Genomic DNA, 56274 nt, shown 5'->3' with positions numbered 1-56274 from the left:
CGGCAAGGGCGGCGTGAGCGGGCTGCTCGCGGCGTACGTCGGCTTCGCGGTCGGCTTCGTGGCGCGGCCGGTCGGCTCGTTCCTCATCGGGCGGCTGAGCGACGGCCGCGGGCGGCGCTTCGGCCTCACGCTCAGCATGTCGGTGATCGCCGCCGCCAGCCTCGGGATCGCGCTCCTGCCCGGACAGCAGACCATCGGCGTGTGGGCGGCCGTCCTCGCGGTCGCCGCGCGCGTCGTCCAGGGGCTCGCCTTCGGCGGCGAGACGCCCACCGTCGCCGCGTACGTGACGGAGACCGCGCCGCCGCGCCACCGGTTCGCGTTCAGCTCGGTGTCGTACGGCGGCATCATCGTCGGCTCGCTGATCTCGTACGGCGTCCTGGCCGTGCTGCTCCACACCCTCGGCAAGGAGGGTCTCAAGCACGGCGGTTGGCGCTGGGGCTTCGTCGTCGCGGCCGTGCTCGGCCTCGCCGCCGTGTGGGTGCGGCGGGCCGCGCCGGAGAGCGAGGAGTTCCACCGCGACCGGGCCGGCGGTGAGAGCGGACGCCCCGGGCTCCTCGACACGGTGAGCCGCCACCGCTGGGCCGTGCTCACCGTCTTCCTGCACACCCTCGGCGGCACGATCGGCTACTACTTCGCGCTGGTCTACCTGCCGCAGTACGCGGCCGCGTACGGCGTCATCGGCAAGGAGGAGGCGGCCTCCTTCATGACGGTCGTCCTCGCCGTCGTGCTCGCCACGATGCTCCTCGGCGGCGTACTCGCGGACCGGGTGGGCCTGTTGCCCGTCATGCGGACCGCCTTCGCCCTCACCGTCGTGCTCGTCCTGCCGCTGCTCGCCGGCATGCGGCACGGCTGGCTGTCCTTCCAACTCGTCGCCGTCGTCCTCGGGATGCTCGTCGCCACCCAGCTCGGCACGCTCAACGTCTTCACCGGCATGCTGTTCCCGACCGCCGTGCGCGCCGTCGGCGTCGGCGTCGTCAACGCGGCCACCATCGCGGCCTTCGGCGGCACCTTCCCGCTGCTCGCCGAGTGGCTCAACGGCCGCCACCACCTCGGCGTGATCCCGTACTACGTCACGCTCTGCTCGCTCGGGCCGCTGCTCGCCACCTTCACCGTCCTGCGCGTCCCCGGCTTCACCGCCGCGATCCGGAACTCCCGCCCCCGCACGGCGGGTGGTCGTGTACAGTCCGAAGCCGGCTGACGTTCGGTCATCTTCCGCAACCGAAACGGCCGAAGAGGTCACCCCGGGAGGAACCATGGCACAGCGCGACGAATCCGGCGACTGGCTCGGCCTGCGGGCGTCGGAGCAGTCGGCGGAGCCGCTGCCCTCGCTGGACCTGCGCACCGACCGCGCCCACCCCGCCCGGGTCTACGACTACCTGCTCGGCGGCAAGACCAACTTCCCGGTGGACCGCGAGGTCGGCGACCGCATCCTCACCGAGTGGCCGGGCTCGCGCACAGCCACCCGCGCGGCCCGGGCCGTCATGCACCGGATGACCCGCCACCTCGCCGAGACCCACGGCGTGCGCCAGTTCCTCGACGTCGGCACCGGCATCCCCACCGCGCCCAACCTGCACGAGGTCGCGCAGTCCGTCGACCCGACCAGCCGCATCGTCTACGTCGACAACGACCCGATCGTGCTCGCCCACTCCCGCGCCCTGCTCACCAGCGCGCCCGAGGGCCGCACCGCCTACGTCGAGGGCGACTTCCGCGATCCCGAGCACTTCCTGGCCGACCCGGCGGTCGCCGGCACGCTCGACTTCGACCGGCCGATCGCCCTGATGCTCGTCAACCTGGTGCACTTCCTCTCCGACGAGGCGGCGCACCCGCCCGTCCGCAAGCTCCTCGGCGCCCTCCCGTCCGGCAGCTTCCTCGCCCTCACCGCCGGCACCGCCGACACCATCCCCGAGCTGGTGGCCATCGGCTCGAAGCGGTACTCCGAGGCCGGCATAGAGAACCACCTGCGCACGCGCGCCGGCGTGGAGCGCTTCTTCGACGGCCTGGAGCTCGACGACCCCGGCGTGACCCTGATCAACCGCTGGCGCCCCGAGCTCGACGACGAACCCGCCCTCGCGGACCACGAGGTGTCGGCGTACGCGGGCGTGGCCCGCAAGCCGTGACGCCGCCCGGGCGGCCCGTCGTCCGCACCCGCCGGGGCACCGGCCGGAAGGACATCCGGGTCGCCCGGTGGTGAGGGACCATGGGTGCCCGAGGATCGAGCTCCTCGCCGTCCCGGGCGGAGCCACCGGCGCCCCGGCGGTCGCCCCACTGCGCGCGGCCCTGACGGAGCCCGCCACCGGAGCCGGGCTCAGAGCCTGACCAGCCGCTCCAGCATGAACTGCGCCTCGGGGGAGGTGTCGAGGAACAGCGACCGGACCACGTAGCGGCCCTCGGGAAGGTGCACCCGGATCGTGTCGGCCTCGGTGACGTCCGCGCCGGCCACCAGGCAGTCCATGAGCCGGTAGTCCCCGCCGAGCGAGACCTCGCAGGCGTCCTTCCAGCCGTCCGAGTCCATCGCCCGCTCCACCGCGCGCGCCAGCCCGAGGTCGTCCTCGGCCGTGTACCAGCGAGCGAACGTCAGGTGCTCGGCGAAGTAGGTCGCGGGGAGCGGCTCCCCGCCCAGCACCAAGACGTCGCCGTGGCCCGGCAGGTCGACCCGCGAGGCGTATTCATCGCAGGCGTCCCGTGCCTCGGTGCCGTCCCACGAAGCGACGTACGGCTCCGGGCACAGGGCGTAGTAGCCGAAATCGGTCCCGTCGATCCACTTCGACGCCGACGTGACCACGCGTTCTCCCGCTCGCCGTGCCCGATGAGGCGATCAAGGTTACCGGCGGATCCGCGGGGTCCTCCAGCCGGCCGACGTGAACCGGGCGGGCTCACATCATCGCCATGACATGAACATGCGAGTAAAGTTCTGCGACACCAATGGTCCGGGTGACACAGGGGGAGTCAGTGAGCATCGCACGCAGACAGTTACTCAAGGGATCGTCGGCGGCCGGGGCCGCACTCGTCGCGGGCTTCGCCGCGCCGACGTCCGCCGCGGCGGCGCCCACGCCGCTGTTGCAGTCCACCCCGCACCGGCTCGGGGCGCCGAGCGTGAGCGGGATCCACCTCCAGTTCGGCAACGACCCCTCCAGCGAGATGACCGTCTCCTGGATCACCCCGCAGTCCGTCCGCCGCCCGCACGTGCGGGTCGGGTCGCCGGACGGCGGACTCGGGCGGGTCGTCGAGGCCGAGACGCGCACCTACCGGGACGCGCTCTCCCAGGACGAGGTGTACGTCCACCACGCCCGCCTCACCGGGCTGCGGGCCGCGACCACGTACCTGTACGCCGCCGGGCACGAGGGAGCCAACCCCGAGACGGGGTCCTTCGCCACCGCGCCGCGCGGCCGGGCCGCCTTCACCTTCACCAGTTTCGGCGACCAGGGCACGCCCAACCTCCGCCGCAAGGTCGAGTTCCCCGACGGCGTCCCCTCCCCGCTCGGCAAGTACCCGGTGTACACCAGCAGCCAGATCGGGTCCCCTGCGTCCGCCGACATCGTCGCCGCCGTCGAACGCGTCGGCCCGCTGTTCAACCTCGTCAACGGTGACCTCTGCTACGCCTCGTACAGCGGTCGGCACGGCCAGAGCCGTACCGGAACGTGGGCGGACTGGTTCATCAGCAACAGCCGCTCCACCCGGCTCCGCCCGTGGATGCCGTGCGCCGGGAACCACGAGACGGAGGGCGGAAACGGCCCGATCGGCGCCCTCGGGTACCAGACGTACTTCGACCTGCCCGACTCCGCCGCCGCCTCCGACGAGGAGACGGCCGGCATGTGGTACGCGTTCACGGTCGGCGCGGTCCGTTTCATCAGCCTCGCCAACGAGGACGTGGCCATCCAGAACAGCAGCGAGATCTACCTGCGCGGGTACTCGGGCGGCGCCCAGGAGCGCTGGCTGGAACGCGAGTTGCGGGCCGCCCGGAACAGCCGGGCGATCGACTGGATCGTCGTCTGCATGCACCACCCGATGATCTCGACGTCCAAGCACGGCAGCGGCAGCGACCTCGGCATCCGGGAGGCCTGGGGCCCGCTGTTCGACGAGTACGGCGTGGACCTGGTCGTGAGCGGTCACGAGCACTACTACGAGCGCTCCCACCCCGTCCGCGGGACGCTCCCCAACGACGTCCGCACACCGGTCCCGTCCGGGACGGACCCCGACTTCGCCGACACCGACCACGGCACCGTCCACATGGTCATCGGCGCCGGCGGCAACGCCGCGACCACCCAGGACGACCTGTTCGAGACGAAGCAGGGCCGCGTCGTCGTCGCACTGGAGCCCAAGCCGGCCCCGGGCGCCCCGTACCGCGAGTCGATCTGGGTGACGGAGGACGCCCCGTGGGCCGCCGTCCAGGACCGCGAACACACCCACGGCTTCGCCGCCTTCGACGTCGACCCGGGCGACCGCCGCAGCGGCCGCACCCGGATGAGGGTCACCTACTACACCTTCGACGGCCCGCACGGCGACCTCACCCCGGTCGACACGTTCACCCTGGAACGCTCCCGCGCGGACGCCTGGGACGGCTGAGGGCGGTGTCCGGTCGCCCGGTCCGCGCCCCGGGCCGTCACGTGGTCGGGGTCGCAGACGTCTCGGAAGTTCGCACTGCGCATCCGGTGACAAACACGACAGGAGATGTCGGGTTGTGCCGAGACAGTGAGGGACGCCGGCCGGCGCCGTGGTGGCGCGGGCCGGGACGACGGACGGACACGAAGGACACCCATGCGCGAAACACCGGACGAGATCCGCCGGCTCCAGGCCCTCCTCGACGCCTCGCTCTCCCGCTCCACGGCACACCTGCGGTCGATCATCAGCAGCGACCGCACGCTCACCGCCGAGCAGCTCACGGGCGTGCTCACCGGCATGTGCACGCTCGCGCTGTCCACCGTGACGGCGAAGGGCGAGCCGCGGATCAGCGGAGTGGACGGCCACTTCCTGCACGGGATGTGGCACTTCGGCACCGCGCGCGGCGCCGCCAAGGCCCGGCACCTCGCCGCCCGGCCCGCCGTCAGCGCCGCGCACATGCGCGGGGAGGAACTGGGCGTGTTCACTCACGGCACCGCGGAGATCCTCAACCCCCTCGACGGCGAACCGGCCGCCGACTGGCCGGAACTCCTCGCGTACTTCCGGGACTTCTACGGCGCCGACGCCTTCGACTGGGACAACGACGTGGTCTACTACCGCCTCCACCCGCAGTGGATGGCCGTGTTCGCCTCCGACCCCGCCAGGTTCGGCGCGAAGCCGGACCCGGAGTGACCCCGCAGATACGGCGCTGAGCCACGGCGTGCCCCGGGACCCCCGGGGCACGCCGAGCCGCCGCGCCCGGCGAGAATGGTGGCGGACAGCGAGGGCGGACGACGGAGGGGGCGACGTGCGGGCGAGCCGGGCCATCGCACTCCTGCTGCTCCTCCAGGCCCGGCGGACGATGACCGCCGCCGAACTCGCGGCCGAACTGGAGGTCTCCGAGCGCACCGTGCAACGGGACGTCGCCGCACTCGCCGAGGCGGGAGTGCCGGTCTACGCCGAACGCGGCCGCGCCGGGGGCTACCGGCTCGTCGACGGCTACCGCACCCGCCTCACCGGCCTCGAACGCGCCGAGGCCGAAGTCCTGCACCTGGCCGGACTCCCGGGCCCGCTGCGCGACATGGGCCTCGCCGGGCACGCCCTCGCCGCCCGGCTGAAGGCCGCCGCCGCCCTGGGCGACGCCCCCGCTGCCGCCGCACGGCGGTTCCACCTCGACGCACCGGCCTGGTTCCGCGACGCCGAGACACCTCCGCTCCTCGCCGAGGTGTCGCGCGCCGTGTGGGAGGACCGCGTGCTCCACGCCCGCTACGCGGCGCGCGGCGGCACCCGGGACCGGCGGCTGGAGCCCTACGGCCTGGTCCTGAAGGCCGGGCACTGGTACCTCGCGGCGCGCAGCCCGTCCGGCCGGGTCGGCTCGTACCGCGTCGACCGCTTCGAGACCGCCGGGGCAGGCGAGGAACGGTTCGAACGCGACCCGGAGTTCGACCTCGCCGGCTACTGGGAGGCGGCGGCGCGGGAGTTCACCCGGTCCCTGCTGCGCGAGCGGGCGCAGGTGCGCCTGAGCCCGCTCGCCGTCGAGCACCTCGCCGTCCTGCTGGAACCGGTCGCCGCCGCCGACGCCCTCGCCACCGCGGGCCCACCCGACGCCGACGGCTGGGTCACCGTGACCCTGCCGGTCGAGAGCCGGGAGCTCGGCTACTTCGAGCTCCTGCGCCTCGGCCCGGAGGCCGAAGTCCTCCGCCCGCCCGAACTCCGCACCCGCCTGGCCGAGGCGACCCGCCGGGCCGCCGCCCTCTACACCCGGGAGTGAGTCAGTGCTGCGCGAGGGCCGTGATCCACGGCCCGACCGCGTCGGCGGCCGAGTTGAGCAGGCCCAGGTGGTTGGCGCCCGGGACGGCCGTCAGGGCGGTCGGGGCCGTCGGCGGGCGGTTGCGGCGGACGTAGTCGAGGACCTTGTCCGGGGTGAACACCTCGTCCCGGGAGCCGATCCACACCCCGAGCGGCTGCCGGATGCCCTTCAGGTCGGTGTCGGCGCGGTCCGGGTTCTGGGCGATGGCCATGGTGACGGTGTACCGGGGCACGAGGCCGGCGGAGTCCACCTCGGACTGCGGGTACGCGAAGCCGAGCGCCCGGGTGTGACCGTCGAGCGCGTGGTTGCTGAGCGCGTTGACGATGAAGGGCCGCCGGCACACGGTCGCGAAGTTGCCCGCCCCGCCGACCGCCGCCGTGTCGGAGTGGAGCCCGAGGTCCGGCGCCAGGAGGACGTAGCCCGCGACGGGGGTGGTGACGGTGCCGAGGCTGTTGAGCACGAGCCCGGCGCCCGCCGAGTGGCCGCCGAGGAACTCCGGCACGTCCGGGTGGCGCCGGTGCGCGAAGTCCGTCATGGTGGCGACGTCGCGCCAGACCTGCTCCCGGCTCGGGGCGTCGCCGCGCGGGCCGCCGGAGGCGCCGTGGCCGCGGATGTCGACGAGGTAGGTGGCGATGCGGTAGCGGCTCGCGAGGTCGCCGAGCGGCAGGTAGCCGGCGGCGCTGTCGGCGCCCGAGCCGTGGTAGAAGACGAGCGCGGCGATCGGGTGCGCGGGCTCGTAGGCGTAGTAGGCGAGCTGCGTTCCGTCCGTCGCGGTCACGGAACCGGTGGGGGCGGTGTGCCCGCCGTCCGTCGTGCCGGTGGTGTCGAGCGCGCCCGCCTTCGGCTGCGGCAGTGCGCACGGCCAGAGTGCCGCGGTCGCTCCGGCGGCGCCGAGCAGGACGAGCGTGGAGGCCGTCAGCCCGACGGCGCCGAGCAGCGCGAACGCCCGCCTCCCCGCGCCCGGGTAGGCGGCGCGTGCACCCGGTTGCACCCACGCGCGCGCATCCGGCCGGGAGACGCGCCACAGCACCAGCGCCGGGCCGATGAGCCCGGTGAGTGCCGTCGGACTGTGGAGCCCCACGGCCTGGTAGACCCGTGCCGAGCCCAACAGGGCCAGCACGGCGACGAGTTCGCGCGTGCCGCGGCCGGGCGCGCGCAGCCGCAGGACGAGCCGCCAGCAGGCGGCACCGAGGGCGATCAGCAGGCACCCGAGGACGTGGGTCGATCGGGCGTAGTCGGGGTTCTGCTCCAGCAGGCCGTTCACCGCCGTCATGGTGCCGGTGAGCAGCAGCAGGACGCGGACCACGGTGACCGCACGGGGCGGACGGCCGGGAGACGTAACGTTGTTGGACACGCCGTCGACGCTACGGCGGCCCACCTCGCCCGAACCTGGGCGCCGGGGTGGAGATCCGCCGACGGCTAGGCCCTCGGGTGGAGTCGGCGGGTGGAGAGGTGTCCGGCGAGGGCGCGGACATGCCTCTGCCCCCGGTGGCGGGCCGGGGGCAGAGGAGAACACGGGCGAACGTCAGCGGCGGATGAACGCCGTCAGCCTGGTCCACCAGCCGCCGCGCTGGCGCGGGATGGTGACCGCCACCGGCTCCGCTGCGACGGCGGGCTCCGCGACGACGGCCTCGACCTCCACCTCGGGCTCCGGCTCCGGAGCTTCCTCCTTCCTCGGCTCCTCCAGCGTCACCGGCGTGAACTCGACCGGGAGTTCGACCAGATGGCGGGCCAGCCACGCCGACGTGTAGTCCAGGTCCTTCTCCTCCTCGGCGAGCCGGAGGTCCGGCAGCCGGGTGAGCAGGTGGTCGATGCTGGTCTCGGCGATGGCGCGGCCGATGTCCTGGCCGGGGCACTCGTGCGGGCCGCTGCCGAAGGACAGGTGGGAGCGGTTGCCGTGCAGTGGCGCGTTCCGATCGGGCCGGACGACCGGGTCGAAGTTGCCGGCCGCGAGGCCGAGGAGGAGCAGGTCGCCCGCCTCGATCCGCTGCCCGCCGAGCTCGGTGTCCCCGGTGGCCCAGCGGCCGGCCACCAGGATCATCGGCGGGGAGTCCCACAGCACCTGGTCGAGCGCCTCCGCGAGGGTCATGTGCCCGCCGGACAGGCTGGCGCGGAACCGCGGGTCGGTGAGGACCATCTTCAGGGTGTCGGCGATCAGGTTGACGGTGGTCTCGTTCGCCGCCAGCAGGACGACCCGCAGGTGCTCCAGGACCTCGTCGTCGGTGAGCCCGGCCGGGTGCCGCATGAGCGAGGTCACCAGGTCGTCGCCAGGCTCGACGCGCTTGCGCTCGATGGCCCGGCGCAGGCTCGCCACGACGTACTCGTTGCTCTCGATCGCCGTCTCGGTGCCCCGCATGAGGTCGCGGGCCGCGTCGACCAGGCGCGGACCGTACTCGCGGGGCATGCCGAGCAGTTGCGTCATGACCAGCATCGGCAGGTGCTCGGCGAACTGGGAGACCAGTTCGGCGTGCCCGGAGGGCCCGAAGTCCCGCACCATCGCGTCGACGAAGCCGATGACGTGCCGGCGGATGCCCCGGTGGTCGAAGCCGCCGAGCCCGTCGTTGACTGCGCCGCGCAGGCGCCGGTGCTCCTCGCCGTCCGCGAACACGCACAGCGGCTGCCACGCGACGACCGGCATGAGCGGCGAGTCCGGGCCGACCGTCCCGTCCTTGAACTTCGTCCACAGCCGGGAGTCGCGAGAGAAGAGCGAGGGCGTGCGCATCGCCGTGAGGTTCGCCGCGTGGCCGAGGACCAGCCAGGCCGGCACGTCGCCGTACAGCAGCACCGGCGCCACCTCGCCGTGCTCGGCGCGGAGCTTCTCGTACACCGCCCACGGGTCGGCCTCGGCCTCGGGCCCGTACAGGCGCCGCACGCCGTTCGGGCCGATCGGGCCGATCTCGGGGCGGCCGATCTCGGGGCGGCCGTGCGCGGGGCAGCCGGGCGGCGGGGCCACCGCGAGATCGTCGGGAAGTGCACTGTCGGAGTGCGGAGTTGTCACAGGGTCTCCGGGATCGGACGGGATCGGGATCGGACGGGATCGGGAACGGACGGGGGAACAGGTCGGGAAGACCGATACGAACGGGGAGGGGATCGGACCGGACGGGGCGGAGGCTCACGCCCGCTTCGCGGCGCAGTCGTACAGGTAGCGCATCAGGGCCATGAGGACGTCCCGGCAGGAGTCGCGCCGCCGGGCGTCGCAGGTGACGATCGGCACGTCCCGCGGCAGGTCGAGGGCGGCCCGCAGCTCCTCGACCGGGTGCGAGGGGGAGTCCGGGAAGCCGTTGATCGCGACGACGAACGGCACGCCCCGGTCCTCCAGCCGCCCGATCACCTCGAAGCTGACCTCCAGCCGACGGGTGTCGACCAGCACCACCGCGCCGAGCGCGCCCTCGAACAGACCGTTCCACAGGAACCAGAACCGCTCCTGCCCGGGGGTGCCGAACACGTACAGCACCAGTTCGTCGCTGATGCTGATCCGGCCGAAGTCCATCGCGACGGTCGTCTCGGTCTTGCGCTCGACCCCGGCGACGTCGTCGACGCCCTCGCCCTCCTGGGTCATCGTCTCCTCGGTGGTGAGCGGACGGATCTCGCTCACCGAACCGACCAGGGTCGTCTTGCCGACCCCGAAACCTCCGACGATCACGACCTTGACCGCCGCGGTCGCGGTGGCCGGCAGCAGGTCCGCGGTCGCCGGCCCGACCAGCGTGTCAGAGTCGCTGTAGTCCATGGATCACCGCCTCCAGGAGGGCACGGTCGGGGAAGTCCGCCGGGGGTACGGCGGCGCGGGCCTCGATCAGCTCGTCGTCGAGCAGGTCCGCCAGCAGCACGGTCACCACGCTCGTCGGCAGCCGCAGGTAGGCGGAGATCTCGGCGACGGACAGGGGTGAGGCGCACAGCCGGAGGATCGCCGCGTGCTCGGGCTGCATCCCGGGCCGCGGGTCCCTGCGGGTGACGATCAGGGTGACCAGGTCGAACGGGGTCGGCCCGGCCGGCCCGCTGCGCCCGCCCGTGATGACGTACAGGCGCTCGGGATCGTCCTCGTCCCGGCGCCCGCCGGGGCCGGGGTCAGTCATGAGTCCACCTTTCGCTCGCTCATGCGACCTGCTCGCCCTTGCGCGGGGGCGTGGTCAGGTGCTCGCCGATCCGGGCGACGAGGTCGCGCATCTGCGAGCTCACCAGCCCGGCGTCGACGCCCTCGTCGGCGAGCACCGCGAGGTACGCGCGCGAGCCCGCCGCCATCATGTAGAAGAAGCCGCCGCTCACCTCGATCACGACCATCCGCATCCCGCCGTCCCCGTGCGGGAACTCGTGCGCCACCGCCGTCGCCAGGCTCTGCAGGCCGGCGCAGGCGGCCGCGAGACGGTCGGCGGCGTCCGGGTCGGTGCCGTACTGGGCCATCCGCAGGCCGTCCGAGGACAGGACGATCACGTGCCGGGCGTACGGGACGCTCAGCGCCAGGTCCTTGAGCATCCAGTCCATGTTGGTGCGCTGCTGAATCACTGCTCGCCTTTCCCTGCCGTGTTGTCTCTGGTCTGGTCGGCTCCGCCGGGGCGCTCGCCCGAACCGGGGGGCGACGCCTCGCCGTTGATGCCCTCCAGGAAGGCGGTGAGCCAGATGCCGGGCTGCACCGGTTCCTTGGCCGTCTCCTTGGGCGCGTGCGGGGCCGGTCCCGCCGTGTCCCGGGCGGGCGCGGGGTAGCCGGTGCGGCCGAGCGTCTGGCGGTGGCGCCGGCGCTGGGGCAGCCCGTTGGGGCCGCGTTCGGTCACCACCGGCAGGTCGTCCATCGTGCCGGGCCCGTGCCCGTTCGCCCGTATCGGTCCGGACGGCACGTGGCCCGACGTCATCGGGGCGGAGGACACCGGACCGGACGGGACCGGGCCGTTGGGCATCGGACCGGTGCCGGCCCACGGGGAGTTGGCGAAGGCCGGGCTGTTGACCGACAGCGGCGGCGGACCCCACGGCCGAGACGAGGACTTGGACCGCGGCTGGTTGGCCGGCAGCGGGCGCGGGCCGGAGATGGAGCCGATGCCGTGCGCGCGACCGGTGGCCGGCGCGGTGGTGATCAGCTCGCGCGGCACGACCAGCACCGCGCGGATGCCGCCGTACGCGGACGGGCGCAGCGTCACCTGGAAGCCGTACGCGCGGCACAGCCGCCCGACGACGGCCAGGCCGAGGCGCGGGGTCTCGCCGAGGTCGTTGAGGTCGAACTCGCCCTGTGCGTGCCGCAGCACCTCCTCGGCGCGCGCGTAGCCGTCCTCGCTGAGGCCGAGGCCGCCGTCCTCGATCTCGACCGCTATGCCGGTCTGCACCTCGGAGGCGGTGAGGTGCACGTGGGTGTGCGGCGGCGAGTAGCGGGTCGCGTTGTCGAGGAGCTCGGCGACCGCGTGGATGAGCGGTTCGACGCCGGGGCCGATGACGGCGACCTCGGGGGTGGGGTGCAGCGAGACGCGCTGGTACTCCAGGATGCGCGACATGCCGCCGCGCAGCACGCTGTAGAGCGCGACCGGACGGCTCCACTGGCGGCCTGGGCGGGCGCCGGCGAGGACGGCGATGGAGTCGGCGAGGCGGCCGGTCAGGGCGTTGCCGTGGTCCAGGCGCAGCAGGTCGTCGAAGACGGCGGGGTCGTTGCCGTGCCGGTCCTCCATCTCGCGCAGGTCGCGGGCCTGGCGGTGGATGATCGCCTGGACGCGCCGGGCGATGTTCACGAAGGCGCGCTGGGAGGCCTCGCGCTGGGCGGTCTCCTCGTCGACGGCCCGCAGGACGCGGTGCAGCAGCTCGTCCCGGGCGGCCCGGTACTCGGGGCTGAGCATCGGGTCCCTGGACTCGTAGGCGTGCATCGCCGTGTCGACCGAGTTGGTCGCCTGGAGGCGGGCCAGCGCGGCCGGCAGCTCCTGCCGCGAGAGGGCGACCATGGTGGCGTCCTGCCGGAGCATCTTCTGGCGCAACTCGTCCGTCTGGCGGGCGTGTTCACGGCGCAGGAGGGACAGCGCCCGGCCCCGGCGGCCCGCCTCTGCGGCCACCAGGGCCACCGCGGCCGTAGCGGCGATCCCGCTCCAGATCACCTCGGGGCGGGCACCGGAGACCGCGATCGCCACGGCGGCGACCGCGGCGGCGGCGAGCACGGCCGTGGGCAGCAGCCACCCGGGCGGGGGCGCGGTGGGCCGTCTGCCGGGGGACGATCCGGGTCGAAGCATCAGCATCCTCAAACGGTCGGAAGGGGACATCGGAAGGGGGCGGGGGCGGTGGTCCGAGGCAGCATAGCCGGGTCCTGACATTTCTGAATGAAACTCAAAATTACTGTGGCAGTGCCGACTTGTGCGATCTTGCCGGACATGTCAGACATCTCGCACGGGTGCGCGACCGCAGGTGCCCGGTCCGGCCCCGTCTCGCCGGGGCCGGCGCCCGCACCAGGTTTCTCGCCCCGGGGCGCTCGCACCGGCAACCCGCCCGGGATTCGCTCATGCGGAGGGTTTCTGCGCGAAGTGGCTTTCAAGGGAGGGTAGTTCGTGCTATTGACGGTCAAAGGTGCCGGAGTGATCCCACTCGAAAGAGTGAGGTGTCGTGTGCGCGCGCGAAGGCGCCGCCGCGACGAGGTGCCTCGTGACGGCGTCCGGCCGGATGTGGTGCGGGTTCTCGGCTGCGGGTTGTTCGGTGGGGGAGGAATCCCAGGCGGACACCCTGCATGCCGGGGTGTGAGCCGCCGGGTGGTGGTGTGGTTGCCGGAGCTGAGGGCCGGGGCTCCGCTGGGCAACATGTGTTGCGTGTTGGGCAATGGATGTTGACGTCCGGTGTGGAGCGCCCCTACAGTGCGGGGCCGTGACCATCGATGATCTTGCCCACCGCATCGCCGCCGACGTCGCGGGCGAGGGCGGCCTCGCCGGCCTGCACCGGCTGTCCGAAGTGATCACCGTCCTGGAGGACCGCCGCACGGCGGTCATCGACGAGCTGCGCCGCGGCCGCCACGCGACCTGGGAGGAGATCGGTCGCGCCTGCGGGATGACCCGGCAGGGCGCCACCCGGCGGTGGTCCGGCAAGCTGCGGGCCCGCTCGTTCGGCGCTGCGGCCGACGCCTACCAGCAGGGGCGGCCCGGCTACCCGCCGGCGCTGATCGGCTCGGCCGTGCCGCGCGAGGCCCGCCGGGTGCTCGACCTCGGCGCGGGCACCGGCAAGCTGACCCGCCTGCTGGTGGACGCGGGCCTGGACGTCGTCGCCGTCGAGCCGGACGGGGCGATGCGCGACCAGCTCGCGGCGGCCGTCCCGAAGGCGGCCGTGCGGGGCGGCTCGGCCGAGCGGATCCCGCTCCCGGACGGCAGCGTGGACGCGGTGGTCGTCGCACAGGCCTGGCACTGGTTCGACCAGGGCGCCGCCGTCCCCGAGATCGCCCGCGTCCTCGCCCCCGGCGGCACGCTCGCCCTGGTCTGGAACGTCCGCGACGAGTCCGAGCCGTGGGCCGCCGAACTCGGCGCCCTCATGCACCGCTCGGCGAAGCAGGCGATCGACACCGAGCCCGTCGTCCCCGCCCCCTTCGGCGCGCCCGAGCGGCTGGAGATCCGCTGGGAGCACCTGACGACGAGGGCCGGGATCCTCGACATGGTGGCCTCGCGCAGCTACGTCATCACCCTCCCCGAGGCCGAGCGCACGCGCCTGCTCGCGGACGTCGAGCACCTCCTCGACACCCATCCCGACGTCGCGGGCCGCGAGGCGATCGCGATGCCGTACCTGACGAGGTGCACGCGTGTCCGCCTCTGAAGCCGACGGGGTGACGGTCCGGCTCCTGGGCGCGGGCGACGCGGAGGTGTACCGGACCTTCCGTCTGGAGGCCCTCCGGGAGACGCCCGAGGCCTTCACGTCGAGCTACGAGGAGGAGCGCGCGAAGCCCGTTGCGGCGTCCGTCCGCTGCCTGGCGGAGGGTGCGGTGCTCGGCGCGTTCGCCGCGGACGGCGGGCTGATCGGCACGGCGGGCCTGCGGATGCGTGCCCGGAGCCAGGAGCGGCACAAGGCGACGCTGTTCGGCATGGCCGTCGCCCGCGCGGCCGGCGGCCGGGGCGTGGGCCGGTCGCTGGTCGAGCGGACGCTCGAACTGGCCTCCGCTCGGGACGAGTTGAAGCAGGTGCTGCTGACGGTCTCCGAGGGCAACGAGGCGGCGCTCCGGCTCTACACCTCGTGCGGCTTCGAGGTGTGGGGCCGGGAGCCGAGGGCCGTCCTTGCCGGCGGCCGGGCCGTGACGAAGCTGCACATGGTGCGCTTCCTCGACTCCTACCAGTCCCGCTCGGCGATCAGCGCCTCCGCGTCGGCATCCGCGAACCCGTAGGCGTTGGCGATGAACCAGAAGTCCTCGGCGATCAGCTCGCGACCGATCGTCTCGATCTCGCTGTCGGCGGCCTCGAACGCCTCCTGGAGCACGTTGAACTCCTCGGTGGCGACGGCGGTGAGGGCGTACAGCGCGTCGAGGCCGCCCGGCCGCTCGGCCTCGATCCGCTCGCACAGCCGCCGCAGGATGGCGCACCCCTGGTCGACGACGGCGTCCGGATAGTAGTCGTCGCGGTACATCCCGCGCAGGAACGAGTACTGGAGGACCTTGTCGTTGGTGATCGGCATGCCGTGCTCCCTGTGGTGATCGGATGCGCCGATCATGCACCCCGCCTCTGACAACCCGGCTGCGGCAGCCCGGCTACGGCAGCCCGGCGAGGTCGAGGAGCGCGTGCAACTGCTCCGCGGCCAGCGCCGGGTTGGCCGCGGCGGCCTCGGCGAGCGCGGGGTCGGCGAGGAGGGCGTCGATCACGTCGGGCGGGAGCAACGGGTTGGTGGCGGCGGCCCGGCGGACTCGTTCGTCGGGGTCGGTGAGGAGCTCGACCGGTGGGTGGTCGAGCGTCGGGTCGGCGGCGGCCAGGGCGCGGACCTCGGGGTCCTCGTGGGCGAGGACGTGCTGAAGTCCCGTGCGGGGCAGGGTCGGCAGGGTTCGCAGGTACTCCCGCTGTTCGGGGCTCGCGAGGAACGCGGCGAGGACGGTCCCGGGCGGGGCGAGTGGGTGGTGGTAGGCCAGCAGGTGCCGCACCCCCTCGTCGGGGTCGTCCGCGAGCCGGGCGACGAGGTGTGCGGGGAGGCCCGGCCAGGTGGCGGCGGCCCGGCGCAGCGACGGGAGTTCGGAGACGGCACCGGCGAGGTACCAGTCCGGCCCGGCCTCGGACCCCGCGCCGATCGGGCCGAGTTCCGCCGGGTCGTCGCCGAGCACGCGGCTGATGACGGAGGCCTGCGCCCAGGTGCGGGGGAGCGGGTGCGCGAGCGTCCGGGAGCGGACGGAGGGGTCCGGGTCCGCCGCGAGTTCCGCGAGTGACCCGGCGTCCAGGTCGGCCCGTTCGGCGACGCGTCGGCGCAGCGCCGGGTCGGGGTGGCGGGCGAGCCGGGCGACGACGTGGGCAGGGGTGTACGGGCTGGCCGCGAGCGCGGGCAGGTAGCCGGGCTCCTCGGTGAAGCAGTGTTCGGCGATGGCATCGGAGGCCGCGTACATCCCGAGCGTGGTGAACCGGTCGCGCTCGCTCAGGCCCGGGCGGTGGAAGAGCGCTTCCAGGGTGGCGGGGTCGAGGCGCCGGGCCTCGCGCCGGGCCTGGTCGCGGACGGATTCGTCCGGATCCGCGAGCAGGGCTTCGCGCTGGGCGGGGGTGAGGTGCTGCCAACTGCGGGCGGCGTGGGCCCTGAGCCGGGGGTGGGGATGGTCGACCGTACGGAGGGAGAAGGCCGTCGGCAGCTGGAACGAGAACGCCAGCTCCTGCCGGATCTCGTCCGCCGTCAGGATTGCGCCCCGGCCGGGCTCGTCCTCCGCGGAGAGCAGGGCCACCAGCGCCTCGTCGGGCAGCGGCGCGACGCGGTGGAACCGCGGACGCGGTCCGCCGGCCAGCGCGGCGCGCACGAAGTCGTCCGGGTCATCGACCAGTCGGCCGCGGATCTCCACCGCGACGTACCGGTTCCGGGCGATCGCCCGCCGGATCGCCGGCTCCGGGTGCGCGAGTGCTGCCTCGACGACGTCATCCGGCAGCGGACGCCGCTCGCACAGGTCGACGCGCGCGGGCTTCGCCTCCGGCGCCAGCAACCGCAGCAGGACGTCCGAGGACGCGGCGCGATTGGCGGCGACGCCGCGGAGCAGCGCATCGGGAGCGATGGGGGAGAGCATCGGGCCATCGTTCCAGCGATCTTGGTCGGGCGTCCAGAGCAGGTCCGTCGGGGCTCGGTCAGTCCGTCGCGTCGGCGAGCCCCAGGCGCAGGTGCTCGATGTGGTAGACGGCCTGGTCGAGCAGTTCGGCGACGTGGTTGTCGTACAGCGCGTACACCACCGAGCGGCCCCGGCGGGTGCCGGTGACGAGGCCGAGGTTGCGAAGCAGGCGCAGTTGGTGGGAGCAGGCGGACTGTTCCATGCCGACCTCGGTGGCGAGTTCGGTGGCGGCGCAGGGGCCCTCGCGCAGGCGGGAGAGGATCAGGAGGCGGGACGGGGTGGCGAGGGCCTGGAGGGTCGTGGCCACGCGGGCGGCGCCGTCGGCGTCCAGGCGGGTGCGCGGGGCGGCTTCGGCGGCGGCTTCGGCGGTTCGGGTGGTGGCGGCTCCATGGCCCATGGGGACCATCGTACAGCCAATGAATGAAGGAGCGTTCATATGTTCATGTATCGTGGGAGTGTCCAGGGCTCAGCCCTGCCCCGTCCTGTCGTGTCCGAAGGGTCCCGCCTGCCATGCCCGCCACCCTGATCGAGCGCCCGGCGCCCACCGCGCCGCCGCGTCCGGACGCCGCTCCCCGCCGGCGCACCCGGGTGTTCGCCCTGCCCGAGGCCCGGTGGGCCGCCGTGGCGACGCTGCTGTTCCTGATCGCGCTCCCGCTCCAGCTCACCGGCGCCCCCGCCTGGGCCTGGGGCCCGCTCTACGCCCTCGCGTACGTCACCGGCGGATGGGAGCCCGCGTGGGCCGGTCTCCGGGCGCTGCGCGAGAGGACCCTCGACGTCGACCTGCTGATGATCGTCGCCGCCCTCGGCGCCGCCGCCGTCGGGCAGGTCATGGACGGCGCGCTGCTGATCGTCATCTTCGCCACCTCCGGCGCCCTGGAGGCCCTGGCCACCGCCCGCACCGCCGACTCCGTGCGCGGCCTGCTCGACCTGGCCCCGGCCACCGCCACCCGGGTCCTCTCGGGCGGCGCCGAGGAGACCGTCCCCACCGAGGCGCTCGTGGTCGGCGACACCGTCCTCGTGCGGCCCGGCGAGCGGATCGGCGCCGACGGGCGGGTCCTGGACGGTGCGAGCGAGGTCGACCAGGCCACCATCACGGGCGAGCCGCTGCCCGTCGCCAAGGCCACCGGCGACGAGGTCTTCGCCGGCACCGTCAACGGCACCGGCGCCCTGCGGATCCGCGTCGACCGGGACGCCTCCGACTCGGTGATCGCGCGGATCGTGAGGATGGTCGAGGAGGCCTCCGAGACGAAGGCGCCCACCCAGCTGTTCATCGAGAAGGTCGAGCAGCGCTACTCGATCGGCATGGTCCTCGCGACCCTCGCCGTCTTCGCCGTCCCGCTCGCCGTCGGCGCGGCCCTCACCGACTCGTTGCTGCGCGCGATGACGTTCATGATCGTCGCCTCGCCGTGCGCCGTCGTGCTGGCCACCATGCCGCCGCTGCTCTCCGCGATCGCCAACGCCGGACGCCACGGCGTGCTCGTCAAGTCCGCCGTCGTCATGGAGCGCCTCGGCCAGACCGACGCCGTCGCGCTCGACAAGACCGGCACCCTCACCGAAGGCACCCCGCGCGTCACCGACCTCCGCCCGCTCACCGGCTCCGGCCTCACCGAGGACGGGCTGCTCGCCCTCGCCGCCGCGGCCGAGCACCCCAGCGAGCACCCGCTCGCCCGCGCCGTCGTCGACGCCGCCCGCACCCGGGGCCTCACCCTCCCCGCCGCCGAGGACTTCACCTCCACCCCCGGCATCGGCGTCAGCGCCACCATCGACGGCCGCATCGTCGCCGTCGCCGCACCCGCCCGTCTGCTCGACGGGCGGCGCAGCGGCCCGGAGGTCGACCAGGCCGACGTGCACGTGGGGGAGTTGGAGGCGGCCGGCCGCACCGCCGTCCTGGTCGAGGCCGACGGCGTCCCGCTGGGCGTGCTCGGCATCGCCGACCGGCTGCGCCCCGCCGCCGCCGCCACCGTCACCGCCCTCGCCGCGCTCACCGGCGGGACGCCGATGCTGCTCACGGGCGACAACCCGCGCGCCGCCGCCCACGTGGCCGCCGAGGTCGGCATCACCGACGTGCGCGCCGCGCTGCTGCCGCAGGACAAGGTGGCCGCCGTCCGCGCGTGCGAGGCGGCGGGCCGCAAGGTGCTGGTGATCGGCGACGGCGTCAACGACGCGCCCGCGCTGGCCGCCGCCCACACCGGCGTCGCGATGGGCCGGGCGGGCTCGGACCTCGCCCTGGAGACCGCGGACGCGGTGGTCGTGCGCGACGAACTCGCCACCGTCCCGGCCGTGGTGGCGCTCGCGCGGCGGGCCCGCGGCCTCGTCGTGCAGAACCTGGTGATCGCCTCGGTGTTCATCTCCGTCCTGGTCGTGTGGGACCTCGTCGCCACCCTCCCGCTGCCGCTCGGCGTCCTCGGCCACGAGGGCTCGACCGTCATCGTCGGCCTCAACGGCCTGCGGCTGCTGCGCGAGGCCGCCTGGACCCGCGCCCGGGCCGGCCGGTGAGCCGCCGCGAGGGGAAGCGGAAGGAGAGCGCCGCGGCGCGCTGCACGGTGACGGTCTGCCGGGGCTGCTGCTGCGGCACCCCGAAGGTTCCCGGTGTGAACCACGCCGCCCAACTCGCCCAGCTGCGCACCGCGTTGGACGGCGTGGCGACCGTCCGCCCGACCACCTGCCTGGACGCGTGCGAGCAGGCCGACGTGATGGTCGTCCAGCCGTCCGCCGAGGGCCGCCGCGCGGGCGGCCGCCCGGTCTGGCTCGCCCTCGTCAACGACGCGGACGCCGTCGTCGACATCGCCACCTGGGTCGCCGACGGCGGCCCGGGCCTGGCGGACCCGCCGGGCGTCCTCGACCTCTACGGGTTCCAGCCGTCCCGGCGGATCCGGGAGGCGCTCGACTGAGGCTGTCCGGCGCGGAATCGGAGGCGCTCACGCACCCGGAACCCGGTACCATCGGCGGGCCTGATGTCGGATCGGAAGCGCCGGGGGACGGGGACCGATGGCCGGAACGATCACTCTGTGGGTCTTCGGACTGCTCTGCTTCGTCGTGGCCTTCGCGAAGGAGGCCGCGAGCGGCGCGGGGATCAGCCTGCCCGGGCCGAAGTCGAACGGCGCGCGGTTCGGCGTGGTCGCGGTCGGGGTGCTGGCGCTGGTCCTCGGGATGGCGGTCCGGACCAAGAGCGACGATCCGAGGCAACTGCCGACGCCGGCCGTCGCCGTGGCGCCGCCCAGGGCCTCCGGAACGTCCGCCGAGGCGTCCGCTGGAACGTCCGCGCCCGCCACCGCCGCCGCTCCGCCGTCCCCCTCGGCCACCGGGCCCGTCCAGGTCTGGAGCGGCCAGGTCGCCGTCCCCATGGAAGGCGGCATCGACTTCGACCTGACCCCGCCGTCCCGCGCCGCCGGCTTCGCGCACGGCATCTACGCCGGTGGCTTCACGCCGACGACCGCCAACCTGTACGACGAGATCCAGATGGACCACGACCAGTTCGGCATCTGGTCCGGCCGGTCGGCCCCGACCGGCGCCCAGTGCCGAGACTGGGCGATGACGCACCCCGGCCAGACCGCCCACGTGAGCATCGGCTCGCTCGTCTGCCTCCGGACCCCCGGCGGGCGCACGGCCCTGATCAGGATCGACTCGATCGCCCCGGCCGACTACCTGCTGAACGCGACGGTCACCCTCTGGACGGACTGAGCGGGGAACCACCGACCTTCGTCCGGGCGTCAGTTCGTTCCATGATCGGACGGAAGCCGCGCGGACGGCACGCATCCCGGGTCCGACCGGGCGGACTACGGCGCTCCTCGGCGCTCATGGCCGCCGGGACGGTGGTCTCGCGCGCCACCGGCCTGATCCGCCAGGTGCTCCAGGCCAACGCCCTGGGCGTCGGCCTGCTGGCCACCACGTACAACCTGGCCGACACCGTCCCCACCAGCCTGTACTTCCTGCTGATCGGCGGCGCGCGCAACTCCGTGCTCGTCCCGCAGCTCCTCCGGGCCCGCGCCGAACACCCCGACGGCGGGGCCGCGTTCGAGCAGCGCCTCGGCATGAGCCGCGCGGTCGTCGAGCACCGCGTCGGCGACCTCCGCGCGGACCTCTCCCGCTCGCTGCGGATCAGCGGCGTCGTCATCGTCCCGGCCGCGTTCGCGGGCGCTCCTGTTCCTCCTCCTCGCCCGCCTGCTCCGCATCGCCGAACTGCGCGCCCTCCCCGGCCTGCGCCGAGCCGCCTCCGAGAGCCGCTGTCGGTGGGCCCGCCTATGGTGAGCCGGACAGTGCACGAACCGAGGAGCGTGAAGAGTGATCGTCGAGCGCATGCGCGTCCACCGGGAGATGCTCGCGGAGCGGCAGCTGTCGCAGTGGCCGTGGACGGTCCCGTGCGTGCGGGGCCTGCTCGGCGGCGGCATCGCCTTCCCTGCGCCCGTGACCTTCCTGGTCGGCGAGAACGGCTCGGGCAAGTCCACCCTGGTCGAGGCCCTCGCCGAGGCCTACGGCGTGGACAACCACGGCGGGCGGGCCGGTGCCCGCTACGCCGGACCCAGGGAGCGCGGGGTGCTCGGCGAGTACCTGCGCCTCGACCACACCGAGCGCGGGCGGGCGATGGCCTCGGGCCCGCGCTCGCGGCGCAACGGGTTCTTCCTGCGGGCCGAGACGGCACTGCAGATGATGGAGGAGAAGCAGGGGCGGGGCCGGTACTGGAGCGAACGCACCGACCTGATGAGCCACGGCGAGGGCTTCCTCACCGTCTTCGAGTCGATGTTCCGCGAGCCGGGCCTCTACATCCTGGACGAGCCGGAGGCCGCGCTCTCGTTCACCTCCAGCCTGCGACTCGTCGGCCTGCTGCACGAGCTCGGCCGCACCGGGGCCCAGGTCGTGTGCGCCACCCACTCGCCGATCCTCGCCTCCACCCCCGGCTCGGCCGTCCTGGAGGTCGGCGACCACGGCATCCGGCCCACCCGCTGGCGGGATCTCGCGATCGTCGACCACTGGCGCCGCTACCTGGAACGCCCCGAGGCGTACCTGCGGCACGTGACCGGCCCGGCGGAACCGCCGTCCTGACCGGCCGCGCCGCCACCGAGGCCGTTCCGGCGTTGGGGGAAGCCCCTGAACAAGCCACCGACGACCAGCCCCCGGACCGGGCGCTCACCGCGCTCGTCCACGTCGCTTCACGCGAAGCCGGCCCAGCCCACTCGCAGCCTGAGGCATGGTGGCGGGGCGTCGACGTTCCCCCTGCCGGCCCGTCCGATCCCTCGGACGCCTACCGTTGCCGTATGCACACCAGCGACAACACGTGGGACGTCCTGCTGATCGGCGGCGCCTCCGGGATCGGCAAGAGCCTCGCCGCCGCCCGCCTCGCCGCGCAGCACGCGGCGTTCGTCGTCGAGTTCGACGACGTCGTGGCCGCCCTGCACGCCGCCACCTCCGCCGCGACCCACCCCGGCCTGCACCACTTCGACGGCCTCGCCGCCCCCGGCGCGGACCTGCCCGCGGACCGCGTCCTGGAACTGCAGATCGCCACCGCGCACGCCCTGGACGACGCACTGCTCGGCGTCGTCCGCAACCGCCTGACCGTCGACGTGCCCGCCATCGTCGAAGGCGACTACCTCACCCCGGCCGCCGCCGCTCGTGCCGTCGCCGAGGCCCGGGCAGGCGGCCGCCGGGTGCGCGCCCTCTTCCTCCACGAGGACGACCCGGCCGCGATCGCTGCCAACTACGCCCACCGCGAGCCCGAAGACGGCCCCCAGCCCGCCCGCGCCGCCGTGAGCGCCCGCTACTCCCACCACCTCGCCGCCCAGGCCCGCAGTCACCACCTGCCCGTCATCGCCTGCCGCCCCTACCCGACCCTGCCCGAGCGGCTGGCCGCTGCCCTCTCCTGACGGCACGGCACCACCGGTCAGGGCGCTCCCGTCCAGCGCCCGCCTCCGCATCGGCCATCAAGGCGACTCTCATCGACGACGGGTGTTCGGCACGGGCCGGCGGGCCGAGGGACCGGTCCAGCCCGGGTGCGGCCGCCAGCCTCCAGCGCGTGGCAGGGGCCGCCGTGAGGCCGATGACCACGTGGGCGAGGTGGCGCAGGGGAGCCGTGGTCGGCGGCGAGCCGCTCGGCCGGCGGGCGGCCCGGAGTGCAGTCGGCGGCGAGCGCGGGGTGGGTGCCGGTGGTCGCGCAGCATGGTCACGCCGAGGTCGAAGCAGTCCGCCTCAGGGCCGGGGGGCCGGGCGCAGCGCCGGTCCGTCGGCGGGGCCGAGGTGCTCGGGGTCGGTGAATCCCGGGGTTTCGGCGGGGTCGATGGTGGTGCCGGGGCGGACGGCGAGCTCCAGGTCGACCAGGACCGGCCGGTCGTCCCGGGGCATCACGACGTTGCCGGGCGTGCGTGATCTGTGCCACATCGTGCAACATGAACGGCCTGTCAGCGACTCTCAGAACCAGGAGACTTGTCGTTCGAGGACGGGGTGGGTGGCTTGGGCCGGAGGCGAAGTGGTGGACGGGTCACCGGCGGCGCGGCAGCACGCGGCGCGGCGGCGAGGCGGTCGCCCGCGCTCATCGTGGGCCGGACGGTGGCGTGTTCGGTCGGGCTGTCGGTGTTCGCCGCCAGCGGGGTGGTCTGGTACGAGTACACCTCCCTGACCGACGGGATGACCACGTCCAACGCGATCGCCGAGACGAAGAAGGACGCCCCCAAGCACCTCGACAACTCGGTGAACCTGCTGCTGATCGGCCTGGACAGCCGCAAGAACATGGACGGTTCGGACGTCGACCCGTCCATCGTCCAGAACGAGCTGCACGCCGGTGCCGACTCCAGCATCGGCGGCTACAACACCAACTCGCTGATCCTGCTGCACATACCGGCGAACGGCGGCAAGGTGCAGGCGGTCTCCATCCCGCGCGACGACTGGGTGATGACGTACAACGGTGACGGCTCCGAGATGGGCATGGCCAAGATCAAGGAGGCCTACGGCAACGCCAAGGACCGGTTCGACAAGAGTTCCAGGGCCAAGGGGCTCAAGGGCGCGGACCTGGAGAAGGCGGGCCGCGACGCCGGGCGCGCGGCCACCGTCCGGACCGTCCAGAGGTTCGTCGACCAGCCGGTGGACCACATCGCGGAGGTCAACCTGATGGGCTTCTACGACATCGCCAAGGCGCTGGAGCCGATCGACGTCTGCCTGACCCACCCGGTGGACGACCCGATCATCTCCCGGACGCCCGGCCACGAGGGCGGCGGTACCGGGCTGAAGCTCCCGGCCGGGGTCAGTCACCTCAACGCCGCCGACGCCCTCTCCTTCGTCCGCCAGCGCCACAACCTCAACGACGGGCACGGGAATTCGGACGACTTCGCCCGCACCCACCGCCAGCAGGCCTTCATCTCCTCGGTGATGCACAAGCTCAAGCAGCAGGGCGTCATCGGCGACCTCGGGGCGATGCAGAAGCTGTTCGGCGTGGTGCAGAAGGACCTGGTCATCGACAACGAGTGGAACATCCTCGACTTCGCCCAGCAGGCCCCGGCGCTGACCGGCGGCAACGTCGAGTTCAACACCCTGACCTACGACACCGGCGGCAAGAAGGGCGACCCGCCGCAGGACGTCAACCTCGTCACCCCGGCGAAGATCCAGAAGGTGGTCAAGCAGGTCTTCGGCGGCGCCGACGCCGCCGCCCCCGTGCCCGCCCCGAGCGACACCCCGACCGGCAGTGCGACGGAAACCCCGTCCGCGCCCCCGGCCCCCACCCAGGCGGCCGCACCGGCCACCGTGGACGTGTTCAACGCCTCCTCCGCCGCCGGGGTGTCCTCCGCCAACGAGGCCAAGGTCCTGGTCGGCATGGGCTTCAAGCAGGGGACGACCGGCCCGGCGCGCATCAGGCCGAAGACCACCACCGTCACCTACGGCAAGGGCGCCAAGGAGGCTGCCGACCAGATCGCCGCCCGCTACGGCGTCACCGCCACCGAGTCCGCCTCGGCCGGCGCCGGCCGGGTCGTGGTCACGCTCGGCACGTCCTTCGACGGCGTGGCCTCCGACCGGCCCGCAACCCCCGCCGCCGCCCCGAGCGACCCGGCCGCCAACCTCCCGATGCAGGGCCCCAAGGTGGACGCCCAGTCCGACGGCGGGATCCCCTGCGTCTTCTGACGTCCCGCGGTTCCGGTGCTCGGTGCAGGACGCAGGTGGGGATCGAGTGATGGGGGCGGCGCGGCACGGCACGGCATTTGGTGGGCACAGCGCCGCCGTCCGCGCCCGCCGCTCTGTCGGCATCCACGTCTACGCCTCCTTCGTCCCCGTGCCGCTCCAGGTGTACGTCGTCGCCCTGGTGGTCCTGGACCTCCTGGTCGCGGTGGCTGCCGCGCCCGTTCGGGCTGCTTCGCATCACGTCGTTCGGGGTGTTCGTCATTCCTCGTCGGTGCCGCTGCTGCGGGCTCTGCCGCACGTCCGTCGGCAGGCCGTCCGTGCTGAATAGACTGGGGGGGTGCCGGGGCCCCGTCCGTTGGTGTGCCGGGCAGGAGAGGAGGGCTCGTGGGTGGTGCGGAACGTGAACTCGATTCCCTGGAAGCTCGGTTGATCGACGCGGTCGAGCGGCTCGGGGACGCCGGGCGGGCGATGCTGCGGGATGCCGCCAAGCGTGAGGGGCTCTCCGTCACCCAGGCGCAGCTGCTGTTGCGGGTCACCTCCCCGACGGCGGGACCGCAGAGCACCGGCAGTTTCGCGCGCTGGCTGGAGGTGTCCGCGCCGACGGTCAGCGATGCCGCCGCCGCCCTGGTGCGCAAGGGGCTGCTGGAGTCGGTGCCGGACCTCGCCGACAGCCGGCGCTCGTCCTGGGTGCCGACGGGCCTCGGCGGGGAGGTCGCCGAACGGCTGCACGGCTGGCGCGATCCGCTCACCGCCGGCCTGTCCGCCGGCTCGCCGCAGGACCGGGCCACCGCGCTGCGGGTCCTGCTGGGGACCATCGCCTCGCTGAACCGCACCGGGCGGATCACGGTCGCGCGTACCTGCCTGACCTGCCGCTTTCTGAGCGACGAGCACCCGGACGGCCGGGCGGGGGAGTGGTGCGGGCTGCTGGAGGCCCCGCTCGGCGCGGCGGACCTGCGGGTCGACTGCCCGGAGCACGAGTCCGCAGCGCGCTGACCGTTCGTCAACTCCTCCTGGAAGGAGGCCGGGCGGGTCCTTGCGCCGTGCCTCGGCGCATTGGTAGCTTCGCAGTAGTTAGGACTCCTAATTGGAGTCCCCCGGTTCAAGGACCAGAGGACGGCCATGACGCCTGCGCCCATTCCCGGCTACCGTTACGACGACCCCGAGCTGCCCGAATCACCGGTCACCGGCGGCGACTTCGAAGGCCTCGCCGCGGCAACCCTGTTCTCCGACGCGGACGTCGCCGCACTCAGGCTCGCCGGCGAGGTCCTGGCCGACCAGACCGAGCAGATCCTGGACGTCTGGTACGGCTTCGTCGGCTTGCACCCCCACCTGCTCGCCTACTTCTCCACCCCCGACGGCGCGCCGGTCCCCGAATACCTGGCCGCCGTCCGCCGCCGCTTCGGCCAGTGGATCGCCGACACCTGCACCCGCCCGTACGACGCCCGCTGGCTCGCCCAGCAGGAGGAGATCGCGCTGCGCCACACGGCGGAGAAGAAGAACACCACCGACGGCGCCCGGTCCGTCCCGCACATCCCGCTGCGCTACATGATCGCGTTCATCTACCCGATCACGGCGACCATGCGGCCGTTCCTCGCGGCCAAGGGGCACAGGGAGGAGGAGGTCGAGGCGATGCACCAGGCGTGGTTCAAGGCCGTCACGCTGCAGGTGTCGCTGTGGTCCCGCCCGTACGCGGGATCCGCCTGGTAGGCCGGGCCGACGTGGCGTCCGGCCGGCTCGCGCGGGCGACCCGGCCGGAGAGCGCCCGGAGTGCCTCGGGCCGTCGGTCCCTCGGGCACCCCGGCCGGCCGCCAGGGCGCGGCCGTGTCGATCTCGTTCATGTGTCCGATCATGAACGATGGCGCCGAAACGCGGGCCACCTCACATGAAACTGCCGTTTCCTGCCCGTTATCGGGCAGGAATCTTGGATTCTTGCTCGTTGCTCCCCTAGTTTCTCGTCGCATCCACGAGAAACTAGGAGGGAACGTGAAGGAGCGCCTGGGCGCGCGACGACGGGGGGCGGCGGGGCTCGAAGGCCCTGCCCACCGACCGACGTCGATGTCGGGGACGGCTTGGCTCGCCCTGGCGGTGGTCTACGTCGTGTGGGGTTCCACGTACCTCGGCATCCGGGTCGCCGTCGAAACCATGCCTCCGCTGCTGTCGGCCGCGGCCCGCTTCACCATCGCGGGCGCGCTGCTCATGGCCCTGCTGGCGTGGCGCAAGGGTGCCGCCGCACTTCGCGTGGCACCGCGTCAGCTCGCGTCCGCGGCGCTCGTCGGCCTGCTGCTCCTGGCGGGCGGGAACGGCCTCGCCTTCCTCGCGGAGTCGCAGCTTCCTTCCGGCCTCACCGCGCTGCTGGTGGCGCTCACGCCGGTGTGGATGATCCTGCTGCGCATCGGCAGCGGGCACCGGCCCGGTTCCATGGCGCTCGTCGGTGTCGGGCTCGGGGTGGTGGGGCTGGTCGTCCTCACCGCGCCGGGCATGAGTGGCCGGATCGCGCTGCCCGGCGTCGTCGTGATGGTCGTCGGTACGCTGCTGTGGGCGCTGGGATCCGTCCTTTCCGCCCGCATCCCCGTGCCTGACGACGCGTTCGTGGCCACCGCCTACGAGATGGTGGCCGGCGGCATCGGCTGCCTGCTCCTGGCGGTCCTTCGCGGTGAGCCGGCGGGCTTCCACCTGCTCGCCGTCTCGGGCCGTTCCTGGGCCGCGCTCGCGTACCTCGTCGTCTTCGGCTCGCTCGGCGCCTTCACCTGCTACGTGTGGCTGCTGCGAGCGGCGCCGCTGTCGGTCGTGTCGACGTATGCCTACGTCAACCCCGTCGTCGCGGTCGTCCTCGGCGCCCTCGTCCTCCACGAACCCCTGACCCGGAACCTCGTGATCGGCGGCACGGTGATCGTGGCGGCCGTCGCGTCGATCGTCACTGCTCCGGAGCGGGCCACCGAGCGGCCGAGCCGACGGCCGCGATGAGCCGCTTCGCCGGCCGAGCGCCCCTGCCCGCCGTCGCGCGCCCTGCGGCTTCGGCTCCGTCGAGACCGTCCACCGCGTCCTCCGCGACCACCTCGGCGCCACCCCGACCGAATACCGACGCCGCTTCCGCGTCACCACCACCTGAACCACGGAGAACACGTGACCATCACCGTCACCTGCATCGGCACCGCCACCGCCCCTGCTGGAGATCGGCGGCCTGCGCCTGCTCACCGACCCGGCCTTCGACCCCGCACCCGCCGCGTACCGGCGCGGCCCCGTCACCCTGCGGAGCACTGCCGGCCCGGCGATCGGCGCCGACCGGCTGTCCGGGGCGGACGCGATCCTGCTCGGCCACGACGAGCACCCCGACAACCTCGACGCCACCGGTCGCACGCTGCTGGACGGTGGGAGCACTTCACGGAGGGCCGGGAGGGGAGGGCCGCCCACTTCACCGCCGCGGGCCTCGCCGACCGCCTCCACCGGCTCACCCCGGGAGCCGCCGAGACCCTCGCATAGCGCCTGGCCGCTACTCCTGAGGCAGCGAGGCGAGCCAGCGCCCGTCCTCGAACTCGGCGGGGACGTCGTCCACCCACGGATCGATCCCGCGGCGCTCCAGCTCGTCGAACCACCGGTCCCGCTGCGATTCGGGAAGGCGCCGACCGCACCACGGGCAGAAGCCGATCTCGACGATCGACGCGCCGCCGTCGTGGACGATCAGCCCGTACTCCCGGAACCCGGCGCTGAAGTGGACCAGGGCGTCCGGGCACTCGAAGGGGTCGTCGTGCTGGTCGCAGTGCCGGTCGACCCGGCTCGTCATCAGTTCGCAGCAGTGCTCGGTCATGGGAGGAAGACTACGGACTGAAACGATCACCCTCGGCTCGCGGTGTGCCGCAGCATCTCCTCCACCGCCTCCTCGACGACCTGCGCCCGCCGCGCCGCCGGCGCCTGCCGGATCCGCGCGCTCATCCGCTGCGCCTCCTCCGTCGTCGGCAGGTGGCCCGCCAGGAGGAGGGGCAGGGTCAGGCGGCGGGCGAGGAGTTCGTCGGGGGAGGTCACGTGGGGGCGGCGGACGACGGAGACGTTGACGCGGACGCCGTGCTCGTTGCCCCACGGGACGCCCGGCCGGTCGGTCTCGATCGCGGCGTAGCGGAAGCCGTGGGCGAGGTCGCAGGGGGCGCAGCCGAGCGGGCCGCGGGCGAGCCGGTCGCCGCAGTCGGGGCAGGTCAGGCGGTCGAGGGCGGCGTCGACCACGCGCCAGTCGTGCTGGTCCGGCTCGGCCGCGACGATCTCGGCGAGGGCCGTCTCGTCCCGCTCGCCGGCCGCTCCCATGCGGGCCAGGAAGGCCGCCCACTCGTCCTCGACGATGCCGTCGACGAGCGCGCGGCAGGCCGAGCAGGCGGGCGCGCCGCCGTACTCGTAGCCGCCGCACTCGGTGCAGCGGTGCGGCGTCGCTCCGACTGCGGGTCGTGCCATGGTTCCTCCTCCTCGTCGTCCGGTCGAGTCTCTCCCGGGGCGGCCGGTCGGCGGTACCGGATTGTCCGGCGTCCGCCCGTTGCGCGCCGCACGTACAGAGTCCAGTGAACGGTTGGTTGCGTTCAGATGGCGTCCAGTTTCGTTCGTGATGCGGCAAATGGGGTCAACCGTCCTGCGCGGCGCCCCCGTTGCGGTGGTATTGCCTTTCGAAACTCGTACAGCACGACGCATCTGGGGTCGACATGGGCAAGGCGCACAGATCAGCGAAGGCCCAGGGGGAGAGCAAGGACGGTTCGCCGGCCGCCGAGGAGCGGTTCCGGGGACTGCTGGAAGCGGCGCCGGACGCGATGGTCATCGTGGACGACACCGGGACGATCACGCTGGTGAACGCCCAGACCGAGGCGCTGTTCGGCTACGGTCGCGAGGAACTCCTCGGACGGAAGGTCGAGTTGTTGATCCCCGGCCGGTTCCGCGGCCACCACGCCCGGCACCGCAACGACTACGCCGCCAACAGGCAGGTGCGGCCCATGGGCGCGGGCCTGGACCTGCGCGGCCTGCGCAAGGACGGCACCGAGTTCCCCGTCGAGATCAGTCTCAGCCCGCTGGAGACCAGCGACGGCCTCCTGTTCTCCGCCGCCGTCCGCGACGTCAGCGACCGCAAGGCCGCGGAGGCCGAACTGACCGTGCTCTACGAGCAGCAGCGGCACATCGCCCTCACCCTCCAGCGAAGCCTGATGGGCACCCCGCCCGCCATTCCCGGGCTCACCGCCGCCCACCGCTACCGGCCGGCGACCCAGGGAGCGGGAGTCGGCGGCGACTGGTTCGACCTCATCCCGCTGGGCGCCGGCCGGGTGGGGATCCTCATCGGGGACGTCATGGGCCGTGGCCTGGAGGCCGCCGCCGTCATGGGCCAGCTGCGCTCGGCCGCCCACGCGTTGGCCATCACCGGCATGGAGCCGCGGGACCTGATGCAGTCGCTGGAGACGGTCGTCGGCGACCTCGCGGTCCCCGACCAGCTCGTCACCTGCTGCTACCTGGTCATCGCCCCCGACACGCGGGAGGTGTCCGTCTGCTCGGCCGGCCACCTCCCGATCCTGGCCGCCACCCCCGGCCACGCGGCCCGGATCCTGCCCGCTCCCGTGAGCGCGCCGCTGGGCGTGGGCGGCGTCCCGCACCAGCAGACCTCGGCCGTCCTGCCGCCGCACACCCTGCTCGCGCTCTTCACCGACGGCCTGATCGAGGCCCCCGGGTGCGACATCGAGGACCGCCTCGACACCCTCATGTCCGCCATCGACACGATGCCCCACCCCGGTGACCTGGAAGCCGCGGCCGACCACATCCTGACCGCGCTGCTCCCGCCCGTCCCCGGCTACGACGACGACGTCACGCTCCTGCTGGCCCAGGTCCCCGCGGCCCCGGACGCCACGGCCGCGATCGAGCTGCCGGCCGTTCCGACCTCCTCCGGCGAGGCGCGGGTCTTCGTCGAGAAGGTCCTCGGCTCGTGGAACCACGGTCACCTGACCGACGACGTCAAACTGCTGACCTCCGAGGTGCTCACCAACGCCATCCAGCACGGCAAAGGCCCCGTGCGGCTGCACCTGCGCTGCCATCCCGCCGAACTGGTCGTCGAAGTCACCGACCACAGCCCCCATTTGCCGCACCCCCGGCTCGCCGAGACGGACGAGGAGTCGGGCCGCGGCCTCACCCTCGTCGAGGCCCTGTCCCACCGCTGGGGCACCCGGCCGGCCGAGGTGGGCAAGACCACCTGGTTCACCCTGCCCCTGGCTTAGGGCGTGTCCCTCGGGTCAGGGCAAGAAGGGAGCGCCCGGCGGTACTTGCGGCGGACAAGTACCACCGGGCGCTCCCGGCCGGAGGGGGTCAGTCCTTGCGGCGCCCGGCCATCCAGACGAACACGAGGATGCCGGCGAACAGGAACAGCACGCCCTGGTAGACGGCCGCGTACCCGGCGCCCGCGACCAGCCACAGCGAGAAGCCGAACGCGCCCAGGCCCAGTACCGCGTCGCGGACGAGACGGGCGGTGGCCACCTCGCGCCCGCCGCGCACCAGCCAGAAGAGCTGGGCGGCGGTGGAGAGCAGGTAGGGGACGGTCGCGGTGAAGGTGGTGATCAGCACGAGGGCGTCGAACGCGCCCTTCGCGCCGGACGCGAAGTTGAGCACGGTCAGCACCGAGGCCAGCGCGACGCTCACCACGACGCCGAGCACCGGCACCCCGCGCCTCTCCTTGGCGAACGCGGCCGGGAACAGCCCGTCCTTGGCCGCCGCGTACGGCGCCTGCGCGGCCAGCAGCGTCCAGCCGTTGAGCGCGCCCGTCATCGAGATCAGTGCGGCGACGGCGATGGCCGTCCCGCCCCACGAACCGCCGAACATCGCGTCGACGGCGTCCGAGAACGGCGCGGAGGAGTGGACGAGCTTGTCGTGCGCGACGGTGCCGAACACCGCCAGCGTGCCGAGCAGGTAGACCACGGCGGCGCCGGCCGTGCCGAGCACGCTCGCCCGGCCGACGTTGCGCTCGGGGTCGCGGACCTTGCCCGCGCCCATCGCGGCCGACTCGACGCCCAGGTAGCTGAAGAGCAGGATCGCCGCGGCGGCCGTCATGCCGCCGACCACACCCTGGCCGGATGCGTCGAACGGGCCGAGGTTCTTCGGGTCGAAGAAGCCGAGGCCGCCCACCGCCACCAGCGCCAGCGGGATGAACTTGAGGACGGTGGAAACGAGTTGGACGGCACCGACGTACCGGGTGCCGGCCAGGTTCGCCAGCGCGGGCAGCCACTGCACGGTCAGCGCGGCGGCGATGGTGACCGCGGTGGAGTGCTGGACGGGGACCAGCACGTCGAGGTAGCCGACGGCCGCGACGGCGAGCGCCGCGTTGCTGACCCACGTGGTGATCCAGTACGACCAGGCCGAGATGAACCCGGCGAAGTCGCCGAACGCCTCGCGGGCGTAGACGTACGGTCCGCCGGTGCGCGGGTTGCGGCGGGCCAGCTGCCCGAAGACGAGCGCGAGCGCGATCGCGCCCACGGTCAGCACCGCGAAGGAGACCAGGCTGACCGTCCCGAACGGTGCCACGGCGGCCGGGATCATGAAGATGCCGCCGCCGATGATGTTCCCCATCACGAGCGCGGTCGCGGTCGGCAGGCCGAACCGCCGGCCCGAAGGGGAGGGGGAGGGCGTGGCGGGCTCCGCGTCGGTGGGCGGGGTCGGCCGGGGAGCCTGCCGGGTCACGGCGGGGCTGGTCTGCATGGGGGTGGTGCGCCTTTCCTGGTCCTGCTGCGCTCGGTGGAGCGACCGCCCATGCTCACAGAGAGATACCGCTCTGTACCAAATCGGTGGTTTTCGTCCGGCGGCACCGGGCCCGCCACCGCAAGATTTCCGGTCGAGTGCCCCGTGCACCGGCACTCGTCCGGCGGGGCGCTCACCGCGATGATCACGGCGAACGCCCCTCAGGTCCGCAGGGTGCTCACGGCAGCTGCAGCACGAGCTTCCCGGTGTTCCCGCCGCTGAAGAGCATCCGGAACGTCTGGGGGAAGTCGGCGACGGTGCCCTCGACCACATGCTCCTTCACCTTGATCCGGCCCTCGCCGATCCAGCCGGCGATCTCGGCCGCGGCCTCGGCGTAGCGGCGTGCGTAGTCGAAGACGACGAAGCCCTCCATGCGGGCCCGGCGCACCAGCAGGGACAGGTAGTTGGAAGGGCCCTGGACGGCGGTCTCGTTGTTGTACTGGCTGATCGCCCCGCAGATCACGACACGGGCGTGCATCGCGAGGCGGGTGAGGGCGGCGTCGAGGATGTCCCCGCCGACGTTGTCGAAGTAGACGTCGATGCCGTCCGGCGCGTGGGCGCGCAGCGCCTTGCGGACGTCCTCGGCGCGGTAGTCGATCGCGGCGTCGAAGCCGAGCTCCTCGGTGAGCAGGGCGCACTTCTCCGGCCCGCCCGCGATCCCGATCACCCGGCAGCCCTTGACCTTGGCGATCTGGCCGACCATCGTCCCGACGGCCCCGGCCGCGCCGGACACCACGACCGTCTCGCCCTCCTTGAGCGCGCCGACGTCCAGCAGCCCGAAGTACGCCGTCATCCCGGGCATCCCGAGCGCGCCCAGGTACGTCGAGAGCGGCGCGAGCGACGGGTCGACGCGCAGCGCGCCCTTGCCGTCCGACACGGCGTACTCCTGCACGCCGAACGCGCCCACGACGTGGTCGCCGACCTTGAACTCCGGGTGCCGCGACTCGACGACCTCGACCACCGACCCGGCCCGCATGACCTCGCCGATCCCGACCGGCGGCAGGTAGGACGGCCGGTCGTCCAGCCACCCGCGCATCGCCGGGTCGAGCGACACGAACCGCGTCCGCCCGACGAACTCCCCGTCCCCGGCCTCGCCGACCGTGCCGTCGACCAGCTCCCAGTCCCCGTCGCGCACCTCCCCGACGGGCCGGCGGGCAAGACGGACCTGGCGATTCACAGCGGACACGGGGGCGCCTCCAGTCGGTACGGCGATGACATGTGAGCGTGAGTCTAAGCAAGCGCTTAGTCATCTGACCAGAGGGGAAGTGGAGGCGTCCTCGACGGTGACGCAGAGTCCGAATCCGCACACCGGTAGTATTGGCGCGAGGTCGGTCCGTTGCGGACCGCGTCACCACCGGACAGGAGAGCAGTGGAGTGAGCGCGGCGCACCCCGGCCCGGGTGACTACAGCCACGTACCCAACCCGGAACAGGCCCTCAAGTACGCGATCCAGCACATCGCAGGTCCCCGGGTCGAGATCATCGAGGGTGTCATCACCCCCGTGTCGCCGTCCTGGGCGCATGAGAACGCCATCGACGTGATCCGCGAGCAGATCCGGCCGCGCATGCGCGAACTCGGCCTCCGCTCCGGCTCCGGCAACCTCGACCTGCCGGGTACGGCGAACTTCTACCAGCCGGATCTCGCGGTCGTACCCGCCGAACTCGCCAGGGCGTCGGAGGGGGCGCTGCTCCCCGATCAGACGTTCCTCGTCGTCGAGGTCACCTCCCCGTCGAACGCCGACACGGACCGCACGGTGAAGCGCCGCCGCTACGCCCAGTACGGGGCTCCCGTCTACCTCCTGGTGGACCGTCGGGAGCGCACGTGGACCCTCTTCTCGCAGCCGGGCGACGTCGGCTACACCCTCGTCGAGGGCCCACATCCCTTCGGCGTCCGGCTGCGGCTGCCGGAGCCGTTCGACGTGGAGCTGGACACCTGCGAGTTCTGACTGCCGCAAGACCGGGGCGAACCGACCCGGGAAAGCCGCGGAGGGCGCCACCGCGTGCGGAGCCTCCGCCAACACCGACGGCAGCTCCTACAGCAACCTCGCCAACGGCGCCGTCGCCGACGTCCGGACCTACCCCTACGCGCTGACCACCGACCAGGTGGCCGCGCTCTAACCGACCGGCACGACCCACGACAGCACCAGGGCCTGTGGAGAGCCTTTCCGCAGGCGCTTTTTCAGCTCACGGCCTCGTCCCGGTCCGCCGGCTTCCAGCCGAGGGCGGGGCCGAGGCGGGTGGCGAGGTCGGTGAGGATCTGGACGTAGTCGGCGGGCTCGAAGGTGAACGGCAGCGCGAACGCGACCTCGTCGATCTCCCGGAACGAGGCGTGCGCGTGGAGCCGCTCGACGAGCTCGTCCGTCGTGCCGACGAAGTCGCGCTCGAACAGCAGCCGGGCCGGGCCCTGCGGCGTTCCCGTGCGCGGCGCGCGGGCGGCGGCGTAGGCCTCGTACTTGGCGCGCTGGGCGGGTGTGGCGCTGTCGGTGGGGATCACGACGAGCCCCTGGGAGACGCGGGCGCGCTCGCCGTCCGGGTGGGTGGCGCGGAAGGCGCGGATGAGGGAGAGCTGGATCGCCGCGAAGTCGTACGACTCGGCCGCCTCCTCCGGCTTCACCACGCTGCTGATCAGCAGGTTCAGCCCGTTCTCGCCCGCCCACCGCACCGAGCGCAGGCTTCCCCCGCCGTACCAGATCCGGGAGGCGAGCCCGGGGGAGTGCGGCTGGACGCGCTGCGAGTACACCTCGATGCCCTCGGTCCCGGCGAAGTCGGAGGCCGGTTCGCCCCGGACGAGGTCGAGCAGGCGCCGGGCGCGGGCCGGGCTGAAGTCCTGGTGGTCGCCGGTGTCGGGGTAGAGGGCGCCGCGCACCCGGTCGTAGTGGGCGGGCGGGCCGACGCTGACGCCCGCGTTGAGCCGGCCGCCGGAGAGCACGTCGACGGTGGCGAGGTCCTCGGCGAGGCGCAGCGGGTTCTCCCAGCCGAGCGGCGTGACGGCGGTGCCGAGTTCGATGCGGCGGGTGCGCTGGCTGGCGGCGGCGAGGACGGCGACGGGGGAGGAGATGCCGTACTGGAGGTGGCGGTGGCGCAGCCAGGCGCTGTCGAAGCCGAGGCGTTCGCCGAGTTCGATGAGTTCGAGGGTGGTCTCGTGGCCGCGGCGCGGATCGGCCTCGTCGAAGAGGCCGATGGTGAGGAAGCCGAGCTTGCGCAGCGGTCGTGGAGTGGTCGACGACGGCATGGCGGCCTCCGCGGGGACGGGACGGGATGGGGACGTGACCGGAACGGGACGATCCGGGGGTGCGGATCGAACGTACGCATGCCGTCCGCCGCCCCACAAGATCGCCGACCGACCGTAAACGCGGCCGCAACCCGCCCGCCACACGGCGCAACACGACGGGCCCCCGCCGCGGAGCGGAGGCCCGTCGTCACCCGGGGGTCAGCAGCTGCGCAGTTCCGGGCTCTGGTTGCGGATCTGGTTGTGCAGCGACGTGAACTCCCGGTACGCCTCGCTGGTCTCGGCGCCGGGCCGGAACGCGCCGACGCGGTGGCAGTTGACGAACGCGAGGGTCACGTCGAAGTGCCGCTCCAGGCTGCCGCGGATGGCGTTGCTGGCGAGGGCGCGCAGCAGCTGGGCGCGCTCCTCGTCGGTGGGAGTGGTGTTGTCGTTGACGAACTCCTCGTCGGTGGCGGCGAGTTCGCTGCTGAGGCCGGCGACCACCTGATAGGCGTAGGGGAGCGACGCGCGGACGGTTTCGACGAAGTCGGCCTCGTCGACCTCGCCGTGCGCGGCCTGGGCGAGGAGGGCGGGGGAGACGTCGAGCGACATGGGGGTGTCCTTTCGCGGGGGTGCGTGGGGCTGGTGGTGCCGAAGGCGTCAACGGTTAACGAAGATGAAAACCATTGCTATATGGACTGTCCTCGACGTCCTGATGTCCTGTCAAGTGCGGCGCGGTGCGATCGACTCCGCCGCGCGCCGCCTCCTCCGCTTCACTCCCCTGCCCGCTCCCTCGCCGCCATGACGTCGTCGCCGTACCGGAACGCCCAGGCGCCGAACGCCTCGACCGGCTCCAGGAGAGTCCGCCCCAGCTCGGTCAGGGAGTACTCGACGTGCGGCGGCGATCCGGCGTAGGCGCGGCGTTCGACGAGCCCGTTGAACTGCAGCCGGCGCAGCGTCTCCGTGAGGACCTTGGGGCTGATCCCGCCGATCCGATCGCGCAGTTCACCGGGCCGTTCGGGGCCGTGGCGCAGCGCCCAGACCACCACCGCGTTCCAGGTGTTGGCGAGCAGGTCGAAGGCGAGGCGGGCGCGGCAGTCGGCGAGGAAGTCCTGGTCGGTGGTCATGCACCAGATGGTGCCCGAGCGGTTTCCTACTGTCGTCCCGAATCCGAGCGACGGGTTCACCACGAGGAGGAGGCGGCGGATGAGGATCGGGATCCTGGGCACCGGCAGCATGGCGCGCGTGCTCGGCGGGAGGTGGGCGCGGGCCGGCCACGACGTGCTGGTGGGCGGCCGGGACACGGACCGCGCCGCAGCCCTGGCCGACCGGATCGGCGCGCGGTCGGGCACTCTCCGGGACGCGGCCGTCCACGGCGGCGACGCGGTGTTGCTGGCCGTGCCCTTCGCGGCGGCGATCGACGTGGCTAGCGGTTCGGCCGGGGCCCTGCACGGCCGGACGCTGATCGACTGCACCAACCCGGTGGTGGAAGGCTTCGTACTGGCGACTCAGGGCGGACTCTCGGCCGCCGAGCGCATTGCCGCCGCCGCGCCGGGCGCCTCGGTGGTCAAGGCCTTCAACGTCTGCCACGAGAGCGTGTGGAGCCTGAACCCGCCGGTCTTCGACGGTCGCCCGCTCGCCGTGCCGATCTGCGGCGACGACGAACGGGCCCTGGAGGCCGTGCGGCTCCTCGTGCGCGACCTCGGCTGCGTGCCCGTCGACGCCGGCGGGCTCGCTCGGGCCGGACTGCTGGAGGCCACCGCCGCGCTGCTGATCGGCCTGTGGGTGGGCGAGGGTGTGGACGCCCAGGCGATCGCGCCGCCGCTGGAACACGCCGGGCCGCCCTCACCCCGCAGGTTCGGGCGCCTTGTCGGCGACGGGGGCCGGGGCCTTCGGAACCCTGATGACGAACACCGCCATCACCACCGCCAGTAGCGCGAACACCAGCCCCATCTCGAACGCCCGGGAGATGCCGTGCACCAGCACCGCCGACGAGTACGGTGCCGGCAGCTTCCCGGTGGCCTTGAACTGGAGGGCCTGTTGCGGCGTCGCCGTGTGGAGGAACTCCACGACCTGCCGTTGCGCCTCGTTGCGGCTGGCCGTGCCGTAGACCGTCACCAGGATGGACAGCCCGAGCGAACCGCCCACCTGCTGCGCCGTGTTGAGCATGCCGGTGGCCGCGCCCGTCTCGTGCGGGGCCACCTGCGACACGACCGTCAGCATGACCGGGACGAAGATCGAGCCCATGCCGAAGCCGAACAGCAATGTCGGCCCGAGGATGCCGGAGGCGTACGTGGTGTCGAGGGAGATCCGGCTCGCCCAGAACACCCCGCCCAGCACCAGCAGCGAGCCGACGACGAAGAACGGCTTGGCCCCGAAGCGGACCTGGTTGCGGGCGGCGAACTGGGCGGCGGTGACGATGGCGACACTGATCGGCAGGAACGCGAAGCCCGCCCGCAGCGGGCTGAACCCGAGGATCTCCTGCACGAACAGGGTGATGAAGAAGAAGATGCTGAACATCGCCGCGGCGAGGCACAGCATCAGCCCGAACGCGCCCGCGCGGTTGCGGCTGCGCAGCAGGTGGAGCGGGGTGATCGGCTGCGGCACCCGCCGCTCGTTCAGCACGAACGCGGTGAGCAGGACGACGGCGAGGCTGAACGCGGTGAGCGTCACCGGATCCGTCCAGCCGTGGTCGGAGGCGCGGATGAACCCGTACACCAGGGACACCATGCCGGTGGTGGCGGTGAACGCGCCCAGGAGGTCGAAGCGGCCGGGGTGCCGTTCGGACTCGTTGATGTAGAGCGGCGCCAGCAGGGCGATCGCGATGCCGATCGGCACATTGACGAACAGCACCCATCGCCAGGACAGCCAGGAGGTCAGCATGCCGCCGAGCAGCAGCCCGACCGCGCCGCCCGCTCCGGCCACGGCCGAGTAGACGCCGAACGCGCGGTTGCGCTCGGGCCCTTCCTTGAAGTTGGTCGCGATCAGCGCGAGTGCCGTCGGCGAGGCGATCGCGCCGCCCACGCCCTGGAGCGAGCGGGCCGCGAGCAGCCACGCGGAGCTCTGCGCGACGCCGCCGAGCAGCGAGGCGAACGAGAAGACCAGCACGCCGACGATGAACACGCGCCGCCGCCCGAGGATGTCGCCGGCGCGCCCGCCGAGCAGCAGGAGCCCGCCGAACGTCAGGGTGTAGGCGTTGATCACCCACGACAGGTTGGTGGTGGAGAAGTTCAGCGCCTGCTGGATGTGCGGCAGGGCGATGTTCACGATCGTGATGTCGAGGACGACCATGAGCTGCGTGGCCGCGATGACGGTGAGCGCTATCCCCGGGTGCTGGCCGCGGCGGGCGGAGGCCGGCGGGGTCGGGGCCAGGGCGTGGGAGGTGGCCATGGCAGGTCCCCCAATGGCTTTGGGAGCGAACGACGGGAGGGAACGGTTTCGTTCACTAAGACCGACAGTAGTCCCGGGCGCAATGCGAGCACAACGTGCATTACCGACGGTCGGCCGGTTCCGGACAATCCGTGAACCGAGGTGTGAACAGGAGGAATGGGTGGAAACCGTGCTGCGCCGGCCGTTCCTGCGGAGGCCGAGGCGGGGGAACAGGTCGATCAAGGGTCTGGCGGTGACGCGCCGGGCCCCTGGCGCGGTCGGGCCCGAGGACGGACAGGTTCGGTCGCGCGCCCGTGCACCCGCGTGTCGGCCGCGCGGTTGTCCGGTGGCTGGGCGCGCACTCCCACGGCCTCGGCACACTCAGTAGGATCTTCGTGTTCCCCGGTCACCCGAGACGGTTCGCGGTGTGGCCGTTTCGTAGCAGGTCCATCTGGAGGAGAAACCCTCATGGCTCAGGTCACCCTCAAGGGCAACCCGGTTCAGGTCGCGGGCGAGCTGCCGCAGTCGGGCAGCCAGGCGCCCTCGTTCACCCTCGTCGGTGCCGGTCTCGTCGACGCGTCGCTGAAGGACTTCGCGGGCAAGCGCAAGGTCCTCAACATCTTCCCCAGCGTCGACACCCCGACCTGCGCGGCCTCCGTCCGCAAGTTCAACGCCGAGGCCAACGAGCTCAGCGACACCGTCGTCCTGTGCATCTCGGCCGACCTGCCGTTCGCGCAGGCCCGCTTCTGCGGCGCCGAGGGCCTGGAGAACGTCAAGACCCTCTCCACCTTCCGCAACCGCGACTTCCACGCGGCCTACGGCGTCGACATCGCCGCGGGTGCGATGGCCGGCCTGACCGCGCGCGCCGTCGTCGTGCTGGACGAGAACGACAACGTCCTGCACACCGAGCTCGTGGCGGAGATCGCCGACGAGCCGAACTACGACGCGGCCCTGTCGGCCCTGAAGTAAGGCGCCTGCCGCTTCGACCCGTGGGCGCGGCCGGTTTCCCCGGCCGCGCCCACGGGTCTCAGCCGCCCGCCGGGACGCGGAGGGTGCCGTAGCGCTGCATCCGCTGCCAGCGGAGGCGGGAACCGGCCAGGGCGGTGAAGACCGACTGGATCACCACCAGGTACATCAGCTGCCGGTAGACGAACTGCTGCAACGGCAGGCTCCACAGCGGGCCCAGCCGCTCCTTGTCCAGCCGGAACGCGTACGCGCCCATCAGCATCTGGACCAGCAGGAACGCCGCCCACGTTCCGACGATCCGCACCGGGTCGAGGAAGACGACCCCGTACAGCGCGAAGACGTCGACGACGGGGGCGAGCAGGGGCAGCAGCACCTGGAACATCAGCAGGTAGAGCAGTCCGCGGCGGCCGAGCTTGCCCGCCTGTCCGCGCTGGACGAGGGCTCCCCGGTGCTTCCACATCGCCTGGAGCGTGCCGTAGCACCAGCGGTAGCGCTGGCGCCACAGGGCGGCCAGGGAGGCGGGGGCCTCGGTCCAGGCCTTGGCGCGCTCCTCGTAGACCACCCGCCAGCCGGCCCGGCAGAGGGCCATCGTGAGGTCGGTGTCCTCGGCGAGGGTCTCCTCGCCCACGCCGCCGACGGCCAGCAGGGCGGAGCGGCGGAAGGCGCCGACGGCGCCCGGGACGGTGGGCATGCACTCGGCGAGGTCGAACAGGCGGCGGTCCAGGTTGAAGCCGACCACGTACTCGATGTGCTGCCAACGGCCGAGCAGGCCGCCGCGGTTGATCACCTTGGCGTTGCCGGAGACGGCGCCGACCGAGGGGGCGGCGAACGGCTGGACGAGGTGGCGGACGGCGTCGGACTCGAAGACCGTGTCGCCGTCGACCATCACCAGGAGCTCCGCGCGGGCGGCCGCGATGCCGGTGTTGAGCGCGGCGGGCTTGCCCGCGTTCTCCTGCCGGATCACGCGCGTGTACGGGAGGCCGAGCGACTCGACGAGGTCGGCGGTGCCGTCGGTCGAGCCGTCGTCGACCACGATCAGCTCCACGGGGTGGTCGGAGGCGAGCAGCGAGCGCAGGGCGGCCTCGATCCCGGCGGATTCGTTGTAGGCGGGCACGATGACGCTGACCGGTTCGGTGACGGGCGGTCCCCACGGCCGCCGGCGCAGCCGCTTGTGCCGGCGGGCGGCCACCAGGACGGCGACGGCCCGCAGGACGCTGATCGCGCCCGCCGCCCACAGCAGCCAGCCCAGGACGGTGAGCACCCAGTCTCCGCCCCGGAGGATCCAGATCAGGGCGGTCCCCTGGAGACGGTCGGCGGTTCCGGCCTGGTGGACGGGGTCGGACAGGCCGACGGCCTGGCTGACGGTGGCGAAGCGCAGGCCGCGCGACTTGAGCTCGGGCAGCAGGGTCTCCAGGGCGGCCACGGTCTGCGAGCGGTCGCCGCCCGCGTCGTGCATCAGCATGATCTGCCCGGGGCCGCCCGGGCGGTCGTCGAGCGCCTTGAGGATCTGCGGGATCCCCGGCCGCTTCCAGTCCTCGCTGTCCTGGGTGGTGAGCACGGTCAGGTAGCCGGCGTGTCCGGCCTGTTGGACGGCGTCCCACTCGCGGTCGTCGAGGGCGTCCGCACCGGAGGAGTACGGCGGCCGCAGGAGCGAGCTCGTCACCCCGGCGGATCCGGCGAGGGCGAGCTGGGTCTCGCGCAGTTCCAGCGAGCGGCGCCAGGCGGGGGCCGGGCCGAGGTCGGTGTGGGTGAAGGTGTGCACGCCGATCTGGTGGCCCTCGGCCACGATCCGCCGGACCAGATCGGGGTTGGCGGCGGCCTGGGTGCCGACCACGAAGAAGGTCGCGTGCACCCCCTCCTTGCGCAGGACGTCGAGGATCTGCGGCGTCCACCTCGGATCGGGGCCGTCGTCGAAGGTGAGGGCGACGGTGCCGGGCCCGGGCGCGGCGCTGCGCGGCTGCGGTCCGGCGGTGTCGATCACCGGACCGCCGTCGCGGACGGCCGCCGGCACGGCGTCCGCGGCCGTGGGCGTGGCGGCCTGGTCGGGGCGGTCGTCGAAGCTGTGCTGGGTGTAGCCCTGGAGCGCCAGGGCGCCGGTGAGCGTCAGCAGCAGGGCGGTCAGCAGGAGCCAGTGGGTGCGCAGCGGGCCCTGGCGGACCACGCCGCGCCGGCCTCTGCGGGCGCGGTCGGGGGCGGGGGTGCGTCGTCGGCGGGCAGTGCTCATGGTGCGGCTTTCGGGGGTGCGGGAGGAGACCGTGCTGGACCGGGTGTCAGGGCTTGACGGGCTTGCCGGTCGGGTTTCCCGGCGGAGCGGTCGGGCGGCCGTGCGCCGGGGTGGGGGTGGCGACGGGGGCGGTGCTCGGGGGCGCCGTCGGCGTCGTGGCCGGTGCTGGGGACTTGGCGGCCGTGGAAGGGCCGGTCACGGCGGTGCCGGTCCCGGGTCCGGCCGCCGCGGCGCCGGCCGCCGGCGGGGGCTGGACACTGACCGGGGTGACGGTGCGCTGGTGGGTGGGTGCCGCGGTCGGGGCCGTGCTGGGTGCGTCCGCGGCCTCCGCCCCGGCGGTGGGTGCGTCGGACGGCGTGGCCGCCGGGTCCGGCGCGCTCGGCGCCGGCGGCTGGGGGAGCGGCAGGAACGGCGCGTTCACCGTCGGACCGCCGAGCAGCGCGCTCGCCAGCAGGGCCAGGTACCCGCCCGCCGGTACGGCCAGCGCCACCCCGAGCCGGCGGATCCTGCGCTGGCGGCGGCCGGAGGAGTCCACGAACACGGGCGGGGGCGGCGGCTCGGCGTCGGAGACGGCGGGCAGTTCGACGGTGGCCTCGCCCGCTTCGTCCCAGGTGAACGGGACGTGTTCGGCGGTCGGCCACGGTTCGTACGGTGTGACGGGCACGGTGTCGGGTCCAGGTCTTCTCGGTTCACGGGGCTGTCAGGGCCGCACCTGCGGGTCACGGGTGAGCCGACGGTGCACTGGTCGTGATCTGTTCAGCGCCGGGAGCCGGATTTCTGTCACACCCTCCCCGCCGGACCCTGCCCCGCCGCTCGGGCCGGGCCGGGGCCGGGGAGGTGCCCGCCGCGCCCTGTCGTCCTCTTCCGCCGGATCCGGACGACCATGCCCGGCCTGCCCTGTTCTGTCCGGTCCGTACGTCCCGCGGCCTGGGACCGCACCTGCTCGGAAGCTGGATGGGCCAGGTGGTTGACGTGCCCCGGACGTGCCTCGGTCACTGGCCCGCCGCCGGGGTTCGTGCCGGCTCAGCGATCCGCCGGAGCACTCCCCGCAGCCGTCGCACGGTGCTTGATGTTGACGGCCGACGCCTTGGCGATCGCCACGGGGTTCAGGAAGCGGCCCGGGCCGATCAGGCGGGATCCGAACCGGTGCATGTGCCGCGCCAGCGATCCGTCGCGCGCCGCCGCCGAGAACATCAGCCCCTCCAGCGGGTTGAACGGGCGGGCCTTGGCGAAGTCGGCGGCCAGGTACTGGTGGCCGCGCAACCGGCGCCGGTGCGCGCGGGCGTACGCCGCCAGCGCCCGGTCGAGGTCACCACGCCCGGCGGCGGCCGGGGCCACGGCCTCCGTCAGCCACTTCGCGGACTCCAGCGCCCAGCCGCAGCCCACGCCCCACAGCGGGTCGCTCGTCAGGGCGGCGTCGCCGATGAACGCGATGCCCGGTGCGCTCGGTGCGCGGTCGACCAGCGGGTAGTCGAGCACACCGATGATCTTCGAGACGCGCTCGGCGGAGTCGATGGGCGGCGCCTCGGGCAGCGCGCGGACGAAGGCGGTGAAGCTGCCCTCCAGGTCCCCGCGGAACTCCGGCAGCCGCTTCTTGTCCGGGACCACCGCGACGACCGTGACCCCGTCGTCGTTGGGGAACGCGTACGCCATGTCGGGTTCGAGGAACCAGGTGCGGGCGATCCCGCCGTGCAGCGGAAGGCCGCGGAAGTGCGCGAAGTACGCGAACCGTGTGTTCTCGTGCAGTCGCGCGGGCAGCCCGGCGTGCTTCGCCACGGCCGAGTCCTTGCCGTCGGCGCCGACCACCAGGCGGGCCCGGAGCTCGCGTTCGCCCTGCGGCGTCGACGCGCGCACCCCCACCGTCCGCCCGCCCTCCTGCACCAGCCCGGTCACCTGATGGCCGAGGAGCAGCTCGACGCCGGGGGTCAGCGCCGCACGGGACCTGATCATCGGGTCGAGGGTGCTGCGCCGCACGTTGTACCCGTACGGCAGCTCGGGGCCCGGCGCGGCGCCCGGCTCGATCCAGCCCCAGCGGGTGTACCAGCGGGCCTCGTTGCGGACGGCCCCCGCCTCCTCGAGGGCGGGTATGAGGCCGAGCTCGTCCAGCACCGGGTAGGCGTTGGCCGTGAGGGAGTGGGTGCAGAGGACCTTGTACGCCCCGGGGTCCGAGCGGCGTTCCAGCAGGCCGACGCGGACGCCGCGTCGGGCGAGCAGTATCGCCGCGGCGCTGCCGGCGAGGCCGGCTCCGCTGATGACGACGTCGTGGTCGTGTCCCGTGCTCTCGGCCGCGGTCATCCGCTGATGTCCCCCTTCGGAGTGGCGCTGTTCGTGGCGGTGGTGCAGTGCCACTGCTCCCAGGAACATGAGTGATTGTCAAGTCCCCTTGTCCGCAACGGTTCAAGGGCCAGTGCGCCGGGTCCGGTGGGCGGCGATCAGGTCGGCGTACGCGAGGTCGCTGGTCTTCACGGTCCGCCGCTGGGTCGGGTAGTCGACGTGGACCAGGCCGAACCGCTGGTCGTAGCAGTACGCCCACTCGAAGTTGTCGAGCAGCGACCAGGCGAAGTACCCGGCCGGTGCCGCCCCCCCGGGCCGCGGCGCGGGCGCAGGCCGCGAGGTGGTCCCGGAGGTAGGCGGTGCGCTCGGGGTCGTGCACGCTGCCGTCGGGGGCGACGGTGTCGGGGTAGGCGGAGCCGTTCTCGGTAGCGTAGATCCGTCGCGCGCCGTAGTCGTGGGTCAGCCGCAGCGGCAGTGGTTCGAGGCAGGAGGCGTGGACCTCCCAGGGCATGGCCGTGTGGTGGGGGTTGGGGCCGGGCAGCTGGCGGCAGCGGGGGGTTGGGGCCGTGCGGGTCGTCGGCGACGACCTGGCGGAAGTAGTAGTTGAGGCCGAGCCAGTCGAGCGGCGCGGCGATCAGCTCCAGGTCCCCGGGGCGGACGGGCAGGTCGACGCCTGCTCGGCCCGCATGTCCGCCGGGTAGCCGCGGCCGAGGACGGGATCGAGCCACCAGCGGTTGACGTGGCCGTCGGCGCGGGCGGCGGCGGGCGAGTGCCTCGAGGGGCGAAGTACCCTGTACAGCAGCTTACTTCAAGTCGTGATTTAACGACCGGGAGAATCGTCCGTCAAGCGAGGGAACGAGGAATGATGGAACCGGGACACAAGGGCGTGTCCGTGGCCGGCCGGGGTGCGAACACGGTGCGGGACCTGCGCCGGGGCAGCCGGGCGGCGGTGCTGCGGAGGCTGTACTTCGACGGACCGCTCAGCCGTCAGGAACTGGGCACGCTCACCGGCCTCAGCGCGGGCTCGGTCAGCAACGTGACCGGCGAACTGCTGGCGGACGGCCTGGTCGAGGAGTGCGGCTCGGTCGGCTCCGACGGCGGCCGCCCGCGCACCCTGCTCCGGGTCGCCCCGGGCCGGGCCCGGCTGGTGGGCGTCGACGTGGGCGAGACCCAGGTCAGGGTTGCCCTGTTCGACCTGGCACGCGCCGAACTGGCCGCCGTCGACCTGCCGTTGTCCGACCGGGGCCGGGACGTCGGCCGGGTGGCGGAGCTGATCCTCGCCGGGCTCGCCGACGTACTCGACCGCACCGGCACGGCGGCGGAGCAGGTCCTCGGCGTCGGGATCGGCGTGCCCGGCATCGTCGAGCAGGGTGCCCCCGGCACGGACGGGCCGCACGTCGTCGTGCACAGCCAGACCCTGGGGTGGGACGCCGTCCCCCTCGGCCGCCTGCTGCGGGCCGGCACGGACCTGTCGCTGTTCGTCGACAACGGCGCCAAGACGCTCGGGCAGGCCGAGATGTGGTTCGGGGCGGGCCGCGGGGCCCGGCACGCGGTGGTGGCGCTCCTCGGCTCGGGCGTCGGCGCCTGCGTCATCGCCGACGGTGCGCGTTTCCGGGGAGCCACGAGCAGTGCGGGGGAGTGGGGGCACACCAAGGTGCACGTCGGCGGACGCCGCTGCCGCTGCGGTGCCCGTGGCTGCCTGGAGGCCTATGTCGGGGCCGAGGCGCTGGTCGAGCGGTGGGGCGCCGCGGCGTCCTCCCGCGGCGAGAAGTCGGGCCTGGCCGCGCTGCTGGCCGCCGCCGAGGACGGGGACCCGGGGGCGGTGGGGCTGCTCGACGAGGCCGGCGAGTACCTCGGGGCGGGGATCGCCGATCTCGTCAACCTGTTCAATCCGGAGCGGATCGTGATCGGCGGCTGGGCCGGCCTGCTGCTGGGCCCGAGGCTGCTGCCGGGCATCCGTGCCGCCGCCGGTGTCTACGCCCTGCGGTTCCCCTGGGAGCACACGCTGATCGTCCTCGGCACCCTGGGGCCGGAGGCGGTCACCCTGGGGGCCGCCACACTGCCGCTGTCGGACTTCCTGGATTCGGGTGGGCGGACCCGGTTCGGCTCTCATCTGACCGACACCACCGCATAGTTCACGGTGTGAGGAAAGTCGGGTCGGAGGGTTGACAGCATACGGCGGCAGCCCGGAGACTCCCCGGCAGGGATGTCGCCGGGCTGGCCGGCAGACCGGGTGACACCCTGACCTCGCTCTCCGGCACCCCCGATCGCGCGGCTCGGCGAGCCCGGCCACGGGCCGCGGCCGCGCCCCGCCGGAGCCCCCACCCACCTCACCGAGGGGCATGCCCATGAGGCGTTCTTCAGCACGCCGACGTACGGGACCGGCCATGGCACTGGGCCTGTTCGCCTTACTCGCATCGGCCGTCGTGCCATCGGCGCCGGCCACGGCGGCCGGCGCCAGGACCGAAGCGACCGCCGCTGCCGACTGCGGGACCGACAACGCCGCGCGGGGGCGCCCGGCCACCGCCTCCTCCACGGAGAACGCGGGCACACCGGCAGCCGCCGCCGTGGACGGCGACCCCGGCACCCGCTGGTCGTCGGCCTTCAACGACCCCCAGTGGCTCCAGATCGACCTCGGCACCGTCCGCCAGGTGTGCCGCGTCGTCCTCGACTGGGAGGCCGCGTACGGGCGTTCCTACCAGATCCAGGTCTCGGACGACGCCTCGACCTGGCGCACCGCGTACGCCACCGACCACGGGACGGGCGGCACCGAGACCCTCGCGGTCAACGGCAGCGGTCGCTACGTCCGCATGATCGGGCTCGCCCGCGGCACCGCCTGGGGCTACTCGCTGTGGGAGTTCCAGGTCAACACCTCCGACGCGCCCCCCGTCCAGGGCGGCGGCGACCTCGGGCCCAACGTCCTGGTCTTCGACCCCTCGACGCCCGACATCCAGGCGACGGCGGACCGCGTCTTCAAGCAGCAGGAGTCCAACCAGTTCGGCACCGACCGCTACGCCCTCCTCTTCAAGCCGGGCTCCTACGGCAACCTCAACCTCCAGCTCGGCTTCTACACGTCCGTCGCCGGCCTGGGACTGAAACCCGACGACACCTCGATCAACGGCGACGTCACGGTCGACGCCGGCTGGTTCAACGGCAACGCCACCCAGAACTTCTGGCGCTCCGCCGAGAACCTCGCCCTCACCCCGGCCAACGGCACCGACCGATGGGCGGTGGCGCAGGCCGCGCCGTTCCGCCGGATGCACGTCCGCGGCGGCCTCAACCTCTCCCCGGCCGGGTACGGGTGGGCCAGCGGCGGCTACATCGCGGACAGCAGGATCGACGGCAGCGTCGGGAACTACTCCCAGCAGCAGTGGTACACCCGTGACAGCGCGATCGGCGGCTTCTCGAACGGCGTGTGGAACCAGGTCTTCTCCGGCGTCCAGGGCGCGCCGGCCCAGAGCTTCCCCAACCCGCCCTACACCACGCTGGACACCACTCCCGTCTCCCGCGAGAAGCCCTTCCTCTACCTGGACGGCGCGGACTACAAGGTGTTCGTCCCGGCCCTGCGCACCAACGCCCGCGGGGTCTCCTGGGACGGCGCCCTCCAGGGCGAGTCGCGGCCGCTGAGCCGCTTCTACGTCGTGAAGCCGGGAGCCACCGCCGCGACCGTCGACACGGCCCTGGCCCAGGGTCTCGACCTCCTGTTCACCCCGGGCGTCTACCACCTGGACCGGCCGATCGAGATCACCCGGCCCGACACGGTGGTGCTCGGCCTCGGACTGGCGACCCTCGTGCCCGACGACGGCGTGACGGCCGTCAAGGTGGCGGACGTCGACGGCGTGCGGCTGGCCGGACTCCTGGTCGACGCCGGGCCCGTCAACTCGCGGGTCCTGGTGCAGGTCGGTCCCGACGGCGCGGGCGCCGGCCACGCCGCCGACCCGACCACCCTCCAGGACGTGTTCGTCCGCGTCGGCGGTGCCGGCGCCGGAGCGGCCACGAGCGGCATCGTCGTCAACAGCGCCGACGCGATCGTCGACCACACGTGGATCTGGCGGGCCGACCACGGCACCGGCGTCGGCTGGGACACCAACCCCGCCGACTACGGCCTCGTGGTCCACGGCTCCGACGTGCTCGGCACCGGACTGTTCGTGGAGCACTTCAAGAAGTACGACGTCGAATGGTCCGGCGAACGCGGCCGCACGATCTTCTTCCAGAACGAGAAGGCGTACGACGCGCCCAACCAGGCGGCCGTTCAGAACGGTTCGACCCTGGGCTTCGCCGCCTACAAGGTCGACGACGCGGTCGCCGTCCACGAGGGCTGGGGCCTGGGGAGCTACTGCTACTTCGACGTCGACCCGACCATCCGCATGGACCACGGCTTCGAGGCGCCGACGCGGCCGGACGTCCGCTTCCACGACCTCCTGGTCGTCTCGCTCGGGGGCAAGGGCCAGTTCAACCACGTCGTCGACGACGTCGGCGCCGCGACCTCCGGGACCTCCACCACGCCTTCGACCGTCACGGCCTACCCGTAGGACGCGCCTGCCGCCCGGCCCGGCCCCGGCCCTGGCCACCCCCTGGCGCGTCGGCGTTCTGGGGCTGCCGCCACGTCCGTGGCCGCGCCGCAGGCGGCCGGCTCAGCCGGCGTGCCGGTCGTCCTGCGCCTCGTGCAGCGCGGGCGCGTAGGAGATCCCGACGATCAGGCCGTCCGGCGTGAGGAGTCTGGCCACCGTCTGGCCCCACGGCTCCGTGCGGGCCTCGTGGAGGAGCTCGAAGCCCGCATGCCGGAGTTCGGCGCCGGCTGCTGCGACGGCTGCCGCGTCGGCCACCTCGAACTCGATCGACGCCTGCGGGACGACCCGGTCGGCGGGCCACCGCGGCGTCCCGAAGCACGCCTCGGCGGCCTCCGAGAGCGGCCACAGGCCGAAGTGCTTGCTGCCGGCGATGTTTCCGCTGGAGTAGTAGCCGTCGCCCTCTCCCTCCAGGGGAAGGCCGAGCGCCTCGATGAACAGCTTGCGGCTCTGCGGCGGGTCGGCGACGACCGCGGCCACGCTGGTGATGAAGAGGACGTCCATGGCGGGGGCACTCCCTTCGGGGCGGGTGCCGGTCAAGCTATCCGGCCGCTCGCCGACGGCCGGGCACCCGCGCCTGCGCCGGCGGCGACTCACCCGATCGGACGGGCGCCGGTTCCGCGCCGGGGGTGCGCCGCTGGCGTGCGGATATGCACTGTCCCCACCGCTAATGCACCGATAAGATGACCGTAGGTGTGCCGGGAAGCCTGGTCGGCTCGGGGGACTACTGCGGCATTCGGGCGGCGGTGACCCCGTTCGTCGTGGTGGGGTTGTTTCCGTCGATGCACGTAGTCGGGATCGTTCTCGTCCTGGTGGTTCTGGGCACGGCCGTGGCCACCTTCGCCGGGCGCCTGCGGGTGCCCGCACCGTCGCTGCTCGTCCTGGCCGGTGTCGGGGTGGCCCTGGTGCCCGGCGTTCCCGCGCTGCACGTTCCGCCGCAGATCATCGGCATGGTGGTCCTGCCGCCACTGCTGTACGCCTCCGCGGAGGAACTGTCCCTGCGGGACCTGCGCACGGTGTGGCGCCCGGTCACGATCCTCTCCTTCGGCCTGGTCTTCGCCTCCGCCGCCGCCGTGGGCTTCGCGGCCGTCGCCGTCGCGGGCCTGCCGCCCGCGATGGCGTTCGTGCTGGGCGCCGTGCTGTCCAGCACCGACCCGGTGGCGGTCACCGCGCTCGGGCGCCGGCTGGCGCTGCCGGGACGGGTCCAGGTGCTGGTGCAGGCGGAGAGCCTGTTCAACGACGCCACGTCGCTGGTGCTGTTCAAGGTGGCCGTCGGCATCGCGGTGGCCGTCGGCGCGGCGGTGAGCGTGCCGGCGGCGGGCGGGGAGTTCCTGCTGCTCGGGGGTGGCGGGAGCCTCGTCGGGGCCACCGTCGCGGGTCTGGTGTGGCTCGTGCGGCGCCGCACCGTCGACCCGGTGCTGGAGACCGTCATCGTGCTGGTCACCCCGTACGCCGCCTACGTCCTGGCCGAGTCCGTGCACACCTCCGGCGTCACCTCGGTCGTCGTCGCCGGCGTGCTGCTCGGCCGCTCGGGCCACCGGCTCACCGACGCCCACATCCGCCTCCAGCTGAACGCCGTGTACGCGGTGGTGGTGTTCCTGCTGGAGAGCGTCGTCTTCAGCATCGTCGGCCTCGAACTGCCCACCCTGGTGCGCGACCTGCCCGCGGGCACCGGCCCGTGGCCGCTCCAGGCGCTCGCCCTGGCCGCCGTGCTGATCGCGGTGCGCGTGCTCTCCACACTGCCGCTGACCCGGGCGGTCAAGCCGCGTGAGGGCAGCGGCCGGCTGTCCTGGCGGGTGGCCGGGGTGGTCACCTGGGCCGGAACCCGCGGGGTCATGCCGCTGGCCGCCGCCCTCTCCATCCCGCTCGTCACCGACGACGGCACGAAGCTCGCCGGACGCCCGCTGGTCCTCGTCCTCACCACCTCCGTCGTCGTCTTCACCCTGGTCGTCCAAGGCCTCACCCTCGCCGCCGTGGTCAACCGCTCGGGCCTCGCCCTCGAACCCGAACACACCGCCCGCGAGGAGGACGACGCCCGCGACGTCCTCAACCGCACCGCCCTCGACCACGTCGAGAACCTCGCGGAGCTGGAGGCCATGTCCGACACCGCCGTCGACCGCGTCCGCCGTGCCCTGACCGCCCGCCTGGACCGCACCCCCGAGACCCCCGACGGCACCACCGCCGACGCCTCCTACCGCCAGCTGCGCCGCGAGGTCATCGCCGTCCAGAGCACCGAACTGCGCCGCCTCTACGACGAACACCGCATCAGCGACACCACCCGCCGACGCCTCCAGCACGACCTCGACCGCGAGGAGGCCGCCCTCGGCACGCCGTGACGCCACGGCACCAGGGCCGATCGGACGACGGTCCCCGCACCACCGTCCGGCCGTGCCCGGCCTGTCGCTCCGGGCGCTCGTGGGCAGACGGCTCAGGCCGGGGAAGCCCGGCCGGGGCCGAGCGGACGGCTCAGGGCACGGGTGCGGGCTCGGGAGCCACGAGGGCGTCGGCGGTGGTCCTGCGGGTGAGACGGCGGACCTGGGGTTCGAGGAGGACCGCCGCGCTGAGGAGGGTGGAGACGACGGCGCACGCCCACAGCGCGCCGGAGAGGCCGAGCGCGTTCGAGACCGGGCCGGCCAGGGCGATGCCGAGCGGGGCGAGGGAGAGCGAGCCGAGGTGGTCGTAGGCGCAGACGCGGGAGAACATCTCGGCCGGGATCTCCTGCTGGAGCGCGACCATCCAGTTCACGCCGAAGACGGTGACGCCGACGCCGGAGAGGAACATCGCCGCGATCAGCACCGGCAGCGGTGCCGCGAGCGCCAGGGCGAGCGCGGGGACACCGAACAGGAACACGCCCCAGTTGCCGACCAGCAGGATGCGGCGCGGCTGCCAGCGCACCATCAGCAGGCCGGTGACGACCAGTCCGACCCCGTAGGCGGCCATCGCCAGCCCCCAGTCCGCGGCTCCGCCGAGCCGCTCCTGCGCGACGACCGGACCGTACACGGACTCGACCGCTCCGATGCAGGCCACCAGGACGGAGAACTGGAGGACGACCACCCAGAGCCACCGACGGGAGGCGAACTCCCGCCATCCGTCCCGCAGTTCGCTCAGCATGGTGGTGCCGGAGGCGGTGGGCGCGGCCTCGGCCTCCAGGAAGAAGCGCAGGGCGGCGGCGATCAGGAAGCAGACGGCGTCGAGGCCGAGCACCCAGCCGGGTCCGACGGCGGCGGTGAGTGCGCCGCCGAGGGCGGCCCCGCCGATCTGGCTGGCGTTCTGACCCATCCGGAAGACCGAGAACGCCCGGGCGGCGTGGTCCGGCGGGACGCTCTGGAGGATCATGCCCTCGGCCGCGGGGGCGTAGAGCGCGAAGCCGGCGCCACCGGCGGCGGAGAGGACGAGCAGCTGCCAGAGCTGGGTGTGGCCGTTCAGCACGAGCGCCGCCAGGACGGCCTGGGAGAGACCGCTGAACAGGTTGGCCGCGACCATGACGTGGTGGCGCGGCAGCCGGTCGGCGAGGGCGCCGCCGATCACCAGCAGCAGGACGGTCGGCAGCAGGCGGGCGGCCGTGACGTACCCGACCTCGGTGCCGGACCCGCCGTCGCCGAGCACGGCGAAGGCGGTGGCGATCGGCGCACCGGCGTTGCCGAGGCCGCTGACCACGGTGGCGGCCGTCTGGATCCGGAAGTTGCGGCCCGCCCAGGCGAAGCGACGGGCCGGCGGGGGCTGGGGTGGGGATTGGGGTGGCGGTTGGCTCGGCACCCCGTGACTATGGCCGATGGTTCGTACGGGCGTCCATCGGGTTTAGCTTCAACGCCGTCCTCCGTCCTCCCGCACCGCTGTCGGAGCACCGGGCCGGAGCCCGTGCACATCCTCGTGGTCGTCCGCGACGACCCGGTTAGCCCCTCGGGCCGGGTTCCGAGCCTGCCCTGACGTCCACCCGGCCGTTTCGGACGGCTTGGTAGAGTGCCGCAGCCCGAAAGGTCGGGCACTGACGGCCGACGGCTCGGTGCGGCCGGAGTGGCGAGGGGGACGATGTGAGGGACCTGGCGGCGGACGACCAGACCGTGCTGCTCGATGAACTTGTGGCCGGACTGCTCGACCCCGACGGCGATCTCGACGAGCTGGGCGCCATCGGGACCCACCTCACCGGCACGCTCAGGACCGAACTCGTCCCGCGCCTGGAGGCGCACCTGGAAACGGCCGTCGCCGCCCGGAACCGGTACGCCCGCTCCGTCCTCGCCGGCCTCCTCGCCGAGACGGCCGGCCGCTCGTCCCTGCCCGTGCTCCTGCGGGCCTGGTCCCGCGACCTGGGGGACGACCAGGACGGTCTGACGACGATGATCACCGTCCTCGCCCAGGACGACCCGGCCGCCGCGCGCCGCACCCTCCTGCCCTGGACGGAGAGCCCCGACGCCGACCTGCGCCGGGCGGCGCTCTGGCTGCTCGGTTTCGTCCCCGGCCCGGCCGACGTCGCCGTCCTGGCCCGCGCGGCGCACGACCCGGACGAGCGGATCCGCAGCGTGGTCGCCGGCACCCTCGGCAGTCACGGCACGGACCCGGCGGCGGTCGACCTGATGGTGGCCCTCCTGGCGGATCCCGCCGAGCAGGTGCGCATCTCGGCGCTCAGCGCGCTCGGGTACCGCCGTCAGCCGCGCACCCTGCCGGACATCTGCCGCCTCGTCAACGACGACAGCCCGCGCGTGCGGGCCTGGGTGGCCATCGCCCTGCGGCGCTTTCCCGCGACGGAGATCGGCGACGAGCCGGTGGCCGACGTCCTGGCCAGGCTGGAGAGGGACGCGGAGCCGCACGTCCGTGATCAGGCGACGGCCGCGCGGCAGGGGGCGGCACGCCGGGGCCGGTGAACTGCCGTGCCCGGCTCCGCCGTCCCCCGGCCTCGTCGAGAGGCGTTGGAGGAGATGATCATCCGTCCAGGGTGGCGTTCGGGGCCGGCTCGCCCGGCCGCGTGCGGTGCGCACCTCTGGTGGCCGGGGAGCGGCGGGTGCTAGACAGTCAGCATGCTGTTTCTGGGGGTCGCACTGTTCGTTCTCGTGATGACGGTGCGGATGGTGAAGTACGTGCTCGACCTGAACGCCGACTTCCGGCGGGTGCGCAGGGAGGGTGTCCGCCTGCAGGCCGAGGTCGTGGACTACGACAAGCGGACGGGTGACCGGGCCGACGAGTTCCACCTGCGGCCCATCGTCCGGTACCACCTGGGTGACCGTGCCTACCAGGGCACGGTGAGCAACGCCTCCGGCAGCAATCCGCCGCCGCTGGGGTCGTTCACGACGGTCGTGGTCTCGCCCAAGACGCCCTACGTCCCGTACGACCCGTACCTGGGCATCGGCGGCGCGGTCGTGTTCGCCTTCGCGGCCCTGGCGGCGGCGGTGGGGATGCTGTCCTGGGCGGTCGCGCGCCTCTGACCGCCGGGGCCGCCGGTCCTGCGCGCGGTGTGCGCGGGGCGCGGTGGTGGTTCGGTGCGCCCGGGCGGTGCTTCGTCAGGCCGGTGACCTGCGGGGCTCTGGACCGTACGCTCGCGGTGTGTCCGGGGCGAGGCGGGAAGGGGGCCGGTTGATGGACGCACCTTTCGTTGTCGGAGGGCCCTCGGCGTGGCAGGGGGCGGCTCTGGAGGAACGCGACTGGGTGGTTCCGGTGGACCGGGTCGCGGAGCGACTGTGCCACGGGCCCGGGTTCGCAGTCGTGCGCGGGCTCGACCTGGACGGGCTGACCGACGGCGAGTGCGTCGAGGTGTGTCGCCGGGCTCTGGCACGGGTGGGGCCGTGCGGCCCGTGGACCAGGCCCTTCCCGGGCACAACCTGCTGACGGCGGGCGCGCAGCGGGACGATGCGGAGCTCGGCCGTTACCGCCCCGCCCGTTCGGGCCGCCGCCGGTTCCCGTCGGGCCCAAGTCCTACGCCGGGGAACATCCCGGGTTCACCTGACCTCGGCGGTCCACCGGAGCGGCTCGCCGGGGGGAGACGTTCGCCGGCGCCGCTGGCGCGGTCGAGAGCCGTCCGGATGTGGTCGAACGCGGCGTCCCGCGGAAAGTCGGGCCCATCGACCGCCGCCGTAGGGCCCATGGGCCCTCCCGCCCCGGCCCCGGCCGCCGGATGATCGGTAGCACTGGAGCCCTTGCCGCGAGGGAGTGAGCCACCATGATCACCGAAAGCGCCGCCCTCACCGCGGCCGATCTGCATCTGCTCGCCGAGGCGGGCGGCCGGGCGCCCTCGCTGCACAACAGCCAGCCGTGGCGCTTCCGCCCGACCCCCGACCGCAGCGGCCTGGAGGTCCACGCGGACCCCGCCCGTGCCGTCCCGGCCGTCGATCCCGACGGGCGGGCCATGCACATCTCGATCGGCGCCGCGCTGTTCAACCTGCGCGTGGCCGCAGCCCACCTCGGCCGCGACGCCGCCGTCCGGCTGCTGCCCGCCGGGGAGGGCGCGCAGCCGCGGGCCGTGGTCGACCTCTCCGCGCCCGTCCGTGAGAAGCGCCCGTTCGGAGACCTCTACCCGGCCGTCGCCGCCCGCCGCTCCAGCCGCCAGCCGTTCGCCAACCGCGACGTCCCCGAGGCCTTCGTCGCCGAGTTCATCACGGCGGCCCAGGCGGAGGGCGTCACGTTCACGATGCTGGAGGAACACGGCGTCCGCCGCGTGCTCGCGCTCACCTCCGAGGCCGAGGACCGCATCGCCGCCGACGCCGCCCGCGAGGCCGAGACCCGCTCCTGGCTGCGCCTGGAACCCTCCGTCGACGGCATCCCGCTCGCCGCCCTCGGATCGCACGACCGCGACGCCCGCGTCCCCATGCGCGGCTTCACCGGGCACCCGCCGCACCCCTCCACCCCGGCCGAACGGTTCGAGGCCCTGCCCCAACTCGCCACCCTCGCAACCCACTTCGACGGCCAGGCCGACTGGCTGCGCACCGGCCAGGCGCTGGAGCGCGTCTGGCTGCTGGCCACCGCGCACGGCCTGCGCGCCTCCGTCCTGCACCAGGCCGTCGAGATCCCCGACACCCGCTGGCGCCTGCGCGACCCCGCCGAGGGCCCGGGTCACGTGCAACTGGTTCTGCGCGTCGGCTACGGCCCGCCCGGAGCGGCCACACCGCGCCGGCCCGTCGAGGACGTCCTGGACCTGCGCGAGGGGTGAGGAGTTCCTCCCCCCCGGGGGGGGGGGGGCCGGGGGGGCCGCCCCCCCCCCCCCCCCCCCCCCCCGGCCCCCCCCCCCCCCCCCC

The 56274-nt window shown here is 73.4% G+C and carries 51 protein-coding genes and 3 pseudogenes (1 of these 54 only partly in view); 29 read left to right on the top strand and 25 right to left on the bottom strand.

Translation table 11 applies throughout. The annotated features are described in order from the left end of the window. Together AB0C76_RS18215 and AB0C76_RS18210 are read left to right on the top strand one after the other, a co-directional pair. Nucleotides 1–1198, top strand: the 3' portion of a protein-coding gene (locus AB0C76_RS18215; RefSeq protein WP_359965848.1) for an MFS transporter. Its footprint begins 164 nt before the window's first position; the window shows 1198 of its 1362 coding nt (coding positions 165–1362); the start codon falls outside the window, past its left edge; it ends in the stop codon at nt 1196–1198. Nucleotides 1199–1253: 55 nt separating this feature from the next. Beyond that, nucleotides 1254–2117, top strand: a complete 864-nt coding sequence (locus tag AB0C76_RS18210; protein ID WP_359965845.1) for an SAM-dependent methyltransferase — start codon at nt 1254–1256, stop codon at nt 2115–2117. Nucleotides 2118–2305: 188 nt separating this feature from the next. On the opposite strand, the gene AB0C76_RS18205 is transcribed toward AB0C76_RS18210, so the two are convergent. Continuing rightward, on the bottom strand, nt 2306–2782 hold the full coding sequence (locus AB0C76_RS18205) for an Imm21 family immunity protein (protein ID WP_359965842.1): 477 nt from the start codon (nt 2780–2782) through the stop codon (nt 2306–2308). Nucleotides 2783–2949: 167 nt separating this feature from the next. Here AB0C76_RS18205 and AB0C76_RS18200 point away from each other — a divergent pair, with 167 nt between their 5' ends. The 3 genes from AB0C76_RS18200 to AB0C76_RS18190 all read left to right on the top strand — a co-directional run bounded on the left by AB0C76_RS18200 (nt 2950) and on the right by AB0C76_RS18190 (nt 6367). Continuing rightward, the gene (locus AB0C76_RS18200) at nt 2950–4563 is read left to right on the top strand and encodes a metallophosphoesterase family protein (RefSeq protein ID WP_359965839.1); all 1614 of its coding nucleotides are present in this window, start codon (nt 2950–2952) and stop codon (nt 4561–4563) included. A 192-nt stretch (nt 4564–4755) separates the two neighbouring features. After that, nucleotides 4756–5289 carry a pyridoxamine 5'-phosphate oxidase family protein gene (locus AB0C76_RS18195; protein ID WP_359965837.1) on the top strand — a complete coding sequence of 178 codons (534 nt, stop codon included), beginning with the start codon at nt 4756–4758 and terminating at the stop codon, nt 5287–5289. A 115-nt stretch (nt 5290–5404) separates the two neighbouring features. Continuing rightward, the gene (locus tag AB0C76_RS18190; protein ID WP_359965834.1) at nt 5405–6367 is read left to right on the top strand and encodes a WYL domain-containing protein; all 963 of its coding nucleotides are present in this window, start codon (nt 5405–5407) and stop codon (nt 6365–6367) included. Nucleotide 6368: 1 nt separating this feature from the next. Here AB0C76_RS18190 and AB0C76_RS18185 read toward each other — a convergent pair whose 3' ends face one another. From AB0C76_RS18185 to AB0C76_RS18160, 6 genes are all read right to left on the bottom strand, one after another. Then, entirely contained in the window at nt 6369–7760 is a 1392-nt protein-coding gene (locus AB0C76_RS18185) for an alpha/beta fold hydrolase (protein WP_359965831.1), read from the bottom strand. 171 nt (nt 7761–7931) lie between these two features. Next, nucleotides 7932–9359, bottom strand: coding sequence for a cytochrome P450 (locus tag AB0C76_RS18180; RefSeq protein ID WP_359965828.1), 1428 nt, complete (start codon nt 9357–9359; stop codon nt 7932–7934). 159 nt (nt 9360–9518) lie between these two features. Further along, nucleotides 9519–10133 carry an ATP/GTP-binding protein gene (locus AB0C76_RS18175; protein ID WP_359965825.1) on the bottom strand — a complete coding sequence of 205 codons (615 nt, stop codon included), beginning with the start codon at nt 10131–10133 and terminating at the stop codon, nt 9519–9521. Continuing rightward, on the bottom strand, nt 10114–10479 hold the full coding sequence (locus AB0C76_RS18170) for a DUF742 domain-containing protein (RefSeq protein ID WP_359965822.1): 366 nt from the start codon (nt 10477–10479) through the stop codon (nt 10114–10116). The genes AB0C76_RS18175 and AB0C76_RS18170 overlap by 20 nt, the downstream gene beginning before the upstream one ends. 19 nt (nt 10480–10498) lie before the next feature. After that, a complete protein-coding gene (locus AB0C76_RS18165) occupies nt 10499–10906 on the bottom strand; it encodes a roadblock/LC7 domain-containing protein (RefSeq protein ID WP_329925671.1) in 408 nt (135 codons plus the stop codon). Beyond that, nucleotides 10903–12606, bottom strand: a complete 1704-nt coding sequence (locus AB0C76_RS18160; protein WP_359965819.1) for an ATP-binding protein — start codon at nt 12604–12606, stop codon at nt 10903–10905. The genes AB0C76_RS18165 and AB0C76_RS18160 overlap by 4 nt, the downstream gene beginning before the upstream one ends. 616 nt (nt 12607–13222) lie before the next feature. On the opposite strand from AB0C76_RS18160, the gene AB0C76_RS18155 reads away from it, so the two are divergent. Both AB0C76_RS18155 and AB0C76_RS18150 read left to right on the top strand, forming a co-directional pair. After that, nucleotides 13223–14155: a class I SAM-dependent methyltransferase gene (locus tag AB0C76_RS18155; protein ID WP_359965816.1), complete on the top strand. Its 933-nt coding sequence runs from the start codon at nt 13223–13225 to the stop codon at nt 14153–14155. Beyond that, nucleotides 14142–14717: a GNAT family N-acetyltransferase gene (locus tag AB0C76_RS18150; RefSeq protein WP_359965813.1), complete on the top strand. Its 576-nt coding sequence runs from the start codon at nt 14142–14144 to the stop codon at nt 14715–14717. The genes AB0C76_RS18155 and AB0C76_RS18150 overlap by 14 nt, the downstream gene beginning before the upstream one ends. Here the strand turns inward: AB0C76_RS18150 and AB0C76_RS18145 are convergent. From AB0C76_RS18145 to AB0C76_RS18135, 3 genes are all read right to left on the bottom strand, one after another. After that, nucleotides 14663–15004, bottom strand: coding sequence for a DUF5713 family protein (locus AB0C76_RS18145; protein WP_359965810.1), 342 nt, complete (start codon nt 15002–15004; stop codon nt 14663–14665). The genes AB0C76_RS18150 and AB0C76_RS18145 overlap by 55 nt on opposite strands. 73 nt (nt 15005–15077) lie before the next feature. Then, on the bottom strand, nt 15078–16574 hold the full coding sequence (locus AB0C76_RS18140; RefSeq protein ID WP_359965807.1) for a hypothetical protein: 1497 nt from the start codon (nt 16572–16574) through the stop codon (nt 15078–15080). Nucleotides 16575–16632: 58 nt separating this feature from the next. After that, the gene (locus tag AB0C76_RS18135; protein WP_359965804.1) at nt 16633–17010 is read right to left on the bottom strand and encodes a metalloregulator ArsR/SmtB family transcription factor; all 378 of its coding nucleotides are present in this window, start codon (nt 17008–17010) and stop codon (nt 16633–16635) included. A gap of 113 nt (nt 17011–17123) precedes the next feature. On the opposite strand from AB0C76_RS18135, the gene AB0C76_RS18130 reads away from it, so the two are divergent. From AB0C76_RS18130 to AB0C76_RS18105, 6 genes and pseudogenes are all read left to right on the top strand, one after another. Continuing rightward, on the top strand, nt 17124–19109 hold the full coding sequence (locus AB0C76_RS18130; RefSeq protein WP_359965801.1) for a heavy metal translocating P-type ATPase: 1986 nt from the start codon (nt 17124–17126) through the stop codon (nt 19107–19109). Continuing rightward, the gene (locus AB0C76_RS18125; RefSeq protein WP_359965798.1) at nt 19106–19504 is read left to right on the top strand and encodes a (2Fe-2S) ferredoxin domain-containing protein; all 399 of its coding nucleotides are present in this window, start codon (nt 19106–19108) and stop codon (nt 19502–19504) included. The genes AB0C76_RS18130 and AB0C76_RS18125 overlap by 4 nt, the downstream gene beginning before the upstream one ends. A 97-nt stretch (nt 19505–19601) precedes the next feature. Then, entirely contained in the window at nt 19602–20294 is a 693-nt protein-coding gene (locus tag AB0C76_RS18120) for a hypothetical protein (RefSeq protein ID WP_359965795.1), read from the top strand. A 116-nt stretch (nt 20295–20410) separates the two neighbouring features. Next, nucleotides 20411–20641, top strand: a pseudogene (locus tag AB0C76_RS18115) (lipid II flippase MurJ); the annotation flags it as partial. A gap of 253 nt (nt 20642–20894) precedes the next feature. Continuing rightward, entirely contained in the window at nt 20895–21653 is a 759-nt protein-coding gene (locus AB0C76_RS18110) for an AAA family ATPase (RefSeq protein ID WP_359965792.1), read from the top strand. A gap of 212 nt (nt 21654–21865) precedes the next feature. Then, a complete protein-coding gene (locus AB0C76_RS18105) occupies nt 21866–22471 on the top strand; it encodes an AAA family ATPase (RefSeq protein ID WP_359966045.1) in 606 nt (201 codons plus the stop codon). 322 nt (nt 22472–22793) lie between these two features. Here the strand turns inward: AB0C76_RS18105 and AB0C76_RS18100 are convergent, their stop codons facing one another. Beyond that, on the bottom strand, nt 22794–22982 hold the full coding sequence (locus AB0C76_RS18100; RefSeq protein ID WP_359965789.1) for a hypothetical protein: 189 nt from the start codon (nt 22980–22982) through the stop codon (nt 22794–22796). Nucleotides 22983–23150: 168 nt separating this feature from the next. Here AB0C76_RS18100 and AB0C76_RS18095 point away from each other — a divergent pair, with 168 nt between their 5' ends. From AB0C76_RS18095 to AB0C76_RS18070, 6 genes and pseudogenes are all read left to right on the top strand, one after another. Further along, complete coding sequence (locus AB0C76_RS18095; RefSeq protein ID WP_359965786.1) at nt 23151–24713, top strand: LCP family protein; 1563 nt, start codon at nt 23151–23153, stop codon at nt 24711–24713. A gap of 49 nt (nt 24714–24762) precedes the next feature. Beyond that, nucleotides 24763–25038: a hypothetical protein gene (locus AB0C76_RS18090; protein ID WP_359965783.1), complete on the top strand. Its 276-nt coding sequence runs from the start codon at nt 24763–24765 to the stop codon at nt 25036–25038. Between the two features lie 56 nt (nt 25039–25094). Continuing rightward, the gene (locus AB0C76_RS18085; protein ID WP_359965780.1) at nt 25095–25703 is read left to right on the top strand and encodes a MarR family winged helix-turn-helix transcriptional regulator; all 609 of its coding nucleotides are present in this window, start codon (nt 25095–25097) and stop codon (nt 25701–25703) included. A 126-nt stretch (nt 25704–25829) separates the two neighbouring features. Next, nucleotides 25830–26417 (top strand): protoglobin domain-containing protein, encoded by a 588-nt coding sequence (locus tag AB0C76_RS18080; protein WP_359965777.1) that lies wholly within the window; start codon nt 25830–25832, stop codon nt 26415–26417. A gap of 348 nt (nt 26418–26765) precedes the next feature. Continuing rightward, entirely contained in the window at nt 26766–27674 is a 909-nt protein-coding gene (locus AB0C76_RS18075) for an EamA family transporter (RefSeq protein ID WP_359965774.1), read from the top strand. 43 nt (nt 27675–27717) lie between these two features. Beyond that, a pseudogene (locus tag AB0C76_RS18070) lies at nt 27718–27819 on the top strand (AraC family transcriptional regulator); the annotation flags it as partial. Nucleotides 27820–28200: 381 nt separating this feature from the next. Here the strand turns inward: AB0C76_RS18070 and AB0C76_RS18065 are convergent. Next, on the bottom strand, nt 28201–28515 hold the full coding sequence (locus AB0C76_RS18065; RefSeq protein WP_359965771.1) for a hypothetical protein: 315 nt from the start codon (nt 28513–28515) through the stop codon (nt 28201–28203). A 26-nt stretch (nt 28516–28541) separates the two neighbouring features. Continuing rightward, nucleotides 28542–29147 (bottom strand): hypothetical protein, encoded by a 606-nt coding sequence (locus AB0C76_RS18060; RefSeq protein ID WP_359965768.1) that lies wholly within the window; start codon nt 29145–29147, stop codon nt 28542–28544. A gap of 242 nt (nt 29148–29389) precedes the next feature. Here AB0C76_RS18060 and AB0C76_RS18055 point away from each other — a divergent pair, with 242 nt between their 5' ends. Beyond that, complete coding sequence (locus AB0C76_RS18055; protein ID WP_359965765.1) at nt 29390–30937, top strand: SpoIIE family protein phosphatase; 1548 nt, start codon at nt 29390–29392, stop codon at nt 30935–30937. A gap of 88 nt (nt 30938–31025) precedes the next feature. Here the strand turns inward: AB0C76_RS18055 and AB0C76_RS18050 are convergent, their stop codons facing one another. Together AB0C76_RS18050 and AB0C76_RS18045 are read right to left on the bottom strand one after the other, a co-directional pair. Next, entirely contained in the window at nt 31026–32408 is a 1383-nt protein-coding gene (locus tag AB0C76_RS18050; RefSeq protein WP_359965762.1) for an amino acid permease, read from the bottom strand. 217 nt (nt 32409–32625) lie between these two features. Beyond that, a complete protein-coding gene (locus AB0C76_RS18045; RefSeq protein ID WP_359965759.1) occupies nt 32626–33633 on the bottom strand; it encodes an NADP-dependent oxidoreductase in 1008 nt (335 codons plus the stop codon). A gap of 188 nt (nt 33634–33821) precedes the next feature. Between AB0C76_RS18045 and AB0C76_RS18040 the strand changes: the two genes are divergently transcribed. Further along, a complete protein-coding gene (locus AB0C76_RS18040; RefSeq protein ID WP_359965756.1) occupies nt 33822–34391 on the top strand; it encodes a Uma2 family endonuclease in 570 nt (189 codons plus the stop codon). Between the two features lie 233 nt (nt 34392–34624). Here AB0C76_RS18040 and AB0C76_RS18035 read toward each other — a convergent pair whose 3' ends face one another. The 3 genes from AB0C76_RS18035 to AB0C76_RS18025 all read right to left on the bottom strand — a co-directional run bounded on the left by AB0C76_RS18035 (nt 34625) and on the right by AB0C76_RS18025 (nt 36780). Beyond that, the gene (locus AB0C76_RS18035) at nt 34625–35677 is read right to left on the bottom strand and encodes an LLM class flavin-dependent oxidoreductase (RefSeq protein WP_359965753.1); all 1053 of its coding nucleotides are present in this window, start codon (nt 35675–35677) and stop codon (nt 34625–34627) included. A gap of 198 nt (nt 35678–35875) precedes the next feature. Further along, nucleotides 35876–36265 (bottom strand): SCO5389 family protein, encoded by a 390-nt coding sequence (locus AB0C76_RS18030; protein ID WP_359965750.1) that lies wholly within the window; start codon nt 36263–36265, stop codon nt 35876–35878. A 161-nt stretch (nt 36266–36426) separates the two neighbouring features. Then, complete coding sequence (locus AB0C76_RS18025; RefSeq protein WP_359965747.1) at nt 36427–36780, bottom strand: helix-turn-helix domain-containing protein; 354 nt, start codon at nt 36778–36780, stop codon at nt 36427–36429. Nucleotides 36781–36859: 79 nt separating this feature from the next. Here AB0C76_RS18025 and AB0C76_RS18020 point away from each other — a divergent pair, with 79 nt between their 5' ends. After that, the gene (locus tag AB0C76_RS18020) at nt 36860–37588 is read left to right on the top strand and encodes an NAD(P)-binding domain-containing protein (protein ID WP_359965744.1); all 729 of its coding nucleotides are present in this window, start codon (nt 36860–36862) and stop codon (nt 37586–37588) included. Here the strand turns inward: AB0C76_RS18020 and AB0C76_RS18015 are convergent. Then, the gene (locus AB0C76_RS18015) at nt 37499–39043 is read right to left on the bottom strand and encodes an MFS transporter (protein WP_359965741.1); all 1545 of its coding nucleotides are present in this window, start codon (nt 39041–39043) and stop codon (nt 37499–37501) included. The two genes, AB0C76_RS18020 and AB0C76_RS18015, sit on opposite strands and share 90 nt — an antisense overlap. A 447-nt stretch (nt 39044–39490) precedes the next feature. Between AB0C76_RS18015 and tpx the strand changes: the two genes are divergently transcribed. Continuing rightward, complete coding sequence (gene tpx, locus AB0C76_RS18010; RefSeq protein ID WP_359965739.1) at nt 39491–39991, top strand: thiol peroxidase; 501 nt, start codon at nt 39491–39493, stop codon at nt 39989–39991. A 58-nt stretch (nt 39992–40049) separates the two neighbouring features. Here tpx and AB0C76_RS18005 read toward each other — a convergent pair whose 3' ends face one another. The 4 genes and pseudogenes from AB0C76_RS18005 to AB0C76_RS17990 form a co-directional block, all read right to left on the bottom strand. Next, entirely contained in the window at nt 40050–42212 is a 2163-nt protein-coding gene (locus tag AB0C76_RS18005) for a bifunctional polysaccharide deacetylase/glycosyltransferase family 2 protein (RefSeq protein ID WP_359965737.1), read from the bottom strand. 46 nt (nt 42213–42258) lie between these two features. Further along, entirely contained in the window at nt 42259–42876 is a 618-nt protein-coding gene (locus AB0C76_RS18000; protein WP_359965734.1) for a hypothetical protein, read from the bottom strand. 359 nt (nt 42877–43235) lie between these two features. After that, nucleotides 43236–44576 (bottom strand): NAD(P)/FAD-dependent oxidoreductase, encoded by a 1341-nt coding sequence (locus AB0C76_RS17995; RefSeq protein WP_359965731.1) that lies wholly within the window; start codon nt 44574–44576, stop codon nt 43236–43238. Between the two features lie 33 nt (nt 44577–44609). Further along, nucleotides 44610–45249: pseudogene (locus AB0C76_RS17990) on the bottom strand (family 1 glycosylhydrolase); the annotation flags it as partial. Nucleotides 45250–45348: 99 nt separating this feature from the next. Between AB0C76_RS17990 and AB0C76_RS17985 the strand changes: the two are divergent. Together AB0C76_RS17985 and AB0C76_RS17980 are read left to right on the top strand one after the other, a co-directional pair. After that, a complete protein-coding gene (locus tag AB0C76_RS17985; RefSeq protein WP_359965728.1) occupies nt 45349–46620 on the top strand; it encodes an ROK family transcriptional regulator in 1272 nt (423 codons plus the stop codon). A gap of 253 nt (nt 46621–46873) precedes the next feature. Beyond that, nucleotides 46874–49018 (top strand): discoidin domain-containing protein, encoded by a 2145-nt coding sequence (locus tag AB0C76_RS17980; RefSeq protein WP_359965725.1) that lies wholly within the window; start codon nt 46874–46876, stop codon nt 49016–49018. Between the two features lie 102 nt (nt 49019–49120). Here the strand turns inward: AB0C76_RS17980 and AB0C76_RS17975 are convergent, their stop codons facing one another. Then, a complete protein-coding gene (locus AB0C76_RS17975) occupies nt 49121–49558 on the bottom strand; it encodes a VOC family protein (RefSeq protein ID WP_359965722.1) in 438 nt (145 codons plus the stop codon). Between the two features lie 278 nt (nt 49559–49836). On the opposite strand from AB0C76_RS17975, the gene AB0C76_RS17970 reads away from it, so the two are divergent. Continuing rightward, nucleotides 49837–51390, top strand: coding sequence for a Na+/H+ antiporter (locus AB0C76_RS17970; RefSeq protein WP_359965719.1), 1554 nt, complete (start codon nt 49837–49839; stop codon nt 51388–51390). Between the two features lie 130 nt (nt 51391–51520). Here the strand turns inward: AB0C76_RS17970 and AB0C76_RS17965 are convergent, their stop codons facing one another. Beyond that, a complete protein-coding gene (locus AB0C76_RS17965; RefSeq protein WP_359965716.1) occupies nt 51521–52810 on the bottom strand; it encodes an MFS transporter in 1290 nt (429 codons plus the stop codon). A gap of 275 nt (nt 52811–53085) precedes the next feature. On the opposite strand from AB0C76_RS17965, the gene AB0C76_RS17960 reads away from it, so the two are divergent. The 3 genes from AB0C76_RS17960 (at nt 53086) to AB0C76_RS17950 (ending at nt 56189) form a co-directional block, all read left to right on the top strand. Continuing rightward, nucleotides 53086–53913 carry a HEAT repeat domain-containing protein gene (locus AB0C76_RS17960; RefSeq protein ID WP_359965713.1) on the top strand — a complete coding sequence of 276 codons (828 nt, stop codon included), beginning with the start codon at nt 53086–53088 and terminating at the stop codon, nt 53911–53913. 153 nt (nt 53914–54066) lie between these two features. Beyond that, nucleotides 54067–54471 carry a DUF3592 domain-containing protein gene (locus AB0C76_RS17955; RefSeq protein WP_359965711.1) on the top strand — a complete coding sequence of 135 codons (405 nt, stop codon included), beginning with the start codon at nt 54067–54069 and terminating at the stop codon, nt 54469–54471. 731 nt (nt 54472–55202) lie between these two features. Continuing rightward, nucleotides 55203–56189 carry a hypothetical protein gene (locus AB0C76_RS17950; RefSeq protein ID WP_359965709.1) on the top strand — a complete coding sequence of 329 codons (987 nt, stop codon included), beginning with the start codon at nt 55203–55205 and terminating at the stop codon, nt 56187–56189. Nucleotides 56190–56274: the final 85 nt, after the last annotated feature.

The organism is Kitasatospora sp. NPDC048722, assembly GCF_040650235.1.
GTDB lineage: Bacteria > Actinomycetota > Actinomycetes > Streptomycetales > Streptomycetaceae > Kitasatospora.
Note: the sequence above shows the minus strand (reverse complement) of the source record. Positions and strands in the feature narration are given on the sequence as shown.

Coding starts and splice junctions, on each gene's coding strand:
- AB0C76_RS18120 (WP_359965795.1), top strand. CDS start 19,602: ATGGCCGGAACGATCACTCTGTGGGTCTTCGGACTGCTCTGCTTCGTC.
- AB0C76_RS18030 (WP_359965750.1), bottom strand. CDS start 36,265: ATGTCGCTCGACGTCTCCCCCGCCCTCCTCGCCCAGGCCGCGCACGGC.
- AB0C76_RS18035 (WP_359965753.1), bottom strand. CDS start 35,677: ATGCCGTCGTCGACCACTCCACGACCGCTGCGCAAGCTCGGCTTCCTC.
- AB0C76_RS18050 (WP_359965762.1), bottom strand. CDS start 32,408: ATGCAGACCAGCCCCGCCGTGACCCGGCAGGCTCCCCGGCCGACCCCG.
- AB0C76_RS18140 (WP_359965807.1), bottom strand. CDS start 16,574: ATGCTCTCCCCCATCGCTCCCGATGCGCTGCTCCGCGGCGTCGCCGCC.
- AB0C76_RS18170 (WP_359965822.1), bottom strand. CDS start 10,479: ATGACTGACCCCGGCCCCGGCGGGCGCCGGGACGAGGACGATCCCGAG.
- AB0C76_RS17975 (WP_359965722.1), bottom strand. CDS start 49,558: ATGGACGTCCTCTTCATCACCAGCGTGGCCGCGGTCGTCGCCGACCCG.
- AB0C76_RS18105 (WP_359966045.1), top strand. CDS start 21,866: ATGCACACCAGCGACAACACGTGGGACGTCCTGCTGATCGGCGGCGCC.
- AB0C76_RS17980 (WP_359965725.1), top strand. CDS start 46,874: ATGGCACTGGGCCTGTTCGCCTTACTCGCATCGGCCGTCGTGCCATCG.
- AB0C76_RS18025 (WP_359965747.1), bottom strand. CDS start 36,780: ATGACCACCGACCAGGACTTCCTCGCCGACTGCCGCGCCCGCCTCGCC.
- AB0C76_RS17970 (WP_359965719.1), top strand. CDS start 49,837: ATGCACGTAGTCGGGATCGTTCTCGTCCTGGTGGTTCTGGGCACGGCC.
- tpx (WP_359965739.1), top strand. CDS start 39,491: ATGGCTCAGGTCACCCTCAAGGGCAACCCGGTTCAGGTCGCGGGCGAG.
- AB0C76_RS18020 (WP_359965744.1), top strand. CDS start 36,860: ATGAGGATCGGGATCCTGGGCACCGGCAGCATGGCGCGCGTGCTCGGC.
- AB0C76_RS18195 (WP_359965837.1), top strand. CDS start 4,756: ATGCGCGAAACACCGGACGAGATCCGCCGGCTCCAGGCCCTCCTCGAC.
- AB0C76_RS18175 (WP_359965825.1), bottom strand. CDS start 10,133: ATGGACTACAGCGACTCTGACACGCTGGTCGGGCCGGCGACCGCGGAC.
- AB0C76_RS17950 (WP_359965709.1), top strand. CDS start 55,203: ATGATCACCGAAAGCGCCGCCCTCACCGCGGCCGATCTGCATCTGCTC.
- AB0C76_RS18005 (WP_359965737.1), bottom strand. CDS start 42,212: ATGAGCACTGCCCGCCGACGACGCACCCCCGCCCCCGACCGCGCCCGC.
- AB0C76_RS17995 (WP_359965731.1), bottom strand. CDS start 44,576: ATGTTCCTGGGAGCAGTGGCACTGCACCACCGCCACGAACAGCGCCAC.
- AB0C76_RS18015 (WP_359965741.1), bottom strand. CDS start 39,043: ATGGCCACCTCCCACGCCCTGGCCCCGACCCCGCCGGCCTCCGCCCGC.
- AB0C76_RS18210 (WP_359965845.1), top strand. CDS start 1,254: ATGGCACAGCGCGACGAATCCGGCGACTGGCTCGGCCTGCGGGCGTCG.
- AB0C76_RS18130 (WP_359965801.1), top strand. CDS start 17,124: ATGCCCGCCACCCTGATCGAGCGCCCGGCGCCCACCGCGCCGCCGCGT.
- AB0C76_RS18065 (WP_359965771.1), bottom strand. CDS start 28,515: ATGACCGAGCACTGCTGCGAACTGATGACGAGCCGGGTCGACCGGCAC.
- AB0C76_RS17955 (WP_359965711.1), top strand. CDS start 54,067: ATGCTGTTTCTGGGGGTCGCACTGTTCGTTCTCGTGATGACGGTGCGG.
- AB0C76_RS18160 (WP_359965819.1), bottom strand. CDS start 12,606: ATGCTGATGCTTCGACCCGGATCGTCCCCCGGCAGACGGCCCACCGCG.
- AB0C76_RS18145 (WP_359965810.1), bottom strand. CDS start 15,004: ATGCCGATCACCAACGACAAGGTCCTCCAGTACTCGTTCCTGCGCGGG.
- AB0C76_RS18080 (WP_359965777.1), top strand. CDS start 25,830: ATGACGCCTGCGCCCATTCCCGGCTACCGTTACGACGACCCCGAGCTG.
- AB0C76_RS18090 (WP_359965783.1), top strand. CDS start 24,763: ATGGGGGCGGCGCGGCACGGCACGGCATTTGGTGGGCACAGCGCCGCC.
- AB0C76_RS18075 (WP_359965774.1), top strand. CDS start 26,766: ATGTCGGGGACGGCTTGGCTCGCCCTGGCGGTGGTCTACGTCGTGTGG.
- AB0C76_RS18100 (WP_359965789.1), bottom strand. CDS start 22,982: ATGTGGCACAGATCACGCACGCCCGGCAACGTCGTGATGCCCCGGGAC.
- AB0C76_RS18060 (WP_359965768.1), bottom strand. CDS start 29,147: ATGGCACGACCCGCAGTCGGAGCGACGCCGCACCGCTGCACCGAGTGC.
- AB0C76_RS18135 (WP_359965804.1), bottom strand. CDS start 17,010: ATGGGCCATGGAGCCGCCACCACCCGAACCGCCGAAGCCGCCGCCGAA.
- AB0C76_RS17985 (WP_359965728.1), top strand. CDS start 45,349: ATGATGGAACCGGGACACAAGGGCGTGTCCGTGGCCGGCCGGGGTGCG.
- AB0C76_RS18055 (WP_359965765.1), top strand. CDS start 29,390: ATGGGCAAGGCGCACAGATCAGCGAAGGCCCAGGGGGAGAGCAAGGAC.